Genomic DNA, 54,939 nt, shown 5'->3' with positions numbered 1-54,939 from the left:
AGCGCCGACGGGACGATCGCGTCGCCGGCCGATCGCGACCGGATCAGGATCCAGTTGTACCACGAGACGCTACCGCGGCTCGAGGACATGGGCCTGCTCGCGTTCGACAGGGAGTCCGGCGACGTCACCGAGACGTCGATCCCGGAGTCGATCCTCGACTGTCTCCGGGCCGTCGAGTGATGACGATGCGGTCGCTCCGAGACGCCTTCGAGGCGGTGGATCAACGGTACAAGACCCTCGACATATACACCGACGACGAGTCGGTCGTGACGGCGCTCCGTCGAGGGTTCGAGACGCGAACCGCCGAGGTGACACATCGTCCGCTGGGGCTACTCGACGGGACCGGCTTCGTGATCGTCCGGGACGCCGAGGGCGCGTTTCGGGGCGCGCTGGGGCTCGAGGGGTTCGAGGCGATCCTCTCGCCGACGGACCATCCGCCGTGGGAGTTGGCCGACGCCGGGCCCGATCCCGCTCACTTGTTCGACTTCCTCGAGAACACGCTGTTTGCGTCCGCGACCCGCGAGCAGTTGCTCGCGACCTCCCGCGAGATCGAAGAGCGGGCGTGGCGGGTCGGTGCCGGCCGGCTGTACGCTGGCTTCCAGCGACCGGCGGCGTTGCGGGCCCAGACGGGGGTCTACGAGCGGTTCGGTGCCCGCGACTCGATCGACGTGACGGTGTTTCTGGCGGGGGAGTGGCCGACCCCGCTCGAGGGCGTCTCGGTCGTCACCGGCTCCGGGGAACTCGGCGCGTTCTGGTTCGTCGTCTTCGACGGCGGCGAGGACGGCAGGCACTGCGGTGCCCTGGTCGCCGAAGAACGAGACCCCGGCGAGTACGCCGGCTTCTGGACGTTCGAACCGTCGATCGTTCGCGAACTGATCGACTACCTCGAGACGAGCTACGACGCGTAGGGGCGAGAGGGGAGAGCAACTGCGAAGAACAAGGGTGACGTATCGGGGGCAGAGACCGTGGTCGCCCCCGCCGTCAGTAGACGAGACGTGAGTCGGTGTCAGTGGGTCGCGGCTCGGACGTCGTCGACGCGATAGAGGTCCTCCTGTAGTCCGTCGCCGTCACAGTCCTCGTTGGGGCACTCGTAGTGCCAGCCGTCCTGGGTCGCCGACCCCTCCTGGAATCGCTCCCCGCATACCTCACAGAGGAGCTGTCCGTCTTCGCACGTATCCCGGTGTAACTCGAGGGCAAGCTCGGTCTGAAACGACTGGTTGCAGTTGCGACAGGTGTGCATATTTCGTCTGACGCGAGCCTTCGCCAAAACTGCTTGGGTTCTTTTATTCCGGCGCAGACACCACTGATTCGGCGTCACTGTCCCGATTTGGGGTCGACGAGTCGGGAAGAAAGAACGGTCAGAAGTCGTGTTTACTCGGCGTCGAGTGTTCCGGTCGCTGGTAGCTCGACGCGGGGGACAGTGCGGCCGACGGCTCGCTCGGGTCACCGTCCGGCGACCGACCGCGAGGGGCAGGACTACCTTTTAGCGCGCCGCGGGGCGGCGACGGTGAGTCGATTCCCCGACAGATTTGTGTTCGGCGATGCAACACTGCAGTGATGAACTCGTTCGTCATCGGTGGGCGACTGTTCGCAGGGGTGTTGCTGATCCTGGCCAACGCCTTCTTCGTCGCCATCGAGTTTGCGCTGACTCGCGCGAGACAGTTCACGGAGGAGGAGTTCGTCGGCGATAACCCGAAACTCGAGCGGGCGTGGGCAATGACCGACGACCTCGAACTCTATCTGACCACGTGTCAGGTGGGGATTACTGCCTCGAGTATCGCGGTCGGGATCGTCGCCGAACCCGCGCTGGCGGCGATCTTCGAGCCGGTGTTCGAGAACACGGCGCTGGCCACGATCGGTAGCGGGGCGATCCTCGCCTTCCTCATCATCAACCTCGTCCACCTGACCCATGGGGAGCAGACGCCGACGTATCTCGGCGTCGAGCGCTCGCGGCTGGTCTGTCGCTACGGTGCCACGCCGTTGTACTGGTTCTACCGGATCATCTCGCCGGTCATCACGCTCGGGGACGGGATCGCGAAACTGACGCTCAAGTTCTTCGGGATCGAGATGACCGGCGCGTGGCTCGAGACCGAGGAGGACGTCATCGAGTCCCGGGCCGACCTGCGAAACCGGCTGGGCTCGATCCTGCAAGAGGGCGATCTCTCCGAGGAACGTCGCGAAGAGGTGATGAACGCGTTCCAGATCGGCGAGCAGTCGATCAGCGAGCTACTGGTCCCGCCCGAGGAGATCGTCGCGCTCTCGACCGACGCCGACCCCGAGGAGAACTTCCGGAAGATGGAGGAGCGGCCCCAGACCCGCTATCCGCTGGTCGGCGACGAACTGACCGACTTCCGCGGTATCCTCTACACGCCGATCCTCGTCAGACACCGCGAGGAACTGGCCGACGGCACCGTCGACTACGAGGAGCTGGCGGCGCCGCCGATGACGCTCTCGCCCGACGCGGACGTCAGCGACGCGGTCGACCAGTTCCAGGCCGAGAACCAGGAACTCGCCCTGGTCATCGAAGACGGCGAGGTCGTCGGCCTCGTCACCGTGACCGACCTGCTCGAGGCGGTAATGGGCGACATCGAGGACCCGCTCGACCAGGCTCAGCTCGAGCCGGTCGATCGCTGATCGATCGCGGGCGCAGTCGGGACGACGGGCCCCGCGAGTGCGCGCGTTCGCTTTTTGTCCGCCGGCGTCGAGGCGATTACCGTGTACGACGACGTTCTGGTTCCGACCGACGGGAGCGCGACGAGCGAGGCGGCGGTCGAGCAGGCCGTTTCGATCGCCGAGGGTGCGGGAGCGACGGTTCACTTCCTCCACGTCGTGGACGTGGGGACGGAGATGTCCGCCGGCGCGTCGGGGAACATCGCCCCGCAGCTCACCGAGACGCTCGAGGAAGCAGCCGAGTCGGCCCTCGACGAGGCCGCGAACCGGGCCGAAGCGGCCGGCGTGAACTACGAACGGCTCACCCGCGAGGGCGACCCCCACGAGGTGATCGAAGCGTACTGCGCCGAGCGCGACGTCGGCCTCGTCGCCATGGGGGCCAGCGGCCAATCGGGCGTGAAAGAACGGCTGCTCGGCAGTACGACCGATCGCGTCGTCCGGAGCGTCGACGCGTCGGTTCTCGTCGCACGACCCTGAGAGGGTCGAGACCACCGATCGAAAACGGGATCCGCGCCGTCTCAGTCGTCCTGTCCGAGGATACCGCGCTGGGCCATCTTCCGGGGATCGAGGACCTCGTCGGCCTCCTCCTCGTCGAGATAGCCCTTCTCGAGGACGACCTCGCGGACGGTCTTGTCCTCCTTGAGCGCGGTCTTGGCGACCTCGCTCGCCTTGTCGTAGCCGATGTGGACGTTCAGCGAGGTGGCCATCGCCATCGACTGCTCGACGCGGTCCTCGCAGTAGGCCTCGTTGGCCTCGAGCTTTCGCACGAAGCGCTCGCCGAAGACCTGGCTCGCGTTCGAGATGAGTTCGGCCGACTCGAGGAAGTTGTGTGCCAGCACGGGCTTGTAGAGGTTGAGGTCGATCTGACCCTCGGCCGCGCCGGCCGAAACTGCGGCGTCGTTGCCGACGACCTGCTTGTGGACCTGGTTGACGGCCTCGGCGACGACCGGGTTGATCTTGCCGGGCATGATCGAGGAGCCGGGCTGGTTCTCCGGCTGTTCGATCTCGCCGAGTCCGTTCCGGGGGCCCGAGGCGAGCAGGCGCAGGTCGTTGGCGATCTTGTTCAGCGAGCCCGCAACCGTCCGGAGCGCGCCGTGGGCCTCGCTCATCGCGTCGTGGGCCGCCTGGGCCTCGAAGTGGTTGTCGGCCTCGCGGAACTGGACGCCGGTCTCCTTCGTGATGTACTCGGCGGCGCGGCCGGGGAACTCCTCGTGCGTGTTGAGGCCGGTCCCGGTCGCGGTCCCGCCCAGCGCGAGTTCGCCGAGGTGGTCACGGACCTGGTCGACGCGGGCCAGCCCCTTCTCGACCTGGGTGCGGTAGCCCGAGAACTCCTGGCCGAGCGTGACCGGCGTCGCGTCCTGCAGGTGCGTGCGGCCGGTCTTGATCACGTCGTCGAACTCCTCTTCTTTCTCCTCGAGCGCTTCGCGGAGCGTGTCGAGCGCCGGAATGACGTCTTTCTCCACCGCCTCGAGGGAGGCGACGTGCATCGCGGTCGGGATGACGTCGTTGCTCGACTGGCCGTAGTTGACGTGGTCGTTGGGGTGAACGACGCGGTCGCCGATCTCCGAGCCCATGATCTCGGCGGCGCGGTTGGCGATGACCTCGTTGGCGTTCATGTTCGAGGACGTGCCCGAGCCGGTCTGGAAGACGTCGACCGGGAACTGGTCGTCGTGTTCGCCGGCGATGACCTCGTCGGCGGCCTCGATGATCGCCCCGGCGACGTCGTCGTCGACGAGTCCGAGGTCGCGGTTGGCCTGCGCGGCGGCCTTCTTGACGACGCCGAGCCCGCGGATGAACCGCCGACTGAACGTGATCCCCGAGATGGGGAAGTTCTGGATCGCGCGCTGGGTCTGTGCCCCCCAGTAGGCGTCCGCGGGCACCTGCATCTCGCCGAGGCTGTCCTCCTCGAGTCGGTAATCGTCTCCGTCTGCCATACGCGGAGCGTCGGAGCGAGTCACGTAAAATCCACCGAAAGGCCGAGATCGTCCGTCCGGGCGCGCTCGCGGAGCGCCGACTGGAGCCGTTCCCGGCCGGTGTCGTGGATCTCGCGGGCCGTCTCGAGGTCGATGTCGTAGATCGTCGGGGACCCCCACGCAAAGGTGCGCGAGCTGGCGGTGTCGACGGCCAGCGAGGCGAGCCCGAGCCGACGCTGGAAGACCGAGCGCCGGGTCGAGACCGTCTGGATCCGGTAGTAGGGGATCACGGTCGTCCGGCGCTTCCAGAACCCGCTGCGGATCACGAGGTGGTCGTCGCCGACGAAGTAGCCGAGGTTGGCGTACTTGAGGTAGGCGGCGGGCGGTACGGCGAGGAAAACGACGGCCGTGAGATACCAGCGGTCGAACGTCGAGACCCGTGCGAGGCCGAACGCGACGGCGACGATCACGGCCGCGACGATGGCGTACCGGCCGAGATACCGGCGGCGAGCCAGCGTCGGCGGACCGCGGAAGTCGGGCGACTCGGCACCGGTGAGGTTCTCGGCGAACCGGTAGACGCGGTCCCGTTTCGCCATCGGGACCGCCGACTGGCTGCCGCCGCCGCTGTCGGGGCCGTAGCCCGCCGTCTCGACCCAGAGGCCGGCGTAGCCGACCAGCCGCTGGAGCGGGTTCTCGGTGACCGTGACCGACTGGACCTTCTCCGCGGGGATCGAGCCGCTGTAGCGCTGGACCAGCCCGCGCTCGTAGACGAAGTCCTCGCCCGCGCGGCCGAGGCGGAACCCGTGGTAGTTCGCGACGGTGTAGATCACGCTCGAGACGTAGGTGAGAAGCGACCACTGGACGGCGGTGACCGCGACCAACACCAGCAGTGGGCCGACCGCCGCGCCCTCGAGCGTCTCCGGCCCGCCGAAGGGCCGAGCGGCGTCGATGACGAACGCGGGCACGAGCCCCGATCCGGAGTCGGCACCGCCGAGGAAGACGAGTATCGCGATCGGAAAGACCGCCGCGCCCCACCGGAACGAGGTCACCGCGTAGAGCAGGAGTTCCCGGGTCTCGAGGTCGAACAGCAGCGTCGGCGCGGCATCGCCTCGGGAGCGGTCCTTGCGCGTGCGCTCGGCGGTGGACGGGACCGATTCGTCGGACGCCGGCCGATCGGACTCGGGGTCGGCGGTCCTCTCTCCGGTGGCGGCCGTCAATCGGCGAATTTCCGACCGGAGCCGCTCCGCCTCGTCCTCGCTGACGAACCGGAGCGTCGCTTCGGTGTCGCCGCCGCCGGCGGTCTCGATCGAGACGACCGCGAGGCCGACCACCCGCTGGAAGAGCCCCTGTGAGATATCGACGTTCTGGATCCGCCGGTAGGGGATCTCGCGGGACCGGCGCGAGAACACCCCCGAGGAGACGTCGAACGTACTCGCGGTGACTTCGTACGTGAACCGGTAGTAGTACGCGATGCCGTAGCCGACGCCGGCGACGAGACCGATCGGGACCAACGCCAGTAGCGGTCCAATATCGATATCGAGAACGCTGGGGCCCAGCCCCACGAGCAGGACCGGGACCGAGAAGCCGGTTGCTCCGTGCTGGAGCGCCAGCATCACGGCACTGAGGGGATGTAGTCGGTTCGTCTCAGACGGCATCGTCGCCCTCGCTCTCGACGGCCAGTTCGCGGAGGGTCTCCTGCAGGCTGCGGGCCCGGTCCGGCGTCAGGCCCGGAATCCGAACGTCGGCGTTCCGAGAACCGGCAGTATAGACCACGACGCTCGAGAGGCCGAGTGCCCGCTCGATCGGGCCGAACTGGGTGTCGACGTGCTGGACGCGGACGAACGGAACGGCGGTCTCGACGAACGTGACGACGCCGCGCTCGAGGTAGAGGGCATCGTCCTGCAGTTCGAACCGCCAGACCTGATAGAGGCGGACGGCGTAGCCGACGGCGAGAACCAGTGCGACGGCGACGGCGGCCGCGATCGCGAGCGGCGGGACGGTAACTCGCCACTGATCGAGGGCGACGAGGGCGACGGCGAGGACGACCGCCGCGATCGCGCCGCGGGCGATCCAGATGAGCCTGATGCGGGGATGAAGCGTCTCCATGTCCGACTCGTGTCAACCCTGGTGGATAAAGCTACGGTTCCGACGGGGCGGAAAGACGAGCGCCGTCGGGGCCAGCGACGGACGAACGGACGGGGGCGTCGTACGGATCGCCGGCAGTCAGTTCCGGCGCGACCGCGAGCCGTCCTGCGATCGGTCCGGTAACCAGTGACAGCGGACCGGATCAGTCGTCGGCGGGGACCGTCAGGACCGGCACCGACGACGCCCGGCGGACGCGGCCGGTGACGCTGGTCGGCGAGAGGTACCGGCGGAGACCGGTCCGAGTCGGTTCGCCGATCACGACGAGATCGACGTCGTTGTGGTCGGCATAGCTGGCGATCTCCGCGGCCGGATCGCCATAGCGGAGCCGTTTCGACACCGAGACGTCGGTCCCGACGGCCGCGTCGTCGACCGCCTCGAGCGCCGTCTCGGCGCTGTCTTCCCGCCGCTCGACGATCACGTCCCAGCCGTCGACGGACGCGGTCATGCGGACGATCGACAGCGCGTCGACTCGAGCGCCGTGTCGGGCGGCTTCCGCGACCGCGACCCGCCCGACCGCAGCGGGCGTCTCACCGTCGACCGCGACGAGAACGCGATCGAATCCGGTCTCGTCGGTCGTCGCTACGTCCGTCGGGATCGATTCGTCCGTCCCGCCCAGTGCCGATGCCATACCTCACGGTATCGGCCACATAATGATATAATTGTCCAGAAAAAGCTGCATGCACGTTCGTATTTTCATTCACCGAGCCCATGTCGGCCCGTGCAGCCGTTTCACGGCGTGAAATCGGCGCCTGTCGACCGCGGTCGCTCGAGGCGGACGGGGCGCTCCCGGAAATCAGTGGGAGAAATGCAGGGGTTCGACGGACGCGAATAGACCGCGAGCGACCGATCGATCTATTCGGCCTCGAGGTCGTCGTACTCCTCGGGGGTGTACGTCGACAGCTCGAGGGCGTGGATGTCGGTGGTCATGTGATCACCCAGCGCGTCGTAGACTTCCTGGTGTTGCTGGACGAGCGGGAGCCCGTCGAAGACCGGGGAGACGACCGTCGCGGCGAGGTGGTCCTCGTCGCCTTCGTCCCGCGCGTGTGTGACCGTGGCGTCGGCGTCCTCGAGGTTCGATTCGATGACCTCCTCGACGGCTGCTGGCTTCATAGGGGAGGGTTGGTCGCTCGCGGCAAAAGCGCCGCGGTCGCGATCGGTGGCGCGACCGGTTCAGAACGGCACGTCGTCGGGCACGTCGCGTCCCGACGATCCGCCGGCCATCCCGTCGAACCCCGTGCTGACGTCGACGTAGTCGATCGCGTCGACCTCGGCCGGCAGTCGCTGCTGGATCGCCTGGGTCGTCATCGAACTGACGCCGCAGCCGCTACAGGCCCCGGTCAGGGCGATCGAGACGCGCCCCGCCTCGAGGTCGACCTCGGTGATCGCGGACTCGCCGCCGTGGGCCTCGATCTGGGGGAAGTTCCGGCGGAGGAACAGCGCCACGTCTTCGCGGACTGCGTCGGCCGGGGACTGGGCCGATTCGGACTCGCTCATGGATGAGCCAAGGGACCGGAACGGTATATACTGTCGGCCGAATCGATTCTCCCCGAGATCGGGGTCGAACGATCGCGACTCGTCCCCGGGACCGCGAGCCGTCCGAGCGACGATGACGGCGACTTTATGATCGCTCGCGACGCCGTCCCCGCTATGTCACTGGCAGCCGAGACGCGACGGGCGGTCGACCGCCGTCCGTTCCTCCGGACCGCCCTGCGGGCCGGCGTCGTCAACTACACCGCCGCGGCTCGCTCGCTTCCGATCGAGGGCGATCCCGACGCGATCGCGACGGCGCTGCGCCGGTACGCCGACGAGTTGCCCGCCCGCGAGACCGACTCCCGCGACGTTCGCGTGCGGATGGAAAGCGGCGTTGGGCGACTCGAGGACGGAGCCGACCGCGACGACGCGCTCGTGACCGTCGGCGGCGCGGCCTTCGGCCCCTGCGGCGGCGATTCGACGGCCATCGTCGCGGCGGGCGAGGTCGACGCGGCCGCCACAGGGGCCGCCCTCGAGCGGCTCGGCGTCGAGGGGATCGCGCCGGACGCCGCGGCCGTCGCCGACGGAACGATGGTCCTCGTCGTCGATCGACGCGCGGGGGCGACGGCGCTGCGGACGGTCGAAAACGCGCTCGAGAACGCCGTCGTCCGCGACGGCGACGACCCGGACTGACGGACGGGGAACGGAATTCAGTCCGCGCTGCTGTCGTAGGCGTCGCCGAAGTCCCACTCGCGGCGGAGGAGTTCTTCGACCCCGTGTTCGAGGATGACCTCGCCGAGGATCGTCGCCCTGTAGTAGGTGTAGAGGCCGTCGCTGTCCCGCTCCGAACGCGCTCGTTTCTCGACGAGCCCGACCTCGCGGAGCTTGCCGAGGTGGTAGTGGAGCGTACTGTCGTCGACGTCGATCATCGAATCCAGCTCCGTGGGCGTCAGCTCGTCCGTGTGAGAGAGTCGATAGAGGATCTCGAACCGGGTTCGGTTCCCGACCGCGGCCTGCATCTCGAGGTACTCCTCGAGGGAGAGGACGCTTCGCTCCGGGAGGAGATCGTTCGGATCGTCCGGGGCGTCGTCGGCCCGAGTGTGTTTCGTCCCCATCGTACCGATGCCTACTCGCTCTCCGTTTTTAGTCTTTGTCAAGCCAACGTTCGCTGAAAACACCCCTATTTATATACTAACCGCGAGTCGCTCGAGGTATGACTCGGGAGATCACCCGGGATTTCATCGCCGATCGGCTCGGAACCGTCGGGTACGACCGGTTTTTGCTCTATCTGATGGGGCCGTACAAATCGTTCAACCTGAACTACGTGTTGACCGACGAGGAACTGCAAGACGTGGCGGTCGAAGACCTGCCCAGCCCCTTCGAACGGTTCTTCCAGAACGAGGACGAGATCGACGAGGCGAAGGCGCTCCTGCGTCGAGTCCAGGGATCGCTCCGGGCGGATCCGGGGGTGAACGCGTTCCTCGCGGTCGACGCCGATATCGATACGGACGAGGTCGATGCGGTGACCCAGAGCATCGAGTACACGCGGTGTGCGAACGCGACCGCGTTCGTCCTGCCGTTTCTCGGCCACAATTTCGGCGTCGGCGAGGAGGCGGGGAGCATTCTCGAGGCCGTCGCGGAGACGGGAAGCGACCGGATCGTCTTCGTTCGCGAGGCGAACGTGACCAGCGAGATGATCCGATCGGCGCGGACTCGGTGGGACCTCCGCATCGAGACCTACGAGACGGAAGCGGAACTGATCGAGACGCTGCGGCGGTTCGTCGTCACGACGATGAACCGCGAGCGGTTCGGTGACCTCGAGTACCTCGATTGATTCCGAGCCGAATCGACCGTTCGGTCCCGGGTAATCGCCGCGTTCGCGGTGCATCACACCGTTTAACTGTCGTCCGGGGGAAGTGAGCCCAATGACCCTGCACGTGACGAACACGTTGACGGGCGAAAAAGAGCCGTTCGAGCCACAGGACCCGGAAAACGTCTTGCTCTACTACTGTGGCCTGACGGTCTCGGACCCGCCACATCTGGGCCACGCCCGCTCGTGGGTCCACGTCGACGTCATGCACCGCTGGCTCGAGCAACTCGGCTACGACGTGCGTCACGTCGAGAACTTCACCGACGTCAACGAGAAGATCGTCGCCCGCGTCGGCGAGGACGACCTCGGCGCGGACGAACGCGAGGTCGCCGAGAGCTACGTTCGGCGGACGATCGAGGACATGCGCTCGCTGAACCTCCTGCGCGCCGAGGTCTACCCGCGCGTCTCCGAACACGTCCCCGAGATCGTCGACCTCGTCGAGACGCTGATCGAGAAGGGCTACGCCTACGAGTCCAACGGGTCGGTCTACTTCGACGTGACGAGCTTCGAGGAGTACGGCAAGCTCTCGAACCAGGAGCTGACCGAGATCGAGTCACAGGGCGACCCGGACGAGCGCTCGGAGAAGCGCCACCCCGCGGACTTCGCGCTCTGGAAGGCCGGCGGCGTCGATCCCGACGCCGTCGCGGAACACCGCCACGAGGGCGTCGACCACGGCGGCGACCCGCCCGAGGGCCTGACCTGGGACTCCCCGTGGGGCGAGGGCCGGCCCGGCTGGCACATCGAGTGTTCGGCGATGAGCATGACCCACCTTGGCGAGACGCTGGACATCCACGTCGGCGGCCGCGATCTGGTCTTTCCCCACCACGAGAACGAGATCGCCCAGTCCGAGGCCGCGACGGAGCAGCAGTTCGCGAACTACTGGCTCCACTGCGAACTGTTCCAGATGGACGAGGAGAAGATGTCCTCGAGTCTGGGCAACTTCGTCACGGTCGCGGAGGCGATCGACCGCTGGGGGGCAAACGTCATGCGGACCTTCCTGACCGCCGGCTCCTACAACAGCCAACAGCTCTACTCCGACGAGACGATCGCCGAGGCCGAAGAGCGGTGGGAACAGCTCGAGCGGGCCTACGAGGCCGCCGCCGAGACGCTCGACTCACCCGCGGCGAGTTCGAAGGCCGAAGACCTGACGCTGCGTGAGGCGGTCGCCGACGCCCGCGAGGCCTTCAGGACCGCGATGAACGACGACTTCAACACGCGGGAAGCACAGTCGGCGCTGCTGTCGGTCGCGACGGCGATCAACCGCCACCTCGAGGCGGTCGGCGACGAGGGAGCTGACTACCGCGGGCTCCGCCGGGCCGTCGAGGCGCTCGACGAACTGGGCGGGATCCTCGGGCTCTCCTTCGACGGGTCGACGACCGGCTCGGCCGAACTCGCCGGCGACGTCGTCGAACTCGTCCTCGAGGTCCGCGAACGGGAACGCGAGGCGGGCAACTACGAGCGCGCCGACGAACTCCGCGACGAACTCGCGGCGCTGGGAATCGAGGTACAGGATTCGGACGACGGCCCGACGTATCGGCTCCCCGACGGCGAGTGAGGGCGGGCCCGGATGGATCGACCGGTTCTCGATAGTCGGTCGGTAGCACACCCCTCAAGTAGATCCCGCTCCAAGAGTGGGTAATGAGTAGTTCAGGCGAGGACTCGTTGGTCGCCGCCGGCTTCGATGCGTTGGCCGCCCGCGTCGCGATTCTCGATACGGGCGGTACGATCGTCTACACGAACGAATCCTGGGAGTCGTTCGGCGACGAACAGGGACTGGCACGGAGCGCGGGCGGCGTCGGGAGTAACTATCTCGCGGTCTGTGAGGCGAGCGACGATCCCGATGCGGTCGAAACCGCACGCGGGATCCGCGCGATCGCCGCCGGCGACAGCGAGTCGTTCCGCCTCGAGTACCCCTGCCACACGCCGGGCGAGGACGGCTGGTACCTGCTGGATGCCAGACCGTACGACCACGGCGGCGAGCGGTTCGTCCTCGTCATGCACGTGGACATCACCGAACGCAAACTCCTCGAGCGGCGGACGCAGGAACAGGCCGACCGGATGGAGTCGTTCGCCACACTGCTCTCTCACGACCTCCGGAACCCGCTGTCCGTTGCGCTGGCGCACACGGAGATGCTCGAACTGGACGACGGCGTCGACCTCGGCGACGACAGCGACGAGAACCCGTTGCGCGCCTCGCTCGAGCGTATGGAGTCGATCATTGACGAGGCGCTGCACCTCACGACGATCGACGCGGTCGAGGAGACCGAACTTCTGGCGCTCTCGCGGGCCGTCGAGACTGCCTGGACCACCGTCCGCACGGACGGCGCGAGCGTCGACGTCGTCGACGACATCGCGATCCGTGCCGATCCGTCGCTGCTGACACACCTCTTCGAGAACCTGTTTCGAAACGCTGTCGAACACGGTTCGACAAGCCCTGACTCCCGAACTCGTCAGGACGCCGTCGAACACGGGGGAGACGGCCCCCGTATCGAGGTCGGGGCCCTCGAATCGACGGCCGCCGACGGGGACCGCGACGACGAGGCGGCGAAAGCGGTCGAGGGCGGAACGCGGCCCACGGACTGGTCGGGCGAAGCGGCCGACTACGACGGGTTCTACGTGGAAGACGACGGTCCCGGAATCCCGCCCGACGAGCGGGCGGCGGTGTTCGAATCGGGGTACTCCAGCGCCGGTGGGTCGGGCTTCGGGCTGGCGATCGTCAGCGACGTCGTCGACGCCCACGGCTGGTCGATCTCGATCGCGTCGGGACGGAACGGCGGCGCTCGGTTCGAGGTTCGCGGCGTCACCGTGGTCGAGCGATAAGCACCTGCGGTCAGAAGCCGATCGCGGTCGCGATCGAGACGCCGCTGGCGAGCGCGCCGAGCAGATAGCCCCCGATCGCCCCGCCGTTCAACAGCGGGAGGCCCGCGTGGGCCCGCCCCTCGATCACCATGTACATCAGGACGAGCAAGCCGGCGATCGTCCCCAGCGACGCGCCAAGCGCCGCCAGATTCAGCGCGAGCCCCGGAACCGCGATCGCCCCGGCCTCGAGGAACGACGCCGCACTGGCGACCAGTACCGTCGGGATGACGGCGTCGCCCAGCCCGATGAAGAAGGCGTCGCGCTCGAGGACGTCATCCTCGACTGCTTCGTCGTCGGTCGTGGCTGTCCCATCGTCGTCTTCGGCCGCTTCGCCGTCGCTCCCGTCCGCGGCCGTCCCGTCGTCGCCCGCGTCCTCGTGTTCGGCGACCGGCTGGCCGCCGTCGGCGGCACTTTCGTCCTCGAGGGCGTCCTCGGCGCTGCCGGCCGCGAGATAGGAGTACGACAGCGTCGTCGGCACGACGAGGACGACCGGGATCTTGAGGTCCATCACGCCCTCGGCGAGATCGAGCATGTGTTCGGTGCCGTAGACGCTGATGGCGTCGTAGACGGCCAGCACCGAGAGTAACAATAGGGCCGGCAGGAGCCCGAAACTGATCCCGAAGAGGGCGGCGGCACCGGCTCCCATCACGATCCCCGCGCCGTCGATGACGTACCACTCGGGATACCACAGCAGGGCGGCACCGACGGCCAGCGAGGCGAGGACGGCGAGTCCGTCGGCAACGCTGGCCGGGGCGATCGGCTCGACGAGGGCGGGCACGAGTTCGGCGAAGACGTACCACGAGATCATCACGCTGACACCGACCAGTAGGAGTCTGATCAGCCCCTCGAGGTCGTACCGGAAGGCGGCGAGCATCAGCGCGGTCGCGACGAGCATGATACCGACGTAAAAGATGCTGTTGGTCGGATCCTGCGGGTTCTCGACGGCTTGTCGTCCCGACTGGTCGAACGGTTCGACCAGCGCGAGGGCACCGATCTGGACGGCGACGAACAGCAGGACCGTCGCGCCGACGGCCGCGAGGATCCGGCTCCGATCGTTCATGCGGCGGGGTTCGAACCCCGCTTATATCGGCTTTTTCACTCGAGGGCCGGGCGGTGACGAGGAGTGTCCGAGAGAAGCGACCGCTACCGCGCGTACAGCGTCGATCCGACCAGTGCGGGCAAGTGGACGCCGTCGTCAGGCGTTACCGCCAGATACGGCCGCGAGACCGGTCCGAAGACGTCGACCACGCGGCCGATCGCCTCGAGGTCGTCGTCGAGGACCGTCGTCCCGATCTCGTCGCGGTGGGCGTCGCCGTCCGTTTCGTCCGCCCGGAGGACCGCGAGGCCCTGTGCGGTGCGGACGACGCTTCCAACCCGGCGCATCTCACTCGCGCATCGCGACGACGTACGCCGCGACGGCTTGGACGAGGTCGTTCTTCGTCGAGTCGTCGGCCCCGCGGACGACGACCCGGCCCCGGTCGGCCCAGTGTTCCCGCGAGTAGGCCTTGTCCCGCTCGATCGTGGCGTCGTACCCGATCTGCTGGACGGCCTTCGCGATCTCGTCGACCGTCGGTTCCTCGACCGCCAGGTCCTCGGCCACGCGCCGTCCCTCGGCCCGTGAGAGGGCCGCATCGAGATAGGCGGGCCAGATGACGTTCTCGACCATGCGCGTTCCTGTGCGGTCCGGCGAGTAAACCCTTTTCAAAACGATACGTCAGTGCGGGGGTACGGCGAACCGAACGGGAGACAGAAAGAACCGCGGACGCTATCGTCGCCGGGCAACGAAGCCGGCGGCGGCCAACAGGGCGATCAGTGCGGCGGCAGTGCCGAACCCGGGGATAGCGCTCTCGTTATCCCCGTCGCTCTCCGATCCGCCGTCCGACTCGTTTCCGTCGTCGCGGTACTCCTCGTCGACCGCCTCGAGGTCGCCTTCGATCTCGCTGTACACGTCGGGATGGACGGTCTCGATGATCGTCTCGATCGCGTAGACGACGTTGGGACCGGGCTGGCTCATCGCGTTATCGTCGACGGCGACGATGTTGTCCTCCTGGATGGCGGTCACTCCATCGAGGTCAGCCGTCGACGGCGGCGCATCCCAGCGGTCGCTGTCGGGGTAGACGATCCACTCGGGGTTCGCATCGACGACGACCTCCGAGTTCATCTGTCCCCATTCTACCTGGCCCTCCTCGGCCGCCAGGTTGGTCAGGCCGGCCGTCGTCATCACGTCGTGCTGGAACGTCTCCGTGCCGTGGGTGTCGCCGCTCTCGCCGCCGTCGTAGTACGCGAGCGGTGCGGACTCGTTTTCGAGCGCGTTCTCGTAGATCTCGAGTCGCTCGTTCATCCACTGGAGCGTCTCCTCGGCACCGTCACACTCGCCGGTCACCTGCCCGGTCACGCGGACGTTCTCGCGAACGTCCTCGAGCGAGGTCGCTCGGTCGAGGACGACGACCGTGATCCCGGCGTCCTCGAGTTGCTCGAGGAGATCCTGATTGTAGAGAGCGACGTTCGCGGCGAGGACGACGTCGGGATTCAGGCTGATGATCTCCTCGGCGACGGGAGTCACGCCGTCGTCTTTGGTGATGTCGGTCCTGTCGCCGGCCTCGAGCGACTCGGTGTACTGGCCGACGGGCATGCCGACGACCGTGTCCTCGGCACCGATCGAGTAGGCGAGTTGTGCGTCGCCCGGATAGAGCGTGACGACCGACTCGGGTTCGTCCTCGATCGTCACGTCCTCGCCGGTCGCGTCGGTCATCGTGAGCGGATAGTCACACTGTACCTCGGCGTCTTGTACGGCTGCTCCGGTCCCAGTTCCGGCGCCGGCCACGGCGGGCCCGATCGCCGAAACTGTAAGGAGAACTGTCAGAATAACGGCTAGCTGTCGTTGCATCGGGAGTACATCTACCCCACTTCAACAAATATTTGCCTACTGCAAGCGAGGTTGAGACGAATGCAGCGACGGCACCGAACGGCAGTGTGGTCAGCAGGACTGAGCGTCCTGCTCGTGGCCGTCGTCATCGGCAGCGCCGCCCTCGGACCGGTCCGGATCGAGCCGGCGACCGTTGCGATGGCGATCCTCAACGGCGTCGCCGTCCCGTCCGGGATCGAAGTTGGGACCGCGACGCTGCCCCTGTTCGGATGGCCCGTGCCGGTTCCGGGCCTCGAGTTTTCGTCCGCGTTCTCGTTTCCCGTCGAGAAGACCCACGAGTACATCGTCGTGCAACTGCGACTGCCGCGGATCGTCCTCGCCGCGACGGTCGGGTTCGCGCTCGCCGCCGCGGGGACGGTGATGCAGGGGTTCTTCCGGAACCCGCTCGCCGATCCGTCGATCATCGGCGTCTCCTCGGGCGGTGCGGCCGGCGCGGTCGCGGCCATCGCCTTTCCCGCGCTCGTTCCGTTCGGCAGCCTCCATCTGGCCGCGTTCGTCGGCGCGCTCGCGACGGCGTTTCTCGTCTACGCGATCGCGACCGAGGGCGGACAGACGCCGGTCGCGACGCTGTTGCTCGCCGGCGTCGCCGTGCAGGCCTTTCTCGGCGCGATGATCTCGTACATGCTCATCCACAGCGGCGACGGCCTCAGGGAAGCCGTCGTCTGGTTGATGGGGAGCCTGGCAAACCGGGGCTGGAACGACGTCACGTTCGCGCTCCCGGTGTCGCTCGCCGGCGCGCTCGTGCTGGCAACGTACGCGCGGGAACTGAACGTCCTCCTGCTTGGCGAGGAGGACGCCCACCACCTCGGGGTCGAGGTCGAGCGGACCAAACTCGTCCTGCTCGCGCTCGCGAGCGTCGTCACCGCGGCGGGGGTCGCCGTCACGGGCGTCATCGGGTTCGTCGGGTTGGTCGTCCCCCACATCATGCGGCTGCTCGTCGGCCCGGACCACCGGATCCTGTTCCCGACGAGCGCGCTCGCCGGCGCGTCGTTTCTGGTCGTCACGGACACGATCGCGCGGTGGCCGGCCGGCCCGACCGAGGTCCCGGTCGGCATCGTCACGGCGGCGCTCGGTGCCCCCTTCTTCCTGTTCCTGCTCACGCGCCGGGAGGTGTACTCGGTGTGACGCCGGCCGACCGCGACTCCGGTGCCGGCCGCGACCGAGATGACGACCTCGAGCCGGCGTCGATCTCGATCACGGACTGTTCGCTGTCGTTCGGCGACCTCGCAGTCCTCGAGAACGTGTCACTGACTATCGAGCCCGGCGAGTTCGTCGGGTTCGTCGGCCCGAACGGGGCCGGCAAGACCACCCTTTTGCGGCTGATCAGCGGGGCGCTCGCGCCCGATTCGGGGTCGATCGCGATCGACGGAACCGACGTTCACGGACTCTCCTCGCGGGCCTCGAGCCGGCTCGTCTCGGTCGTGCCCCAGGACACGACGCTGTCGTTTTCCTTCCCCGTCCGCGACGTCGTCGAGATGGGGCGACACCCGCATCGCTCCCGGTTCTCGTCGGCGACGCCCGAGGACCGCGCCGCGGTCGAGCGCGCCCTCGAGCGGACCCGGACCGCCGAACTGGCCGATCGGCCGATCGACGAGGTCAGCGGCGGCCAGCGCCAGCGGGTCGTGCTGGCGCGGGCGATCGCCCAGGAGACCCCGGTGATGCTGCTGGACGAACCCACCGCGAGCCTCGACGTGAACCACCAGGTCGAGACGCTCGAGCTGGTCCGGGAGCTGGTCGAGGGCGGTCGGACGGTCGTCGCGGCGATCCACGACCTCGAGCTGGCCGCCCGCTACTGCGATCGGCTCGTGTTGCTCGCGGACGGGCGGGTCGCGGCGGACGGCCCGCCCTCGAGCGTGTTGACGCGGGAGGCGCTCGCGGACTCGTTCGACGCGAACGCGGTCGTGACGCCGAGTCCGGTGACCGGGACCGAGACGGTGACCGCGTTCGCGGCCGACCGCGAGGCGGGGCCGCTGCCGGACCGGGTCCACGTCCTAGGGACCGGCACCGCTGCGGCCGGCGTCATCGCCCGCCTCGAGGCCGCGGGCGTCGGCGTCTCGGTCGGCCCGGTCTCGAGCGGCGACGCGGCGGCGGAGACGGCCCGCTCGCTCGGCGTCGAAACCGTCGAGACCGAGCCGTTCGCCCGGCCGAGTAACGCGGAGTTAGAGAGTGTCGAGTCGCTGATTCGGGCAGCTGGGGCGACAGTTCTCGCGGATTTCGTCGTCGGGGCGGGCACCCAGTCGCTGCTCGACCCGCTCGACGAGACGGACTCGCTCGTGCTGGTGGAGACGCGGCCGTTCGCCGACCGGAACTTCGCCGGCGGCGAAGCGCGAGAGCGCTACGAACGGTATCGTGAACGCGGACTCGAGGTGCCGGGCAGTCGCGTCCTCGAGGCTGTCTCGACGGTCGGTGCGGATCGGTCGCTATCGCGATCGTCGCCCCCGGCCGACTCGCGGGAGTCCTCCGACGACTGACGGCGACGCAGACGATTGACTGCGGGCCAGTCCCGAGTGGACGGAGCTGGCGGCGCGGACTGGACGGTTTTTTACCCCTCCGCCACCGAGTGGCCGCCAATGACCGAGTACGACTACGACGAGCTCGGACTCGTCGCCGGGCTGGAGATCCACCAGCAACTCGACACGGCGACGAAGCTGTTCTGTCAGTGTCCGACCGAGCTTCGCGAGCCCGAGGCGTCGACGCGAACGTTTTCGCGCTATCTCCACCCCACCCGGAGCGAACTGGGCGAACTCGACGACGCCGCCGTCGAGGAGAGCATGGTCGACCGCGAGTTCGAGTACCTCGCCTACGACACGACCTGTCTCGTCGAGGAGGACGACGAGCCGCCCCACGAGTTGGACGAGGAAGCCCTCGAAACCGTCCTCGAGATCGCCCAGCTCATGGACATGAGCCCGGTCGACCAGGCCCACGTCATGCGCAAGATCGTCGTCGACGGCTCGAACACGACGGGCTTCCAGCGCTCGTCGCTGATCGCCACCGGCGGCGCGATCGAGACCAGTGCAGGAGCGGTCGGCATCGAAGACCTCATGCTCGAGGAGGAAAGCGCCCAGCGCGTCGAGGAGACCGACGACGGCGTCCGCTACAGTCTCGACCGGCTCGGGATCCCGCTGGTCGAGATCGGGACGAGGCCCGACATCTCGACGCCGGAGCAGGCCCTCGAGGCCGCCGAGCGGATCGGCATGCTGCTGCGTTCGACCGGGAAGGTCAAGCGCGGCCTGGGGACGATCCGCCAGGACGTCAACGTCTCCATCGAGGAGGGTGCCCGCGTCGAGATCAAGGGCGTCCAGAGCCTCGACGACATCGACGACATCGTCCGCAACGAGGTGGCCCGACAGGCCGAACTCGTCAAGATCGCGGCCGAACTGGAGGAGCGCGAGGCGTCGGTCGGCGAGGTACAGGACGTGACCGGGGTCTTCGAGGACACCGACAGCGGCGTCATCTCGGGGGCGCTGAACTCGGGCGGTGCCGTCACGGCGGTGCCGCTCTATGGCTTCGACGGGATCGTCGGCCGCGAAATCGCCCCCGACCGCCGGCTCGGGACCGAACTCTCCGATCACGCGAAGCGCCACGGCGCGGGCGGGATCTTCCACACCGACGAACTGCCGGCGTACGGCGTCACCGAGGACGAGGTCACCGACCTGCGTGCTGCCGTCGGTGCCGAACCCGAGGACGCCGTCGCCATCGTCGCCGCCGACACCGAGGTTGCGGAATCGGCGATCGAGGCCGCCGCCGAGCGTGCCGAGACCGCCCTCGAGGGCGTCCCCGAGGAGACCCGCGGCGCGAACGACGACGGGACGACCCGCTATCTGCGCCCCCTGCCCGGCGCGGCGCGGATGTACCCCGAGACGGACGTGCCGCCGGTCGAGCCCGACCCGAGCGAGGTGCCCGAACCCGAACTGTTGACCGAGAAGGTCGAGCGGTATCAGGACGAGTACGACCTCGGCGCGGGGCTGGCCGAACAGGTCGCCTACGGCGAGTACATGCCGCTGTTCGAGGACGTCGTCGGCGGCGGAATCGATCCCACGCTGGCCGCGACGACGCTCGAGTCGACGCTGACCGAAGTCCGTCGTGACGGCGCGCCCGTCGAGAACCTGACCCGCGACCACCTCGAGGGCGTTCTCCGGCTGGTCGAGGACGGCGACCTGCCGAACGAGGGCGTGCCGGATCTGCTCGCGGCACTGGCCGAGGAGCCGGACCGGACGGCCGAAGAAGCGGCCGAGGACGCCGGACTCGGCGGAGCCGAGGAGGACGAAGTCCGCGAGGCCGTCGTCGAGGTCGTCGAACGCAACGCGGGCCAAGTCGAGGAGGAGGGCATGCAGGCCTTCTCCGGACTCATGGGCGAGTGCATGGGCGCGCTCCGCGGGAAGGCCGACGGCGACCTCGTGAGCGAACTCCTGCGCGAGGAGATTCAGAAACGAGCGTAACTCGCTCGAGGCGCAGTGCTACCGACGCCGCGGTTCTCACTCATCGACGAGTTCCTCGAGCAGCGTCTCTAACTCGTAGCTCTGGAGTGCGTCCCGTTCTTCGATCGCCGAGATGACGAACGTCGAGTCGGTCCGTTCGACGCCCTCGAGTTGTTCGAACTCGGCGATCAGGCGTTCGACCATGCCGCTGTCGCTCAGGCGTGCGACGACGATGAAGTCCGTCTCTCCCATCGTGAAGTAGACGTTCGTAACCCCCTCGACGGTCAGGAGCCGATCCGCGAACGTCTCGTAGGAGCCCCGATAGTCCGCGTGAACCTCGATCAGGACGGTGACGCCCAGCCCGAGTGCCTCGAGATCGATATCGTAGCGGTCGTTCTCGATGATGCCCTCCTCTCGGAGGTTGTTGAGACGGTAGTGGATCGTCGAGATCGGAATGTCGGTCGCCTCGTGGAGCCGTTCGGGACTTCCCGTCTCGAGTTCGGCGATCGCCTTGAGGAGGCGCACGTCGCGTTCGTCCATATGGACGAGGTTCGACCCCGACCGACATGTGTTTTCCGGCTTATGTAATTGCATATTTCTCCAACTATCGGCCGATTATCGGCGTCCAACTCGAAATGAATTCATATGTGTGGTTCTTGATTCTCAAAACACCGCTCGATTGTAGAAGGGTCTAAATACGACCGTGATTTTCGAAGGAGATATGAGTACAATCGATTGGATTCCAGATGGGTGCCGTGATGCGGCACTCTTTTCGATACTCGCGCTATGCTGGGGCAGTTCGTTCGTCGCGATCGAGATCGGACTCGAGTACGTTCCGCCGCTCCTGTTCGCCGGCCTTCGGTACGCGATCGCGGGCGCGATCGTCTTCGCATACGCGGCCGTGGTGAACGATCGGGTTCGACCGGCGGGCCGTGGAGAGTGGGCGGCAGTTACCGTCGCCGGCACGTTCGTCATCGCGCTCTATCACGGCCTGTTGTATCTCGGCGAACTGTACGTGTCGGGCGCGGTCGCGGCGACGATCGTTAGCACGGCCCCGATCCTGACGGCAGGGTTCGCCGGCGTGGTACTCCCGGAGGAGCGGCTGGCACCTGCAGGGATCGCAGGCTTGATACTCGGTCTGGTGGGCGTGATCGCTGTCGTCCAGCCGTCATCGGCCGCGCTCGGAAGCGACGTGACCGTCGGCGCTGTCCTCGTGTTCGGCTCGGCCGTCGCGTTCGCGCTCGGGAGCGTCCTCGTCCGCCCGATCGACTCGGCGCTCCCGATCGAGACGCTCCAGGCGTGGGCGATGCTCATCGGGGCCGGCGTGTTGCTCGGCTGGGCGTTCCTGCGCGGGGAGTCGGTCGCAGCGATCGAACTGACGTCGGCGACGGTCCTCTCGTTTAGCTACCTGACGCTCGTCTCCGGCGTGTTCGCGTTCTTCCTCTACTTCGAACTGCTCGAGCGAACCGGCGCGACGCAGGTCATCCTGGTCAGCTACGCCGAGCCGGTAGTTGCGATGGGGGTAAGCTGGGTCGCGCTGGGATATCTCGTCGACTCGCTCACGCTCGTCGGCCTGGTGACGATCCTCGCGGGCTTCGTCATGATCAAACGCAAGGCGCTGCGGTCCGTGCTTCGCTCGGCGCTCGACGGAGCGTCTTCCACGACCCCGTGATCGGCCACGTCTCGAGGCAGGCACTAACCGGTTTGCCACCGTACGGACAGCCTCGTCGGGTCGATCGGGACTTGGCCGTATCTGCACCGTCGGAAACAGTTATTAGCACGCACGTTGCCCGACAACCTGACTGAGAACGATGCAGCGCAAAACCGACCATACGGACCGTACTGTGGTGTGTCACGTGCGCGCACCCCTGCTTCTCGAGCCGATCGACGAGCAGATCGAGACGCTACAAGCCTGCGAGGACGAGGGAGCGATCGACGACCTGCTGTTGCGGAGTTGGCCCAAGGAGGTCGCGCTCTCCGAAGAGAGCCCCCATCAGGAGGTCCTCGAGAACTACGAACGGTTCGAGCAGTGGGCCGATCGCCGCGGCGTGAGCGTCCGCCCGCCGTTTCGGGAGCGGGAAACGACCTCGCAGATCACCGGTGAGACCCGCGAGCGGCTCGTGACGCCGCTTTTGTGTCTCGAGATCTACGAGGACGACGATCTGGTCGGGGTCTTCCCTCACACCGACGAGCGGACCGAGGAGACCTACACCACCGACGAGGCGATCGCGACGCTTCGGACCGGCGCGGTGCCGACCCCGCTCGAGCCGGTCGATGCCGGAGCAGCGACCGACGCCGACGGTGCGCCGGATGGGACGATCTCGGACCCGTGTCCCGACTGCGGCGGGGAGTTGATCGACGGCCAGGGACTGTTTGCCTGTGGCGACTGCGGCTGGGTCGGGCAGGTGACCGACTCCGGGCGGTACGTCGCCCAGGTGACGGCGTCCAAGACGACGGCGGAAGGGCAGACGCCGCCGCAGTCATAGGGACCCGTAGTCACAGTGCCCCGCAGTAACAGTGCCCCGCAGTAACAGTGCCCCGCAGTAACAGTACCCTCGACTACTCCGTTTTGGTCGCGAACGCGACGGATTCGACGCCGTCTCCCCGGCGCGTTCGCAGATTTACTCCTCGACCAGATCGCCGCTGTACTCGGCGTCGACCGCGACGGCCGATCCGTCCTGTTCGAACGTCACCGAATCGGCGTCGGTTCCCAGCGCCGACTCGAGGCGGTCGCGGTCGACGCTGGCCTCGTCGGCGTAGGTGACGACGGCGCTTGCGGTCGCGTCGCCGTCGCCGAGCGAGAGCTGTTGATGTGCGCCGTTTGCCCCCTCGAACGCGCCAAAGGCGAACTCGAGGCTGTCCGAGGACACCTGTTCGTTGCCGAGGGTCGCGGGATCGAACGCCTCGGTTTCCGTGTACCGACAGAGCGCCATGCCGTCGGTCGAACTGGCACGAAGGAGCCACTCGAAGTCCTCGTCGACGGCGTGTTTCGGCTCCCGATCGCCGACGGCCGTCTCGAGGACGCGTTCGACGGCGGCGATCGGCTCGAAGCCGTCGTCGTTCGGGTTTGGCGAGGTGACCGCGAACACTTCCTCGGAGACGCCGACGGCCTCGCCGGAGTCGGGGTCGCTGTAGACCGAATACGCGTCGGTGTCGCTCTCGGCCGCGTAACCGGCCGACTCGAGGTCGGCGGCGAGCCCGTCCTGATCGTACTGGCCCTTGACGGCGTAGACGCCGTTGGCGTCGACCAGCACGCCCTCGTCGGCGGCCGTCTGATCGTTGTTCACGTAGGCCTGGCGGGAGGCGCGACTGCCGAAGTTGCCGAACAGAACTGCCATGATGACGGGGTTCCCGAGCAGGGGATCCGTCGGCTCGTTGCCTTCGGCTGCACCCTCGTCGTTGAGCAGGGTATCGAGCGTCGCGCCGTCGATCGCACCGTAGAAGTACGACGGGTCGTCGCTCTGTGGGAGAATCGAGGCGTAGGCGGGAAGGTCACCGTTCTCACCGTCGATGTCCGCGTCACCGGCCGATTCGTCGGACTCGTCTTCGGTGTCGTCGTCGGAGCCGTTACCGTCGTCGGACGATCCGGAACAACCGGCCAGCAACGCCATCCCCGTTCCAAGTAGTCCCAGCGTCGCTCGTCGGCGATAGGTAGTCATGGTCAGGTGATGGTCACTGAAACCGTATTATTGTACCGGCCGTTATCGCCGATATTTAGCAGCGTTGACAGCCCGAGCGCCACCTCAACGGTCAGTCCTCGGCCGGCCGCTCGGTCGCGCGGCGGAGGAGACCGAGCAGGGTGTTGGCCTCGCGTTCGGTCAGGTCCGCCCGACCGAACACCCGTCTGAGCATCCGCATCGTCTTGTCGCGTTTCTCGTCGGGGTGGTTGATCTCGGTCAGCAGGTCGTCCCACTGGCCGTAGAGTCGGTCGACGGTTGCCTCGGGGGCACGAACCCGTTCGACGTCCGGTAACTGCGTTGCCTCGAGCGCGAGCGACCGAAGTTCGTAGAGCGTGACGGTCGCGGCCTGCCCGAGGTTGAGGACGGGGTAGGCCGCGCTCGCGGGGATCGAACAGATCTCGTCGATCCGGGCGAGTTCCGCGTTGGTCAGCCCGACGCGCTCGCGGCCGAACACGAGTGCGGTCGGTGCTTCGACGGTCGGGAGCCGGTCGGCCAACTCCGCGGGGGTCGAGTAGGGAAACCGCGTGTGGCTGCGATCGTCCTCGTTGGTCACCGCCGTACAGCCGATTGTATGGTAGTTCTCGACGAGGTGATCGAACGTGATCTCCTCGGCCTCGGGTAGGACATCCTCTCGAGCGTGGCCCGCGTAGCCGTAGGCCTCGCCGTCGGGATCGAGTTCGGGCGGGTCGATCAACAGCAACTCCTCGAAGCCGAAGTTCTTCATCGAGCGGGCGATCGTGCCAACGTTCCCCGGCGACTGGGCGTCGACGACGGCGACGGCCGGCACCGTTCGCGCCGTCGCGTCCGCGGTAGGTGGGATATCCTCACTCATCGGTTCGGAAAGCGGACGACCGAGACGCGAAATCGTTCGATGCCTCGTCGAAGGGGGGCTGTCGTCGAGTTCGATGGTGACTCCGTTCCGAGACCGCCGGACGGGACGGATGCGACCGACGCGACGGAAGCGAGACGCGGGTTCATAGCCGGAGTAGTGGTCGGGACCGCAAAAAGGAGTCCGTTCGTGACTGGCCGCGACCGGCTGTCGTGTGGTGGCTCGAGTCAGACCAGTTGCCGTTTCAGGACAACTACTCTAGCTTAGATACACTAGTCTAGAAACACTACTAGACTAGAGACATGGTAGTCCGATAGAACGGTATCCCCATCGTCGTGTTCCGACAGTGTGTTTCCGTGACTGTGGACCCCATCGAAGTCGTGGCCTCGTCGACTGTGCCGGTACAACGGGATCGTTCCCGTCCAGTATCGCCCTGTACGGGTTGGATTGGAATTAGTGAGAGAGGGACACACCCCCCTCGCGTTTGTAACCGTGATTGCGAGTGGGGGTTCTGTTCGTGAACACACCACCATCGCGGATGAAAGGCTGTTCGATAGTTCGCCTCATACGGCCCAAATCGGGCAATACTGATCGGACCACCCCACTCGTTTCCCGTTACAAACGCGACCGGGGTGTGCCCCCTCGAGCGAATCCCGATTCGAACGTTCGACCGCTGTAGCGATGCGGTTTCGACTGCAGTCTCGGATTCGGACCACACGCAGTGACCGCGACACAGCTCTCGGAATCGGTCGGTACTGGGGGTTTCGTGATCGAACGCGCCGGTTTTACACCCGCGATGGGGGTGCCCGTCCTGTGAATCGACCGGTTTCGGCGTTAGAAGCGCGAGGGCGGCGGATCGCCGGACGGACGGCCAGGTGGTCGAAAACGGGCGCTCGAGTCGCTTACCCGACGTGTTTACATCCGCGATCGATCTCCACAGCTTTATTTCAGTCGAGTTGAAAAGGCCGGCCACTGCAATGGCCGCCAACGACGATCGAGATCCGCTCTTTCGGTACGACGACCCCGTCTTCGCCGACGAGCGTCTGCTCGAGATCACGCACCTGCCCGGGCCGGACCGGATCGTCGGTCGCGACGAACAGATGCAACGGGTTGCGGACGCCCTGAACCCGGCGATCTTTGGGAGCGAGCCCAACCACCTGTTCATCTTCGGCAAGACCGGTACCGGCAAGTCGCTCATCTCGCGGTCGGTCACCCAGCGCGTGATCACCGAGGCCGAACACGACGACGTCACCGTGAAATACGCCTTCATCGACTGCGGGGAGCAGAACACCGAGGCCTCCATCGTCAAGACGATCGCTCAGATCGTCAACGAACCCGACGCGAGCGGGGTCACCGTCCCCGACCGGGGGCTCGGGACCGGCGACTACTACAAGCGCCTCTGGCAGGCCGTCGATCACTGCACCGACGTGACGATCGTCATTCTCGACGAGATCGACATGCTCGAGGACGACGAAGTGTTGCGCAAACTCTCCCGGGCCGGCGAGAACCGCCGAATCTCGGACTCGAGTATTGGCATCATCGGCATCTCGAACAAGATCGACTTCCCGGATCACCTCTCCGAACGCGTCAAGTCCAGCCTCTCGCGGGACGAACTCGTCTTCTCGCCGTACGACGCCAACCAGCTCGTCGAGATTCTCGAGAAACGTCGCGACGCGTTCCACGACGGCGTCCTCTCGGACGACGTGATCCCGTTGACCGCCGCGCTCGCGGCACAGGAACACGGCGACGCGCGCAAGGCGATCGACATCCTCCGGAACGCCGGCCGGATCGCCAAGAAGCGAAACGACACCCGCGTGACGGCCGACCACGTCCGCGACGCCAAGGAGAAGACCGAGGCCGACCGCTTCAACGAACTCATCGAGGGCTCGCCCCAACAGGCCAAGGCGATCCTCTACTCGCTGACCCTGCTGACCGAGAACAGCCAGGAAAAGGAGTTCCCGACGAAGATCATCTACAACCAGTACAAGGAGATCGCCCGCCGGCTTGACTTCGACGTCCTCTCGGAGCGCCGGGTCCAGGAGATCCTCCAGGAGCAGAACTTCCTCAACGTGATCCAGTCCGAACGTGAGGGCCGGGGACGCGGCCGGGGCGCTCACGCGAAACACCGCCTGCTCGAGAACCCCTCGATCGTCAAGAAGGTGCTGCTGCGTGACTCGCGGCTGGCGGTCCTCGAAGAGGAGTGACAACGGGTCCCTCGATCGTCGCGACCTGTGCGGACCGTGACTACTGGTGAGCGGCGGTTTTGGGACGATTTTCGATTGTCGCCACATATCTGGTAGATGTCGGGTCGTATCTCCACTAAAAACATCTAAAACCATATGTCTGGTCAGGAATTTAGCCAGCAGTAAATACTTATGAATATTTACTGCGTCCGTTCGGATAGATGACGAATTTCGTAACCGAACTCCGATCGGCGATGCGAAACGACCCCGGAGCGACGGCTATCGATTGCGAGGATCCGATGACGTTTTCGCAACTCTGGACCGCCACGGACTCGTTTGCGGGCGGCCTCGGGGAGCGGGAGATCACGGCCGGCGATCGGGTCGCGATTCACGTCGCCGATCCGCGCTCGGTTCTCGTCGCGGCCTACGGCGCGCTCAGGGCCGGCTGCGTTCCCGTCACGCTCCCCGCGACCTACGGGAACCGAGACGTGCGACACGTCCTGAGTGACACCGAGGCGACGGCGCTCGTGACCGACTCGAGCCCGATCATGCCCCTCCTGACGGGCAGCGAATCGCTGCGCGTCGCCGTGACCGTCGACTCCGACACCCGGATGGGCGTCTCGTTCGCCGACTTCCTCGACAACGGCGGGATGAACGGCTCGAACTCGCGGACCGGCATCGATGTCGTGCGGCGAGCGGACGAGGACCCAGCGCTGATCGCCTACGTCGATCGCGACGAGCGCCCGCCCGTCGCCGCCGTCTACACGCACGCATCCCTGCACGCGGCCGCAAGCGCTCGGCCGGACGCTCCCGGCGACGGCTCCGACCCACTCGAGTCCCACCGCAGCGCGGTGCCCCTCTCGGACCCGATCGAGTTCATGTACGGCGCGAACGCGACGCTTACCGACGGCGGGCGATACCGGCCGATCACGACCGCCGATCCGACGACGCTGCGCTCGTTGCTCGTGACGACCGAGGCCGATCGGACGTTCATCACTCCGGATCAGTACCGCGACCTCCGTGCGAACGGGGGCATCGACGACCGCGGACTCCGCGTCGTCGAATCGACGCGGGCGACGTTCAGTGCGGAACACGGCGACGCCGGCGACCCCGGCGACGCGGTTCGGCTGTGTGGGCTCCCCGAAACCGGGCTGACACACGTGCGACCGCCGGCCGACGTCGCGTCCGGCTCGATCGGCGACCCCCTCTCCGGGGTCCGGGCGCGAGTCGTCGACGAGGGGGCCGGTGACGAACTCGCGGTCACCAGCGCGGCGGTCGCGGACGACTCCCGCGATCTGCCCTCGTTGACCGACAAGCGGGCGGTGACGATCGACGGCACGCGCTGGGTCAGGACAGGCGTCCCGGCGCGTTCCGAAGACGGCGTGATCCGTCGCCGAACGGAGGCCAAGCCCGTTCGTTCCGCCACGGACCGATAGTGGCTCGCCGGAACCACGATACCTTTTTGCCTCGCTTCCTCAGACCGGGTATGCACAACGTCGACGCCGCCGGCCTGGGGATCGGTGACGACCATCCGCCCCGGATCATGGGCGTATTGAACGTCAGCGAGGAGTCTCCCTACGATCCCAGCGTCTACGACGACCCCGGCGACGCGGCCCGCTACGTCGACGAGGAACTGATCGGCGAAGGGGCCGACATCGTCGACATCGGTCTCGAGTCCGCGAACAAGCGCTTCGACGTCCTCTCGGCCGAGGAGGAACTCGAGCGGCTACCGATCGCGCTCGAGACGATCGAGCGCGTCTCGGGCGACGCGGTCTTCTCCATCGAAACCCGGTACGCCGAGGTCGCCGACGAGGCGCTCTCGCAGGGGTTCGACATGGTCAACGACATCGCGGGCTTTGCCGATCCCGAGATGCCGACCGTCTGTGAGGACCACGACGTCGCGGTCGCGAAGATGGCCAGTCCGCCGGACCTCGAGCGCCCCGGCGCGGTCGAGGAGAACGACTGGGCCGAGCGGAAGTCGCCGGACTGGGCCGAACGAGCGGACTACGTCGACCAGGTGTACGAGGCGCTGAAACAGAACGGGCTGACGGACAAGACGATCGTCGATCCCGCGTTCGGCGGCTGGAGCGAGGCCCAGACGGTCGCCGACGATCAGGAGACGTTCCGGCGTCTGCGGGAGTTCCGGGCGCTCGAGCGGCCCATGCTGGTCTCGATCAACCGGAAGAACTTCCTCGGGGAGATCGCCGGCCGCGAGACCGAGGAACGACTGCCGGTGAGTCTGGCCGCGACCTCGATGGCCGTCGAGCGAGGGGCACACGTGATCCGGACCCACGACGTGGCCGAGACGCGGGACGCGGCCCTGATCGGGAAGGCGTTCACCGAGCGACGGGCCGCGACGGTCGGGGGCATCGACGTCTCGCAACTGGATGTCCACTCGACGGCCGAGTTCCGGGCCCAGCTCCGAGAGCGCGGTATCGACCCCGACTTCGCCGACGACTGGCAGGCCCAACTCCTCGAGATCGACGGGCTCGATGTCGACGCCGGGGAGCGGTTGACGGCGGTCGCGGCCGACCACGGGGCAGTCGTCCAACGCACGTCAGACGCCCGACTGCTGCTCGTCGGATCGACGACGTCGGTTTCCGGCGTTGCAACGGATCTCGCGTCCCGTGACGGCCGTTTGGGCACACTCGGCGAGAAGCTGTCAGAACTGCTGCGTTAAGAGAAAGCTTATACCGGATGCTTCAAAATGGAAGAGTGGACGCCGGGCGGCCTCCCGGGTAGGGGTACTTTGGAGGCGACCCCCGGCCCACATCACGGAATTATTGTGGCCCTACATCGACCAGCGACGGCTGTGGGTCGACCGGCAGTATCCCGAAGGTCCAAACCGGTCGCGCCGCGAGTACCCGCATGGAGTTCGACGAGTGGGAACCGGTCTACGAGGCCATTCTCGAGGACTTCGGCTACGGTCGGGCCGGCGACGAGCGTGGTCGCGACCTGCTGGAATCGCTGCTCGAGACGTCGTTCGAGCCGACGGCACTCCCGATCGGGCCGGACGCGACGGTGGCCATCGCGGGGGCCGGTCCGTCGCTAACTGACGATCGGAGCCTCGAGCGGGCGCGCGAGGCCGATGTCGTCCTCGCCGCATCGACCGCCGTCGACACGCTCGCGAGCTGCGGGATCGACGCCGACTGTATGGTGACCGACCTCGACAAGAACCCCGAGACCGTCGAGCGGCTCACCCACCAGGGGGTCCCGGTCGCGGTTCACGGCCACGGCGACAACCGCGAGGCGATCCGCGAGGTCGTGCCGAACTGCGACCACGCGTCCATCGTGCCGACGACCCAGGCCGCACCGACAGGACCGGTCCGGAACTTCGGGGGCTTTACCGACGGCGACCGAGCGGCCTTTCTCGCCGATCACCTCGGGGCCGCCGATCTGGTCTTCGTCGGCTGGGACTTCGATGATCCAGCGGTCGATGACGTGAAATCGCACAAACTCGAGTGGGCCGAGCGACTGCTCTACTGGCTCGAGGGCCGACGCGGCGATCGATTCGGCGTCCTCGACGGACGGCGGGACGACATCGAGACTGCCTCCCTCCCGATCGACTCCCGCTGACGACGCCGTCGTCGGCGCTTTCCGCGGACTCCGTAGCCGTCACTGAATCCGATACTCGACGATGTCGTCACAGCCACAGGCCGGACACGTCGCGGCCGACTCGAGCGTCGTCCCACACCGCCGACACTCCTCGATTACCGTCCGGTCGTCGCTCCGGAGCAGTACCGCCTCGAGCGTCTTTCGTACGGTCGATCCGGTCGTGGAATCGCTCCCCGCTTGTCCACCCATAGCAGTTCGGTCACTCATATCACAGTTCGTTATTGTCCGATTATCCGAACTGACACGAACGGTGATGTGACCCGGGCCGATAACCGATGGCCCACAGTGGTCTCCCGCGGCGGTAATCGGCCCCTAGACGCCCGTCTCGCGGGTCGACGGCTCCCCGTCGACGGGCCGGTAGCGACGGGGCGTCCCCTCGAGGCGATCGACCCGTCCCTGCCGCTCGAGGGTCCGCAGGTGTGCCGCCGCCTCGCCGGCCCCGAACTTGACGTGGATCCCCGCGAGATCGCCGAACAGGTCGCCGGCGAGATCCCAGGGGGTCGCAGTGCCGCGTCGTTCGAGCGCCGCGAACACCCGACGGGAGCGCTCCCGGTGGTGGGTCAGGATCTCGGCGACGCGTCCGGACTCGACGGCGGTGCCGTGGCCGGGCAGGAGTCGCTCGGACCGGTCAGCGAGTCGCTCGAGCGTCCGCCGAAACGCCGCCAGTGGGTCGTGATCGATCGCCGCGCTACCGGCCGCCGGATCGTCGCACCGGACCGGGTTGACCGCCGTCGGGCGAAGGGTCCGGGTATCGCTCCCGCCGACGTTCGGCGTGGTGGTCGGCAGGACGGCGTCGCCGACCAGGACGAATCCGTCGCCGGCGAAGGCGGTGTGCCCGAGCGTGTGCCCCGGCGTCGCGATCGCCTCGAGCCCCGCGACCCGGTCGCCGTCCGCGAGTCGCTCGACGGGCGTCTCGTCGGGCATCGCCGAGACGGCGTCGCCGTCGATGACCTCGCCGACGGCGTCGGCCGGCACGCCCCAGGCGTCCATCGTCGCGGCGTCGCGCTCGAGGCGGCGCTCGCGCGCCTCGGCGTAGTCGGCGACCAGCGGCGCGTCGCCGGCCCCCATCGCCAGCGCCGCGTCCGCGGCCGCGGCCAGCCGCGGCGCGAGGCCGGCGTGATCCGCGTGCCAGTGAGTCACGAGGACGTACTCCAGCGCCGCCGGCTCGACGCCGGTTCGCTCGAGGCCCGCTCGGAGGTCGCGCCACGCGCGGTCGGTCGGCGGTCCGGGGTCGACGACGGCCCGATCGCCAACGAGGTACGCACTGTTGGTCCCTTCCGGCGCGTCCCCGCCAACGTCGATGCGCGTGATCTCGTCGGCAGTCATTCCCGCGACTCTCGGGCGGCGGGCGTCTTAGTTCCCCGTCGTTCGCCGGCCGATACCGTCTCCGTGTAGGGTCGTGAGAGGCTTCCCTTCAGGTTCACGGTCGACGAACGCCGCGGGCCCTCGGACAACTAAAATAGTGCGTCGAGTTCCCCGCCGGTGTCCATCAGGGACGTAAACGCCTCGTCGGCCTGCGCCCGGACGTCCTCGGTCGTCTCCTGAGCCTCGATGGCGACCTGCTGGAGCTGGTCGATCCGCGGCACGTCGGTGACTCCCGACAGCAGGACGATCGTCCCGACCTCGCTCCGGTCGGGCAGGGGGTAATCGCCACCGCGGATCTCCATGCTTCCCGTCTCGTCCTCGAGCCACTGCCGGCCGCGCTCGACGCCCTTGCGGTTGAGCCGGCTCGGCGGGCCGGTGGCGACGACCAGCCCGCGGTCGGCGCTGGCGACGTCACAGGGCAGGGTCAGCCGGCCGAGCGTGGCCTTGCGGACGAGGCTCGTCAGCCGGTTGGTCGCCGCGCCCTCGTCGAATCCATCGTCGCCGGTCAGCGACGAGAGCAGTCCGTCGTCGGTCTCGACCGTCTCGCTGGCGTACCCGATAGTGGAGACGCCGCCGCCCGAGAGCGTGTTGATGATCTCCGAGGAGTCGACGACGCTTTCGGCGACGTGATCGCCCTGGTCGATCTCGCCGGCGGCGAAGAGGAGCCCGAACCGCTCGACGATCTCGCGGTTGATCCGGTCGTAGCCGCCCGCGACCGACTCGCCGGCGCTGCGCCATGCGTCGTTGTCGAAGACCAGCAGGTTGTCGACCTCGTCGACGAACGTGCGGAACGACCGGGCCGCGTTGAGCGTGTAGATCCCGCCCTCGTCGGTCCCGGGGAGGATCCCGAGCCCGTAGACGGGTTGGGTGTAGATCCGTCGGAGGTGTTTCGCGAGGACCGGTGCGCCGCCGCTCCCGGTGCCGCCGCCCATGCCAGCGACGACGAGGAAGGCGTCGATTTCGTGGACCGGAATCCGATCGATCGCGCCCTGTATCTCGTCGATGTCCGCCTCGGCGATTTCGGCACCGAGTTCGTTGTCCGCGCCGACGCCGTGGCCTTTCACCCGGGCCTGTCCGACGAGGACGCGGTTCCGTTCCGGGACGCGCTCGAGCCCTTTCAGGTCCGTCGTCGCGGAATTGACCGCGATTGCGGACTCGACGAAGCCGCCGCCGGTCCGCTCGTCGAACGCCAGGAACTCGTCGACGACCTTCCCGCCTGCCTGACCGAAGCCGATGAGTGCGAGTTTCATAGCTGTCTGTCGTGGCCGTTCCCCGGCGCGGCCGCGACCGATCACTCGGGATCGGCCGCCGCGACCGGAATGGGAACGGGTTCCACGAATCGAGCGTCGACAGCATCGGGCATTGTTATGGCCGACATATACCTGAGGAAAAGACAGTCATCGAACCGCTACCCTTCGTTAGTGAACACGTTCAGCGATCGATTACTATCATCAATTCGTGACCGTTCGGATCGCCGATCGATCTCGTGGAGAAAGGCCGCGACCACGTCGCCGCCATCCCCACGCTTTCGGTCCTCGAGCCCCGACTGCGACCGTGAACGTCTTCTGGCATCGCCGGGATCTCCGGCCCGACGACAACCGCGGACTGGCACGCGCCGCGGCCGCCGACGAGTCGGTCGTTCCGCTGTTCGTCCTCGATCCGACGGTCCTCGACCACGCCTCGCCCGTCCGGGTCGCGACGTTGCTCGAGGCCCTCGAGGATCTGCGGTCGCAGTACCGAGATCGCGGGAGCGATCTGCTCGTCGTCCGCGGCGAGGCGAGCGCGGCCGTTCCCGAGGTCGCGGCCGAGTACGACGCGACGACGGTCGTCTGGAACGAGGACTACAGCGGGCTCGCACGCGAGCGCGACCGGGCGGTCCGGGCGGCCCTCGAGGACGAGGGCATCGCCGCCGAGTCGCTCCACGACGCGATCCATCACGAACCGGGCTCGATCACGCCCAATCAGGGCGATCACTACTCGGTGTTTTCCTACTTCTGGAAGAAGTGGCGCGACCGGGACAAACGCGAGCCCGCGGTCGAACCGGATGCGGACGACCTCGCGGCCGTCTCGGGCGAGCCGATCCCGACGCTTTCGGACCTCGGATTCGACGAACCCGAGGCGACGCCGCCGACGGTGACGACGGCGGCGGCTCGAGAGCGGGTCGCCGACTTCTGTTCGGGGCCGATCTACGACTACGCGGACCGGCGCGATTACCCGGCCGAGAGCGGCACGTCGCGGCTCTCGCCGCAGCTGAAGTGGGGGACGATCGGCCCGCGGGAGCTGTACGCGGCGACCGAGCGGGCAGCCGAGCGAGCCGAGAGCGACGACGACCGCGAGAGCGTCCGCGAGTTCCAGCGCCAGCTCGCCTGGCGGGAGTTCTACGCCCACGTCCTCGCGTTCAATCCCGAAACCGTCACCGAGGATTTCAGTGGCTACGAGAACGACATCGAGTGGCACGACGATCCCGACGCGCTCGCCGCGTGGCAGGCCGGCGAGACGGGGTGTCCGATCGTCGACGCGGGGATGCGCCAACTCCAAGCCGAGGGATGGATGCACAACCGCGTGCGGATGCTCGTGGCCTCGTTTCTGACCAAGGACCTCCTGCTCGACTGGCGGGCCGGCTACGACTGGTTCCGTCGGAAGTTGGCCGACCACGACACCGCAAACGACGTCGGCGGCTGGCAGTGGGCGGCCTCGACCGGCACTGACGCCCAGCCGTACTTCCGGGTGTTCAACCCGATGAAACAGGGCCGCGAGTACGACCCCGATGCCGAGTATATCCGCGAGTACGTCCCCGAATTCGCCGACGCGAGCCCCGCGGAGATCCACGGCTGGCACGAACTGTCCGATGCGGAGCGAAAGCGAATCGCCCCCGACTACCCGGCCCCGATCGTCGACCACGCGGCCCGCCGCGAGCAGGCGATCGCGATGTTCGAGCGGGCACGCGACGACTCGTAGCCGTCGACCCAGCCGTCCGATCGCGTCCCGTCGCCGTCGGCGACCGATCAACGGCACCTGCCCCTTCTAATGACTGAGCCGATACGAAGGTATTACCTATAGGCATCAAAGTCCACGTTTGCCACCACCCTTATCCGGCGGACTCTCTTAGCGGCTAGTATGTCCTCTCCGGACGAACCGTCGACGCCGAATGGAGAGGTGCCGCCCTCTCAGGCGATCATCGAGGCGATCGCCGCGCACGAAGGCGTCGACGTCACCGAGATCGAGCCCCCGGCCTACGAGCCGCTGTTTACCGCGGTCAACCCGGAGGCGCTCGACGAACTGTTCCGAACCGCCGCGGGAACCGAAAGCAACGCGGTGGTCTCCCTCGAGTACGAGGGCTACGAGATCGTCGTTCGCGCCGATGGCGTCGAGGTCCGCGATCGGGGCCGCCGACGAGTCGGTTAGCCGGGCCATCGAGGAGTAAGTCGCCTCAGTCGGCCCAGTAGGCCTCGCCCGGCTGTGTCTCGAAGACCGCTCGATCGAGCAGTTCGATCGCCTTCTCGAGGCCCTCCCGTGAACTCGTCAGCGAGTCCTCGTGTTCGATGCTTAGGGTGCCGTCGTAGCCGACCAGCCGGAGCGCCGAGACGATATCCTTCCAGTGGGCCTCGCCGTGCCCGTAGCCGACCGACCGGAAGAGCCACGATCGGTTCGGTTCGTCGTCGTAGGCGGTCGTGTCCAGCACCCCTTTCTCGCGGGCCTGCGCGTCGTAGATCTTGGTGTCCTTGGCGTGGACGTGGTGGATCGCGTCGCGCTCGCCCAGATAGCGGATCGCGTCGGTGATGGTGATTCCCTGCCAGTAGAGGTGGGATGGATCGAAATTCGCCCCGATCCGCTCGCCGGTCTCCTCGCGGAGCCGTGCCAGCCCGTGGGGTTCGTAGATCAACATGTTCGGATGCATCTCGATCGCGACGTCGACCCCGTGATCGGCCGCGTCGTCGGCGATCTCGCCCCAGTAGTCGATCGCCCGTCCCCACTGGTACTCGAGCGCGTCGGCGTGTTCGGGTGGCCACGGCGCGGTGATCCAGTTGGGAACCTCGTCGTCGGGGCCGCCCGCGGGCAGCCCCGAGAAACAGGTGACGGCGTCGACCTCGAGCTGGGCGGCCAGCCGGATCGCCTCCCGGAGTTCGGTGTCGGCCTCGGCGGCCCGCTCGTCGTCGGGGTGGAGCGGGTTGTTGTGGGTCGCGAGCGCACTGATCTCCATGTCACACTCCTCGAGAAGGTCCCCCAACTCGGCCTGTGCGGTCTCGTCGTCGAGGTACTCGGACCGGACGAGGTGATCCTGCCCCGGGTGGCCGCCGACGCCGGGTTCGATCGCGTCGACGCCGAGGTCGTCGAGATAAGGTAGCGCACTCTCGAGTTGTTCGTCGGCCAGCGGCGGGGTGTGGACGCCGATCTGCATAGGTCAGCGACCACGGCCGCGGGGATAAAACGAGGGCAGGCAGCCGATGGCGGCCGGTCGCTCGCCGCTGGGCTGTGGGTCCTTTTCACTCGTCGATCCTGACCGTCCGTCCCTCCTCGCTCGAGCGGTAGATCCCGTCGACGAGCCGCTGGACCGTCAACGCTTCCTGAACGCTGTCGGCACACGTGCCCACCGCATCGCCGTCCCCGACTATCCGGCCGAAGAACGCCCGCTGTTCGTCCGAGTGGGTGTCGTTCTGCCGCGTTTCGATCGTCGTGTCCTCGAGGTGGTCGGGGCCGACATTGCTCGCGGAGTGGACGCTGAGATCGCCCTCGAGGAGGTCGAAGCGGGCGGCCGCGTCGGTTCCCCGGGCGACGAACTCGTGGGTGGCCGGCCGGTTGGTCGCCCACGCGACCTCGAGCGAGATGGTCCGGTTGTCCCCACAGCGGATGAACGCGCTGGCGGAGTCGTCGACGTCGAACCCGCCCGGTCCGGCGTCCTCGGCCCACATATCGAGGTAGGCGTACTCCTCGCGGGAGCCGAACACCCCGCGCGAGACGCCGGTCACCTCCTCGACTGCGGGATACTCGAGCAGGTACAGTGCGAGATCGATCGCGTGGACGCCGAGATCGATCAACGCACCGCCGCCGGCGATCTGTCGGCGGGTGAACCACGACCCCCGTCCGGGGATGCCGCGTCGCCGAACGTAGTTCGCCTCGATATGTGAGACGTCGCCGAGATCCCCCCGTTCGATGCGGTTTTTGACGATCCGGACCGTGTTCGCAAAGCGGTTGTTGAACCCGACCATGCCGACCCCGTCCGAGGCCGCCGCGGCCTCGGCGATCCGCTTGGCGCTGTCGATCGAGTGGGCCAGTGGCTTCTCGAGGAGGACGTGTAACCCGCGTTCGAACGCGTCGACGGCGTACTCCTCGTGGTACTTGTTCGGGGTCGTGATGATGACGGCGTCGACGCCGTCGTATAACGCCCGGTGGTCGTCGTAAACGTCGACGTCGTATCGCCGGGCGAACCGTGTCCGGGCCTCAGCAGCGACGTCCATGCCACCGACCAGCGGGACGCCGAGGTCGACGAGTCGCTCTGCGTGGTACTGGCCGATGTTTCCGAGGCCGACGATGCCGGTTTTGATATCAGTTCGGTCAGGTGTCATTGTCTGGGAGGCCGCTGCGAGCGTCTCGTCTCGATCTGATACACCGATAGTCGCTATATCGAATATGGGGGCTCGAAGACCTTCGATCCGTCGCCAAACGACGAGTGGGTGGAGTCGGATCGGCGGGGCCGATCAGGTGTCGGCTTCCGTCGGTGTCGTCCCCGGTTCCCGTCCCGATCGGTCCGTCAACCCGTGGAGCAAGGCGTCACCGGAGGCCGTCTCGAAGAGGTGGATCTTCGAACGGTCCAACACGACGTCGACGTCTTCGCCCGCCTCGATCTCCGTATCGGGGGTAACGCTCATCAGCAACTGATTTGGCGAGGTAGCGGGGTCCTGTTCCATCGACCCGGCCGCGGCCTCGGAGAGCAACAGGTAGACGAAGACCTCGTCGCCCATCGGCTCGAGGACGTCGGTCCGGGCCCCGATCCGATCGGTCGAGTCGGTCAGCGAGTCGGCGTACCGGGTCAAGTGGACGTCCTCCGGTCTGACACCGAGGGTAACGGCGTCGCCGACGCCGACTTCCGACAGCTGCGAGGGATCGAGGTCGACGGTGAAGTTGTTCGTCTCGAGACCGTCCTCGACGAGCGTTCCCTCGACGAAGTTCATCGAGGGTGAGCCGATGAAGCCGGCGACGAAGAGGTTCGTGGGTTCGTTGTAACAGGTAAGCGGTGCGGCGATCTGCTGGAGTCGGCCGTCGTTCAGGACGGCGATCCGGTTGGACATCGTCATCGCCTCCGCCTGATCGTGGGTGACGTAGATGACCGTCGCGTCCAGCTCCCGATGGAGCCGCTGGAGTTCAGTCCGCATGTGGACCCGCAGCTTCGCGTCGAGGTTGGCAAGCGGCTCGTCCATCAGGAACACGTCGGGGTTGCGCACGATTGCGCGGGCGATGCCGACCCGCTGTTGCTGGCCACCGGACATCTCCGAGGGCATCCGATCGAGCATCCCCTCGAGCTGGACGATATCGGCCGCTTCCTCGACGCGACGGCGGACCTCCTCGTCGTCGTATTTCCGGAGCCGGAGCCCGAAGGAGATGTTCTCGTAGACGTCCATGTGGGGGAACAGGGCGATGTTCTGGAAGACCATCGCGACCCCCCGGTCCTTCGGGGCGAGGTCGGTGACCTCGTCGTCGCCGATGTAGACCCGTCCCTCGGTGGGCTGGGTCAGCCCCGCGACCGTCTCCATCGTCGTCGACTTCCCACAGCCCGAGGGGCCGACGAAAGTGACGAACTCGCCGTCCTCGACCTCGAGGCTGATGTCGTCGACCGCCGTTTCCTCACCGTACCGTTTCGTGATGTTCTCGAGTCGTACTCGTGCCATTGTGTTACTCTTTGAGTGCGCCCGCGGTCAGTCCGCTCACGATCTTTTCCTGTGCGATGACCACGAGGATCGCGACGGGGATCACCCCGAGGATGCTCGCGGCGGCCATGAGGTGGTACAGGACCTGGTACTGGCCCTGATAGGCCAGAATGCCGTCGAGGATCGGTGCCCAGTTCTCCGGCTGGCCGTCGGTCATCAGGAACGAGAAGAAGAACTCGTTGTAGGTTGCGATGAACGTCAACACGCCCGCGGTCGCGACGCCGGGGGCCGACAGCGGGATGATGACCCGGAACAGCGCGCCGAGTCGCGTCGTCCCCTCGACCCGGGCCGCGTCCTCTAGCCCGTCGGGGATCTGTCCGTAGAAGGTCGTGAGGATGAAGATCGCCAGCGGCATGAAGATCGCCGACAGTGGCGTCACGAGGGCAAAGGGCGTGTTGTAGAGGGTCCCGTCGCCGGTGATCGGCTCGAGGAAGAAAAAGGAGGTGTTGAACAGGTCGTTCAGCGGGATGAAGAAGGCCGCCGGCGGGAAAAAGGAGATCACCAGCACTAACAGCATCAGCGGCGTTCGGCCGGGGAACTCGAGGCGGCCGAACGCGTAGCCGGCGAGGCTGGCGACGACGAGGACGACGGCCGTCGAGGCAAGCGCGATCACGAAGCTGTTGAACATGTAGACGTGGAAGGGGATGACCTGGAACACTTCGACGAACGCGCCGGGGTTGAAGCCGTTCGGCGTGAAGACGATGTTCTGGAGCTGTCCCTCCGGCGTCAGCGCGACCATGAGCAGCCAGTAGAAGGGAAACAGCGTCGTAAAGAGGAAAAAGACCGCGGCGACGTAGAACATCGCCCGGTAGACCCGGTCCGGGTTCTCGATGGAATCGGCGACCCACTGCTGAAACGGGCCCCGGTCGAGTTCCGCGTCCCGGCCGTCTTTGAGGATCGAGGCGTCGTCGGACCCGCTCGCAGGTGTGCCGCCGTCGGGGCGGCGAAGCGTCGGATCGCGTGGCGGATCGGCTCCCGACTCGTCGATGCCGCTTGGATCGGTGGTGTCTCGTGGATCGGACATCAGTACATCCCTCCTTCGGTGTCGCGAAACAGCAGCAGGTAGATGCCGATGATCAGGCCGATGACCAGCGCCGTCCCGAAGGCCACGGCGGCGGCGGTCGCGTAGATGCGCGTGCCGCCGAACATCGCCTCGACGACGAGGCAGGTCAGCGACGGCACCGTCGTACAGCCGGCCGTCGACTCGATCAGTCCGAACACCCGCATCGCGTCCATCGTTCGGAACAACATTGCGACGAGCAGAGCCGGCATCACCAGCGGGAGCGTGATGAGTTTGAACCGCTGCCATGGCGAGGCCCCGGCCACGCGCGCGACATCGTACAGGCTGCGGTCGACGCTTTGTAGCCCCGCGAGGATCAGCAGGGCCATAAAGGCCGACGACTTCCAGATGTCGGCCACGAGGATGATGATGAAGGCGTCGCGGCTGTTGGCAAGCGGCGTCGCGCTGAAGATTCCCAGGCTCTGCATGAGGTCGGAGCCGAATCCGACCGTCGGCTGAAAGAGGAGAAAGAAGATCATTCCCTGGATGACGATCGGCACCGCCCACGGGAGGATGATCGCCACGCGGACCCACCGTCGTCCCCGGAAGTCCTGATCGAGGACGTAGGCCTGTCCGAACCCGATCACCGTCTCCATGACGACGCTGATGACCGCGAACGCGAGCGTGACGAACAACGCCTGCTGGAAGAACGGGGTCCCGAGTTCGACGAAGGGAAACGACGAGGTCAGTCCCACGTCGAGGAACTGCCGGGCCAGCCGTGCGTTCCCCGTGAGGATGTCGACGTAGTTCTCGATGCCGACGAACCCGCCAAGCGGGTCCAGCCCTCGCGTCTGATCGGCGCGCAGCGACATGACGAACGTCCGGAGCATCGGGTAGAACGCGACCAGCGTCAACAGCGCGAACGCCGGCAATAACAGCAGGTACGCGTACGCCGCCTCGCTCAGTCCCTCCATCCAGTTGACGACGGCATTGCCGGTCCGCTCCCGGTCTTGGCGCCGTCCGGTGTCGCCGATCCCGTCCGTCTCTGTGTCAGTCGCCATCGGTAGCCACCTCCGCCTCGCTCTGCTCGAGTTCCTCGGCGAGATCGTTCATCGCCGCCTCGGGCGATTGCACGCCGCGATAGGCCGCGTTTACCGACTGATAGATCAGCGCGGACTGCTCGGGCCAGAGGTCGGTCGCCGGTCGCGGGATCGCGTTCTCGCTGGCCAACTGGACCACGTCGGCGTAGCGAGCGACAGGGCCGACGTCGTCCGGGTCCGCCTCCGCGACCAGATCGAGGTTCGGGGGGAGATACCCCCCGAGTTCGAACACCGCGAGCATGACCTCCTCGGTGGCGAACGCCTCGAGGACCTGCAGTGCCTCCGCCTGCCGATCCGAGAACGGGCTCACGGCGAGGTTCCAGCCGCCAAGTGCCGCCGTGGTGCCGCCGGTACCTTGGTACTCGGCGTTGGACTCCGAGACCGCGTACGGCCGGGTCATCACGCCCAAATCCTCGCCGAAGGCCTCCTCCGTGCCCGTCTGTGCGATCGCGAACGACCAGTTCCGGTTCGAGACGGCGCTCCCGTCCGCGAACGGACTGAGCGACTGCTGTTCGGTCCACTGGACGACCGCCGACGGGCAGATCTGTGCGAACTGGTCGGCACTGCTTTGCTCGCCCTCGATGAACGATCGCATCATCCGGATCGCGTCGATCACCGGCTCTTCGTCGACCGCAATCGGCCGCTCGCCGGCGGTAAACAGGTTGTCGGTGCCGCCGAAGTAGGCCCCGCCCCAGGAGGTCATCACCTCGTTAAACGTACAACAGGACAGCCCCTCGTACGCGGCCGCCTGCGTCGTGAACCCGTAGTCGAGGCCGGCCCCGTCTCGCGCGTCACGGACCGCCGACGCGAACTCCTCCCAGCGGGGCGGGTCGGTCCCCCAGCCGCTCGTATCGTAGCCGGCGTCCTCGAGCAGGTCCTGGCGGTACAGGGTAAAACCCAGATCAGGGAACAGCGGCAGCGCGTGGAGATCACCGGTCTGGGGGTCCCGCGCCGTCTCGAGGATCGCCTCGAGATAGTCGCTGTTGACCCGCTCGAGGACGTCCTCGGACAGCTCTTCGGTCAGGTTGACCGTCTGGTTTCGGAGGATAAACGGGACCGTCCAGCCGCTGTCCATCATGTGGATGTCCGGCGGGGCTCGACCCGCCTCGAGGGCCGACTGGGCGGTCTGCATCCGTGACGCGGAGTCGCTGACGACGGTCTGGATCTCGATGTTGATGTCCTCGTTCAGTCCCGCATCCCAGAGCGCTTGCTGGACCGACGGCCCGTCGCCGTCGCCCTGGATGATCCCCGCGACGCCCGAATCGGCGGTCATCACGACGGTGTTCGGGCCCGGGCCCCGACTGAGGCAGCCGGCGACCCCCACGGCTCCCGCCGTCGCGGCCGCCGTCCCGGTCAGGAACGACCGCCGTCCGGCGCTGAAGCGGTCGTCCCCGCCGGTGGTATCTCGTCCCATGCGAGGGGACGGACCACGGTCACCACCTTAATTGTTAGCTGTAAATATGATAATAAAAGCTGACTGTCCCGATAACGGTTCCGTTACGCGGACGCGGGCGTACGAGCCACGGTCGAGCCGGTTTCGGGCGGCTCGCAGGGCGGCGTCTAGTCGCCGATTTCGAGGCGACGGTCGGCAGGTGCCGGCCGAGCGTATTCGACCGTGGGCGTCGGATCCAGGGCGATCGACTCCGAACGCGAGCGGACCGGCGCCGGCCGGCCGGCGACCGCTTTCACACCGCTCAGTCGTCGAGCGTCGGCGGCTCGTCCCGGCCGATGTGGATCTCGTGGGCCTCGATGTCCTCGAGCGCGGCGACGCGACCGCCGACCGAGAGTTCCTCGCCGTCGGCCGTCTCGATCGTGAGGCTCGCGACTTCCTCGCTGATCTCGAAGGAGATATCGAGAACCCGACCGCGGACGACCCGCTGGCCGCCGACATCGACGTCCCGACCCTCGATCGTTGCGTAGAACTCCCCGCCCTCGTCGATGAGGTCCTTGACACACCGGCGGATCGAGGCGTACTTGCGGGGGTACGACCGCGCGGTGTCGTCCTCGCCGAGCGTCTCCTCGGCGGTCGTCCAGAGGACGGTTCCGAAAAAGCCCGAGACCAAAAAGCCAAGCGCCGAGCGGTTGAAGATGACGCCGTATCGGTCCTGATCGTCGCGCAGGGCGTCCTGGGTCGCGTAGACGGAGTAGTTGCCGTCGGCGACGGCGAGTACCGGTGTCGTGATCCCGCGTCGCGCGCGGGCGGTCGAGGCGACCTCACCGTAGGCGAACTCGGCGGGGTCGGGCGCTTCGCTGGCCGGTGTCACGATCAGGTCGACGCTGACGCCGGCGTCGACGGCCGCGCGCAAGTCCTCCTCGAACCGGGTCAGCAGGTCCGGCGTCAGCGACAGCGCGAGTTCGAACTCCGCGGCGTCGATGACCTCCTCGAGGTAGCGCAGGATCGTCGATCGGGACTTGACCAGGGAGACGGCCTCGGTGTCGCGGGCCGGCGCGGTGTATCGGGCCTCGAGTTCGTCGACCATCCGCTCGAGGGAGGTCTGGACGTCGTCGAAGGCCTCGCCGGGATCGAGCGCGACGACTTTCATCGGGCGGGACTCGCGCAGTTCGACGAGTCCGCGGTCGCTGAGACTGCGCACGGTATCGTAGACTCGAGGCTGGGGGATCTCCGTCCGGTCGGCGATCTCGCTGGCCGTCAGCTGGCCCTGCTCTAACACGGTGAGATAGGCGTCGATCTCGTACTCGCCGAGGTTGAACCGGTCCCCGACGCGCTCGACGGTCGAGCGAAGCTCGTCTGGTGCCATACCGGCTCCTATGCCCCCAGTGATTAAATGATTTATTATACATCGAGTAGCACGCGTTTTCGAAATCGGGTTATTTGTAAATCGGTCGCACGGAGAGAGGGTCAGAACGCTTAACCACACCGCACCTGAGCGTGTTGGTATGCGCGCGGTCCTCCAGGGGAACGAGAGTACGGCGGCCGAGAACAGCACCACGGCAGCCGAGGAGCTTCAGGCGTTCCTCCCGGATATGGTCCCGCCGCGAGCGATCGAGATCGGCCTCGCGCTCGTCGTTCTCGTCGTCGGCTGGTATCTCTCGAAGCTCGCCGTCCGGATCGCCGGGCGGACGGTCGCCCGCCGCATCGAACGGCCCAGCGTCACCCGGACGGTGCTTCGCGGCGTCAGGCTCGCCGTCTTCCTCTGGGCGGCCGGCATCGCCGCCGGAATCATCGGCGTCGGCAACACCGAGATCCTCCTGTCGGTGACCGTCATCTCGGCCGTGATCGCGATCGTCCTCGCGCCGATCGCGGGCAGCCTGATCAACGGCCTCTACGTGCTGGCGGATCGACCCTACGAGATCGGCGACATGATCGAAGTGACCGACGCCGGCCACCGCGGCTTCGTCGAGGACATCACGATCCGCTACACGAAGATCTTCACCCTGCAGAACACTTTCATCGTCATCCCCAACTCCGAGATTCACGCCCGCGACGTCGTCAACTACTCCGCCGAGGACGAGCGGACCCGCGTTTCCGTCGGCTTCGATATCACCTACGAGAGCGACCTCGAGGCGGCGCGCCGGGCCGCCGAGCGGGCCGCTCGGAACGTCGACGACGTCATCTCCGGCGGCCCCGATATCCGGATCGGCAGCGCCCGCTACGCCGCAGCGCCGTCCTGTTACGTCGACGAGTACGGCAAGCATGGCGTCTCCCTCAAACTGTTGTTCTGGATGAAACACCCCTACAAGCAACTCGTCGTCCGATCGGCGGTCCAGGACGCCATCGGCGAGCGGTTCGCGGATCTCGACGTCGAGTTCGCCTACCCGCATCGCCATCACGTCTTCGACGACACCAGCGGCGTCGCACGCGTCGGCGTCATCGACAGCGAGCGACGGGCCCCGGATGCCCCGGCCGAAGCCGGCGACAGCCCCGCGGACCCGGCCGATCGGTGACGCCTCGGGGGTCGGTTTCGGTCCGGATCCGGCTCCCGGTATCGTGGGGGTGATTTATGCCCTCCCCGATCCAAGTCGACAGTCACTCGACGATGTACGACGACATTCTCGTTCCCACCGACGGGAGCGACACGATTCCCGAGACGCTCGCACACGCACTGCCGATCGCCGCCGACAACGACGCGACGGTTCACGGTCTCTACGTCGTCGACAGTCGCGTCACCGCGGCCGCCGACGACGAGACCAGTACCGACCTCGAGCGCTCGCTCGAGACGGAGGGTGAGGAGGCCGTCGCCGCCGTCGAGGAACGCGCGACGGACGAGGGCCTCGAAACCGTCGCCGAGATCCGACAGGGGACCCCGTCGAAGACGATCCTCGAGTACGCCGAGGAGCAGGGGATCGATCTGATCGTCATCGGAACTCGGGGCAAGAGCCCCCGCGAGAAGGTGACATCGCTGGGCAGCGTCTCCGAGCGGGTCGTCGACAACGCTTCGATCCCGGTGTTCGTCGTTCGGAACGCCGGCGAGGAGTAGCCCGGACGTACAACGGTTCGTATCAGGCCCGCGCGCTCTCGACCGTGATGACCTCGCAGTCGAGGTGTGTCCGCAGATAGCTGTCGATATCCGGGTTGTCCGTAAAGCGCTGGAAGAGTCGCCGGAGTCGGCTGGCCTGTTTGGTCCCGACGACGACGACGTCGGCCTCCTCCGCACCGACCTCGTCGAGGATGCTTTCCTCGACGAGGAACCCCGTCCGGACGACGTACCGGGCGTTCTCGAGTCGCCCGAACGTACTCTCGACCGTGTTTTTCAGGTCGATCCGGCTCACTTTCTTCCCGTTCTGGTAGAGGTCGACGTGGAGGACCGTCAGCGCCGCGTCCCGGTCGCGCGCGACCTCGATCGCCCGCTCGAGCGTTCGCCGCGAGTGTTTCGACAGCGGATACCGAACGGGGACGACGACCAACGACATTAGACAACCGAAGGACACCCGGGCGGGTAAACCTTTCAGTACGGACAGTCTACACTGCGAACCTGTCCCATGGGATGGGGAGCCGTCCCCGTTCGATCCCCGCGAGCCGGTCGGGCGGAGAGACAGTCATTTAGGGTGAGCGCGGCTATGCCCGAACATGCAATCCTGGTCGACCGACGACGGCAACACCGTCTTCGTGTCCGAGACGGACGGCGACAAGGGGTCGAAGGGCCCGTTTCTCGCCGCATACGAGTCGTCCGACTTCGAACGCCGGTACGGCTGGTTCTGTACGAACTGCGAGAGCTTCGACAACGCGATGGACGCGATGGGCCGTATCAAGTGCAATCAGTGTGGGAACTTCCGCAAGCCGACCGAGTGGGACGCCGCCCACGAATAGGATCGTGTGATCCCTCGAGGCCGGATTCGGACGGGGTTCTCCTCGAGATCGCGACATCGCTGCAGAGGCCAATAGACGATTACTCGGCGAACGGCCGGCCGCCTTCGGTACGAACGAACCGAAAGAGCGGGATAGTTCCCGTTCGTTCGGAAGTAACCCCTCGTTCTTGTCACGTACTAACATTTATGGTGGATGCCGACATAGGTGGTATTGAATGGGTCCTGTTAACATGCGGCTCGTCGAGCAGGCCAGGTCGATCTTCGCAGAGCTGGGTTACACCGTCGAAGGCAACGGCCCCGAGTTCCGTGCCGAACGAGCATGGAAGGTCGTTCACGTCAACGCCGTCCTCGAGGCGGACGAACTTCCGACGTCGGCGTCGGGACAGTTCCACTGTTTCGTCGCCGAACCGGACGACGCCGACGACCTCGAGGCACGACTCGAGCGGACGAACCCGAACTACGAGTGGGCCATCATCGTCGTCGACGGAGAGGACTATCAGGTCGAACGAGCGCCACCAGGACCGCGAGTAACAGCGTAGAACAGCCGACGACCGCGGCTGCGGACTATTTTTCGAGCGCGTTACGCGTCGCAGTGACGCCTGCGCCCGGATCGACGGCCGCGCCCATCGACTCGAGGACGTCGCCAAGCGCCGTCACGACGTAGATCACGTTCTCGGGCCGTGCGGAGTGACCCATGCAGCCGATCCGGAAGATGTCGCCGGCGAGATCGCCCAGCCCGCCGGCGATCTCGAGGTCGTACTGCTCGAGCAAGGCGTCACAGACCGCGCCGTCGTCGATGCCCTCGGGAACGCGGACGGCGTTGAGGCTCGGCAGCCAGTACTCGTCGGGGGCGTTCATCTCGAGACCCATCGCCTCGACGCCGGCCTTCAGCGCGCCGGCCAGTCGCTCGTGGCGGGCCCAGCGGTTCTCGATTCCCTCCTCGGCGACCAGCCGCAGGGCCTCCCGGATCGCGTAGACGTTCGTGATCGGTGCGGTGTGGTGATACGCGCGCTCCTCCCCCCAGTAGCCCTCGAGCAGGGAGAGATCGAGATACCACGAGCGAGGATCCTCGTCGCGCGAGAGGACCTTCTCCATGGCCTCGTCCGACAGGGTCAGCGGGCTCGCGCCCGGCGGACAGGAGAGACACTTCTGGGGTCCCGAGTACGCCACGTCGATGCCCCACTCGTCGACTCGCAACTCGACCCCGCCAAGGGAGGTGACGGTGTCGGCGATGACCAGGGCGTCGTGGTCGTGGGCCGCGGCGGTCAGTTCCGGGACGTCCGGCTGGAGGACGCCCGTACTCGTCTCGGCGTGGACGAACCCGAAGACGTCGGGGTCGTGTTCGGCCAGCGCGTCCGCGACGTCGTCGGGCTCGAGCGGTTCGCCCCACGGTGCCGATACCTCGACGACCTCGCCGCCCGCGCGCTCGGCCATCGAGGCCATCCGCCCGCCGAAGTAGCCGTTGGTCGGCACGAGCATGGTGTCGCCGGGCTCGACGACGTTGCCGATCGCGGCCTCCATCGCCGCGGAGCCGGTCCCCGAGACCGGGATCGTCCACTGGTTGTCCGTCCGGAACGTGTAGCGCAACAGCTCCTGGACCTCGTCCATGATCTCGACGAAGGAGGGATCGAGGTGGCCGACCAGCGGCGTACTCATCGCCCGGAGGACCCGCGGGTTCACGTCGCTCGGGCCGGGCCCCATCAGCGTCCGGTCAGGGGGTGTGAGTTCGCCGACGGATGGCGCGCGATCCGCCTCGTTCGACGGTGTCTGAGCCATGGGCGTGTGCTCGCCGGCCACTCGCAAAGACCTACCGGCAGCGGCGAATTACAGGTCCTCGAGCGGCCGAATCGAAGCCGGTCTCGGTATCGTGGTTTCGTTCGCGAACACGGCCGTATCCCGACATCTTCGCCACCGACAATGACCCGTGGTACCGTCCGGCGTGGCTGCGAGCCGTTTAAGCCGACTCACTGCATAGGCGACATATCATGTTCGTCGGTCACGCGCTCCTCGCGTTCGCCGTCGCGGCGCTCGTCGCCGACTGGCGAGGCTGGGCCCCCCAACGAGCGCTTCTCGTCGGGGCTATCGCCGGCGCGTTCGCCGCAATTCCCGATATCGACGTCGCGTACGCGCTCGTGGGCCTGCTCGAGTGGCAGGCCGGCGACGGCGCGCTCGGCGCGTCGACGGCGTTCTGGGACGCCAGCCGCGGCGTCCACCGCTCGGTCACCCACTCGCTGGTCGTCGGCGCGGTCGCCGCACCGGCCTTCGGCCTGCTCGCCGTCCGCGGCTACGCCCCTCGCGTGCGGCTCGTCCGGGCCGTCGGGATCGCCGTCCTCGCGGCGCTCGTCGCCATCGCGCTCGTCTGGGGCGGTCCCATCGCCGCGCTCGTCACGGGGCTGTTCGCCGCCAGCGGCGGCGTCATCGCCCGGCTGATCGCGCGTCGAACGCGGGTGTCGCCGGCGACGGTCGGTCTCGCCGCGCTCTGGGGACTCTGGTCGCATCCGTGGGGCGATCTCGTAACCGGGTCGCCCCCCGACTGGTTTTTCCCCTTCGACGCCGCCGTCCTCGAGTCGCGACTCGTCCTCCATCCCGACCCGACGTTGCACCTGCTCGGTGCGTTCGCCATCGAACTCGCGACGATCTGGCTCGCGGCCGCCGTCCTCTGTCGGCTCACCGATCGCTCGGTCGTCGCCACTGTCAACCGTCGGGCCGCCGCCGGCGTCGCCTACGGTCTCGCCGCGCTCGCGGTGACGCCGCCGACGCTCGAGGTGTCTTACCACTTCGTCTTCTCGATCCTCGGCGTCGGTCTCGTCTGTGGCGTCATCAGGGAGACGCCGACTCCCGCCGCGTTCGCGAGCGTTCGGGGTCTGCCCGAACTCGAGACGCTACTCGAGGCCGGGGTGACTGCGCTGGCGGCCGTCACCGTTGCGCTCGTCGCCTACTCGTCAGTCTATCTGTTTGCTATCGCGCCGTAGCGCTGGGCCGCAGCCTTCGTTTCAGTGTGGGACAAAATATGCTTTTGTGAGAGTAGACGGTACGGACCACTGTGTCGCAGGCTTCACTCGAGGGATTGCTCGCGGACGGGCGATCGAACGCAGCGATCGCGTGGATACTGGTCGCCGCGATCGCGAGCATCGGTATCGGTGCGCTGATTACTGGCGGCGTTCTCTGGATGACGTTCGCGGCGGTTCTCGTGGCTCTCGCGATTATCCCACCCGTCGCTTTTCGATCACCGCTGGTCATGCTCCCCTGGGAGGTCCTCCTGTTGGCGGCGTTGCCGGTCCTCGGTGTCGCGTTCGGTGCCGACCGGCTAATGGGACACGTCACGTCCTACCTCTCGGTCGCGGCCATCGCGCTCGTCCTCACCGTCGAACTGCAGGCGTTTACCACAGTACGGATGACGCCCGGCTTCGCCGTCGTCTTCGTCGTGGTCGCGACGATGGCCGCCGCTGCCCTCTGGGCTCTCCTTCGGTGGAGCGCCGCCGGTGTCCTGGGCGTTCCGTTCACGGCCGACCACGACGACGTGATGTGGGAGTTCGTCTATTCGGCCATCAGCGGCCTCGGGGCCGGTCTCGTCTTCGAACTCTACTTCAGGCGGCTCGGACGTGCCGACCGGACTCGACTCGTCGACGACGTCCCGATCGGTGGAGGTGACGATGACTAGCCTCGCCGACATCGTTCCCTCTCGGAAGCGGCAACGCCAGCTCACCTACCTCATGGAGATCGGGCTGATCGGTATGCTGTTCATCGGCATCGAACGTGGTAACGGCGGCATCGTCATCAACACCGGCGTCGCCCTGCTCGTCACGCAGCTGCCGCCACTGCTCGAGCGCGACTACGAGATTCCGATGGATCCGCGGCTCACGCTGTGGATCACGACCGCCGTCTTCCTGCACGCCTTCGGTACGGTGGGGCTCCCCGGCGCGACCGCCACGCTCTACAGCCAGGTCTGGTGGTGGGACCACATGACCCACGCGCTGTCGGCGTCGCTGGTCGCTGGCGTGGGGTATGCCACCGTTCGCGCGTTCGACGAACACGCCCAGGGAGTCCACCTCCCACAGCGGTTCATTGCGGTGTTTATCCTCCTTTTCGTCATCGCGTTCGGCGTCCTCTGGGAGATCCTCGAGTTCGCGATCGCGTTGGCTGCCGAGGCGCTCGGTACCAGAGCCGTCCTCACCCAGTACGGGCTCGAGGACACGATGCTCGATTTCGTTTTCAACTCCATCGGTGCGCTCATCGTCGCGACGTGGGGCGGTGCGTACCTCTCGAACGTCACCAGCGCGATTCGAGAGCGGTTCGACTCGCGGGCCGGCTGAAGCCGCCGATCCGGCCGCCCGTTTTTCACTCGGTCCGAACCGACGCCGTGTTTTACGTCGGTACGCGCCGTAGATGACGAGGCCATGGTCTTCAAGAAGATCACGCTGATCGGTACTAGCCCCGAGAGTTTCGACGCCGCCGCGGACGACGCCATCGACCGCGCGGAGGCAACGCTGCAGAACGTCCAGTGGATCGAGGTCGACGAACTCGGCGTCGAAGTCGCCAGCGCCGACGACCGCGAGTACCAGGCCGAAGTCACCGTCGCCTTCGAACTCGAGGAGTAAGCCGGGACGGAACGCTCGACGCCTCGTGTCGCTACTCCGTCCTCGAGGCGTTCTCCGACGTGACCGGCAGCTGTCGGCCGTCGGTCATCGGAAAATCCGGTGGAACCTGGGACGCGGTGAACCGCAGTCGCTTACGTCCGGAACGATTCGCCACAGCCGCATTCGCTGACGACGTTCGGGTTGTCGACGTGGAAGCCCTCGGCCTGCAGCCCGTCCTCGTAATCGAGGACGCTGCCCTCGATGTACTTCAGGCTCGCGGGGTCGACGAACACGCGCAGGTCGTGGTGTTCGTAGATCGTATCGTCTTCGTCGGGTTCATCGTCGAACCGCATCCCGTAGGAAAGGCCCGCACAGCCGCCCTGCTGGACGAACAGCCGAAGTCCGGCCTCGGTCACGTCCAGCCCCTCGCCCTCGAGCAGCGAGAGGGCCTGCTCGGCGGCGGCTTCCGTGACTTCGATCTCCGGCTGCGTCTCCGCGGTCCCACCATCCATACTGTCCGTACTCATACCCATCCCTTTCGGCGCGACGATGTTAACTGTGACGCCGTGTCGAGCCGAACGAACTAGCTGATTCTGGTTATATCGGCGCGGATAGTTACGATCGTCGCCACCGAACCGGTTTACGACACCGCCGCCCGATCAGGCGTACAACGAGGTCCAAGAGCCACGCTAACAGCTCGCCCGCCGGAGCGAGCGATACCACGTGCCGAACTGTCGCCTGTCGTTGCGCGAGAGTTCGATGTCGTGTGCTGCGAGCAACTCGAGCATCCGCGCCACGTCGCAGTCGTACCACAGCGAGAGGAGCCGCACGTTTCGCTGTGCGTAGTCGTAGTTACGCTCGAGGACGCGCCCGTCCAGCGGGTCGACATGCGGTTCCATCTCGGTTCCTACTCGGACCTCCAGCCACGTAAAACCAGCTCAGCGTTCCGCACACTGTGACTCGGGGCGGTGTGGCGCTATTTGCCTGTGTCGTCCTCGAGTCGAGTCCGAACGCTCTCGGCGTGGGCCTCGAGCCCCTCGGCGTCGGCCAGCGTGGTGATCGTCTCGCCGAGGTCGGCCAGCCCCTCGCCGGAGAGGCGCTGGACCGTCGTCGACCGGAGGAACGTCTCGACCGAGAGCCCGCCGCTGACCCGTGCCCCACCGTTCGTCGGCAGCACGTGGTTCGTCCCGCTGGCGTAATCGCCGGCCGCCACGGGCGTGTTCGGCCCGAGGAAGACGCTGCCCGCGCTATCGATACGCTCGAGGAGTGACTCGTCGTCGGCGGCGATGATCGAGAGGTGTTCGGGCGCGTACTCCTCGGTGAAGAGGATCGCCTCGCTCATCGATCGGGCGTGTAACACGCCACTGGCGTCGTTTTCGAGTGCCGCCCGGATCACGTCTTCGCGCTCGCGCTCGCCCACGCGCTCGTCGACGGCGGCGGCGACGGCCTCGGCGGTCGTTGCGTCGTCGGTGACTGCCACGACCGAGGCGTTCGGGTCGTGTTCGGCCTGTGCGAGCAGTTCCGCGGCGACGAGGTCCGGGTCGGCCGTCTCGTCGGCGACCACGACGACTTCGCTCGGCCCCGCGAGGAAGTCGATCTCGACGTCGCCCCGAACTTCGGCCTTGGCCGCCGTCACCCACTTGTTGCCCGGCCCGACGATCTTCTGGACGCTCGTGATCGACTCGGTGCCGTAGGCCAGTCCCGCGACCGCCTGTGCGCCGCCGACGCTGTAGACCGCGTCCGCGCCCGCGGCGTGGATCGCCGCCAGCGTCACCGGATTCAGCTCGTCGGCCGGCGGCGTCACGACCGAAACGTGATCGACGCCAGCCACGACCGCCGGCACGACCCCCATGATCGCGCTCGAGGGGTAGGCCGCCGACCCGCCGGGAACGTAGACGCCGACCCGCTCGAGCGGCCGGAAACGCCGTCCCAGCTCCCGCCCGGTGTCGAACTCGCGTCGCCAGTCCTCGGGCAGCTGTGCCTCGTGGAACTCGCGGACGTTCGTGGCTGCCGTCTCGATCGCCGATCGAACCCCATCGTCGATCTCGTCGTAGGCCCGTTCGCAGTCGTCGGTGATCTCGAGGTTCCCGACTTCGACGCCGTCGAACTCGCTGGTGAACTCGCGGACGGCGACGTCGCCCTCGGTACGGACCCGGTCGACGATGTCTCGGACAGTTTCTCTGACTCCCTCGATACCGGCGTCGCGCTCGAAGAAGGCCACGCGATCGTCCGGCCCGAGGTCGGCGATGGCCTGCACGTCGATTGTCATGGCGTTGGGTTCGTGGGGCGGGCGAAAAACGGTTTCCTTCCGGACAGCCGCTCGCCGGTCGTCGCTCCTCCGGCGAACCGCATCGACGACTCGTACGACGATTTCCGGCCGCCCATCGGTCCACGGACCCGTGGTCGTCTCACGCGTCGGGGTTTTCGATCTTCCAGATGCCGACGTAATCCAGGGTCGCCCGTACGAAGAGGTAGACGAGGAGAACGAAGCCGACGACCGCGATCGGTGCCTGCAGCAGTTCGGCCGTCTCCACACTGAGGACGATCCGACTGATCCCCCGGACGAAGAAGCTCAGGACCACGAGGCCCAGCGCAATGACCGCGAGTTTGACGAATCCCGATCGATCCATGTGTCACCGTACGACCACGGGTGCTAAGTTATGTCGGTATTCGCACGCTCGCACGGGCGCGAGACCAAGGGTCGCTATATCCCCACGACGCCCCCGGTAATCTCATCTTTCTCGACCCATGGGGTCACCGCTCGAGTCGGAGCCGTCGGCCGGCCCGGTTCTCACCGTCCCGGGATTCCGGACGTGCAGGGGCCGTATAACTATTCGCCGCCCGTGCTACCGTACGGCCAATGTGGCCGTGGGAACACGCGATAATCGGTTATCTCTCGTATTCGCTGGTCTGTCACCTCGTCTTCCGGACCTCCCCCAGTGGACCCGACGCCTTCGCCGTCGTCTTCGCGTCGGTCCTGCCGGACCTGATCGACAAACCGCTCGCGTGGGAGTTCGGCGTCTTCGAGGCCGGCTATGCGATCGGTCACTCGCTGTTCTTCGCCGTCCCCCTCTCGATCCTCGTGGGAACGATCGCCCGCCGTGTCGGCCGCCCCCGGATCGCGCTCGCGTTCCCGATCGGCTACCTCCTGCATCTCCCGGGAGACATCCTGTATTCCTACGCCAGTGAGGGGGTCGTCTACGTCGAAATCGTCCTCTGGCCGATCGCAGTCGTTCCTGGGGACTCCGCTCGGCGGCGGTTCTTCGAGGCGTTCGAGCTGCTGTTCGGGCGGTACGTACAGACGTTACTCGCCGGTGACGTGTCGACGTACGTCTGGATCCAGTTCGGTCTCGCCGGGCTCGCGTTTCTCGTATGGCTCTACGACGGACTGCCCGTTCTCCGTGATTTCTGCATCGGCTGCAGACGGATCGCTCGCACGCTGGTCGGATCGAACCGGTCGACGCGCGAGTGATGTACCCATCGACGATCGATACCGCCGTCGATGACAGCCGCCGACTCGGCCGGTAGCGGGATCGACCGTCCGTCGTTCACATCCGAATCCGACCGCCCGCGTGACTGTCCAACGTAGCCCATCGTCTCCTCGAGACGACGGCCTTATATGTTCACCCGGCTTCGACAGTAATGCGAACAACGCGGCGCTCGCCGCCGCGTCTTCCGGCCGCATTCCGGCACGGAAGGAGTATACGTATCCGTCCCTCGTCGAGCGGACGATCCGCTCGCTCTCGAGGACATTCGGATTCCCGTGGCCGACGTCGAGCAGTCGGCGTCAGAGGACGATGGCCTTATATACTTCAGGCCCGTCCCGAATTACACGCGGAAGTCCCCGCCGGATGCGGTTTCCGGCGTGGCCGTGGTCCGATGCCCTTATATGTACGAGGGCGTTGGGATACGAACGCGAAAGACGATGTGATCGACGGGCCGTTCAACTCGGTCCGTCATCTCGGACGGTTCGAACCCGAAGGGGTTATATATCCCAGACGGTGTACGAATACGTCCGAAGGAAATGAGGATTCCACCCCTGCGGTCCGCCGTACAGATGGGATCTGATGTTAGCCTTGGTAGTTCGGTGACGCTCGATCGGTCAGACGACCGGCGTCAGCGAACGTG

At 66.8% G+C, this 54,939-nt stretch carries 59 protein-coding genes (1 of these 59 only partly in view); 28 read left to right on the top strand and 31 right to left on the bottom strand.

Annotation, left to right across the window (positions count from 1 at the left end; all coding sequences use genetic code 11):
- A protein-coding gene (locus NP511_RS20635; protein WP_006180876.1) for a DUF7344 domain-containing protein crosses the window boundary here: on the top strand, window positions 1-180 show its end. It extends 183 nt beyond the left edge of the window; the window shows 180 of its 363 coding nt (coding positions 184-363); its start codon lies off the left edge, out of view; the stop codon is at window positions 178-180.
- Entirely contained in the window at window positions 180-908 is a 729-nt protein-coding gene (locus NP511_RS20630) for a DICT sensory domain-containing protein (RefSeq protein WP_049964185.1), read from the top strand. Before NP511_RS20635 ends, NP511_RS20630 begins: the two co-directional genes overlap by 1 nt.
- Before the next feature lie 98 nt (window positions 909-1,006).
- Here the strand turns inward: NP511_RS20630 and NP511_RS20625 are convergent, their stop codons facing one another.
- Entirely contained in the window at window positions 1,007-1,240 is a 234-nt protein-coding gene (locus tag NP511_RS20625) for an HVO_2901 family zinc finger protein (protein WP_006180878.1), read from the bottom strand.
- A gap of 317 nt (window positions 1,241-1,557) precedes the next feature.
- Between NP511_RS20625 and NP511_RS20620 the strand changes: the two genes are divergently transcribed.
- Both NP511_RS20620 and NP511_RS20615 read left to right on the top strand, forming a co-directional pair.
- Complete coding sequence (locus NP511_RS20620) at window positions 1,558-2,634, top strand: CNNM domain-containing protein (protein WP_049964184.1); 1,077 nt, start codon at window positions 1,558-1,560, stop codon at window positions 2,632-2,634.
- A gap of 81 nt (window positions 2,635-2,715) precedes the next feature.
- Window positions 2,716-3,147 carry a universal stress protein gene (locus tag NP511_RS20615; RefSeq protein WP_049964551.1) on the top strand — a complete coding sequence of 144 codons (432 nt, stop codon included), beginning with the start codon at window positions 2,716-2,718 and terminating at the stop codon, window positions 3,145-3,147.
- 41 nt (window positions 3,148-3,188) lie between these two features.
- Here the strand turns inward: NP511_RS20615 and NP511_RS20610 are convergent, their stop codons facing one another.
- The 6 genes from NP511_RS20610 to NP511_RS20585 form a co-directional block, all read right to left on the bottom strand.
- Window positions 3,189-4,604: a class II fumarate hydratase gene (locus NP511_RS20610; protein WP_049964183.1), complete on the bottom strand. Its 1,416-nt coding sequence runs from the start codon at window positions 4,602-4,604 to the stop codon at window positions 3,189-3,191.
- Between the two features lie 20 nt (window positions 4,605-4,624).
- On the bottom strand, window positions 4,625-6,196 hold the full coding sequence (locus NP511_RS20605) for a PH domain-containing protein (protein ID WP_049964182.1): 1,572 nt from the start codon (window positions 6,194-6,196) through the stop codon (window positions 4,625-4,627).
- Between the two features lie 31 nt (window positions 6,197-6,227).
- Window positions 6,228-6,689 (bottom strand): PH domain-containing protein, encoded by a 462-nt coding sequence (locus tag NP511_RS20600; RefSeq protein WP_006648707.1) that lies wholly within the window; start codon window positions 6,687-6,689, stop codon window positions 6,228-6,230.
- 181 nt (window positions 6,690-6,870) lie between these two features.
- Complete coding sequence (locus NP511_RS20595) at window positions 6,871-7,356, bottom strand: universal stress protein (RefSeq protein ID WP_049964181.1); 486 nt, start codon at window positions 7,354-7,356, stop codon at window positions 6,871-6,873.
- A 224-nt stretch (window positions 7,357-7,580) separates the two neighbouring features.
- On the bottom strand, window positions 7,581-7,838 hold the full coding sequence (locus tag NP511_RS20590; RefSeq protein WP_049964180.1) for a BolA family protein: 258 nt from the start codon (window positions 7,836-7,838) through the stop codon (window positions 7,581-7,583).
- Between the two features lie 60 nt (window positions 7,839-7,898).
- Window positions 7,899-8,222 carry a NifU family protein gene (locus tag NP511_RS20585; protein ID WP_049964179.1) on the bottom strand — a complete coding sequence of 108 codons (324 nt, stop codon included), beginning with the start codon at window positions 8,220-8,222 and terminating at the stop codon, window positions 7,899-7,901.
- Window positions 8,223-8,375: 153 nt separating this feature from the next.
- Between NP511_RS20585 and NP511_RS20580 the strand changes: the two genes are divergently transcribed.
- Window positions 8,376-8,891: a DUF7523 family protein gene (locus tag NP511_RS20580; protein WP_233274289.1), complete on the top strand. Its 516-nt coding sequence runs from the start codon at window positions 8,376-8,378 to the stop codon at window positions 8,889-8,891.
- 17 nt (window positions 8,892-8,908) lie between these two features.
- Here NP511_RS20580 and NP511_RS20575 read toward each other — a convergent pair whose 3' ends face one another.
- Window positions 8,909-9,313: a winged helix-turn-helix domain-containing protein gene (locus NP511_RS20575; RefSeq protein ID WP_049964177.1), complete on the bottom strand. Its 405-nt coding sequence runs from the start codon at window positions 9,311-9,313 to the stop codon at window positions 8,909-8,911.
- 98 nt (window positions 9,314-9,411) lie between these two features.
- On the opposite strand from NP511_RS20575, the gene NP511_RS20570 reads away from it, so the two are divergent.
- From NP511_RS20570 to NP511_RS20560, 3 genes are all read left to right on the top strand, one after another.
- Window positions 9,412-10,032 (top strand): DUF7509 family protein, encoded by a 621-nt coding sequence (locus NP511_RS20570; RefSeq protein WP_049964176.1) that lies wholly within the window; start codon window positions 9,412-9,414, stop codon window positions 10,030-10,032.
- A 91-nt stretch (window positions 10,033-10,123) separates the two neighbouring features.
- Window positions 10,124-11,623 carry a cysteine--tRNA ligase gene (gene cysS, locus NP511_RS20565; protein WP_049964175.1) on the top strand — a complete coding sequence of 500 codons (1,500 nt, stop codon included), beginning with the start codon at window positions 10,124-10,126 and terminating at the stop codon, window positions 11,621-11,623.
- 83 nt (window positions 11,624-11,706) lie between these two features.
- Window positions 11,707-12,888, top strand: a complete 1,182-nt coding sequence (locus NP511_RS20560; protein ID WP_049964174.1) for a sensor histidine kinase — start codon at window positions 11,707-11,709, stop codon at window positions 12,886-12,888.
- 10 nt (window positions 12,889-12,898) lie between these two features.
- On the opposite strand, the gene NP511_RS20555 is transcribed toward NP511_RS20560, so the two are convergent.
- The 4 genes from NP511_RS20555 to NP511_RS20540 form a co-directional block, all read right to left on the bottom strand.
- Window positions 12,899-13,987 (bottom strand): presenilin family intramembrane aspartyl protease PSH, encoded by a 1,089-nt coding sequence (locus tag NP511_RS20555; protein WP_049964173.1) that lies wholly within the window; start codon window positions 13,985-13,987, stop codon window positions 12,899-12,901.
- An 83-nt stretch (window positions 13,988-14,070) separates the two neighbouring features.
- Window positions 14,071-14,310 (bottom strand): H/ACA ribonucleoprotein complex subunit GAR1, encoded by a 240-nt coding sequence (locus tag NP511_RS20550; protein WP_006180892.1) that lies wholly within the window; start codon window positions 14,308-14,310, stop codon window positions 14,071-14,073.
- A gap of 1 nt (window position 14,311) precedes the next feature.
- Window positions 14,312-14,593, bottom strand: coding sequence for a signal recognition particle subunit SRP19 (srp19, locus tag NP511_RS20545; protein WP_006180893.1), 282 nt, complete (start codon window positions 14,591-14,593; stop codon window positions 14,312-14,314).
- A gap of 99 nt (window positions 14,594-14,692) precedes the next feature.
- The gene (locus tag NP511_RS20540; protein WP_049964172.1) at window positions 14,693-15,814 is read right to left on the bottom strand and encodes a PGF-CTERM-anchored ABC transporter substrate-binding protein; all 1,122 of its coding nucleotides are present in this window, start codon (window positions 15,812-15,814) and stop codon (window positions 14,693-14,695) included.
- Between the two features lie 60 nt (window positions 15,815-15,874).
- Here NP511_RS20540 and btuC point away from each other — a divergent pair, with 60 nt between their 5' ends.
- The 3 genes from btuC (at window position 15,875) to gatE (ending at window position 20,292) form a co-directional block, all read left to right on the top strand.
- Window positions 15,875-16,978 (top strand): vitamin B12 ABC transporter permease BtuC, encoded by a 1,104-nt coding sequence (btuC, locus tag NP511_RS20535; protein WP_049964171.1) that lies wholly within the window; start codon window positions 15,875-15,877, stop codon window positions 16,976-16,978.
- Complete coding sequence (locus tag NP511_RS20530) at window positions 16,975-18,324, top strand: heme ABC transporter ATP-binding protein (RefSeq protein ID WP_049964170.1); 1,350 nt, start codon at window positions 16,975-16,977, stop codon at window positions 18,322-18,324. Before btuC ends, NP511_RS20530 begins: the two co-directional genes overlap by 4 nt.
- A 99-nt stretch (window positions 18,325-18,423) precedes the next feature.
- Entirely contained in the window at window positions 18,424-20,292 is a 1,869-nt protein-coding gene (gene gatE / locus NP511_RS20525; protein WP_049964169.1) for a Glu-tRNA(Gln) amidotransferase subunit GatE, read from the top strand.
- A 36-nt stretch (window positions 20,293-20,328) separates the two neighbouring features.
- Here gatE and NP511_RS20520 read toward each other — a convergent pair whose 3' ends face one another.
- On the bottom strand, window positions 20,329-20,811 hold the full coding sequence (locus NP511_RS20520; RefSeq protein ID WP_006180898.1) for an Lrp/AsnC family transcriptional regulator: 483 nt from the start codon (window positions 20,809-20,811) through the stop codon (window positions 20,329-20,331).
- A 181-nt stretch (window positions 20,812-20,992) separates the two neighbouring features.
- On the opposite strand from NP511_RS20520, the gene NP511_RS20515 reads away from it, so the two are divergent.
- On the top strand, window positions 20,993-21,943 hold the full coding sequence (locus tag NP511_RS20515; RefSeq protein ID WP_049964168.1) for a DMT family transporter: 951 nt from the start codon (window positions 20,993-20,995) through the stop codon (window positions 21,941-21,943).
- A 139-nt stretch (window positions 21,944-22,082) separates the two neighbouring features.
- Window positions 22,083-22,757 carry an HTH domain-containing protein gene (locus tag NP511_RS20510; RefSeq protein ID WP_211249076.1) on the top strand — a complete coding sequence of 225 codons (675 nt, stop codon included), beginning with the start codon at window positions 22,083-22,085 and terminating at the stop codon, window positions 22,755-22,757.
- Window positions 22,758-22,892: 135 nt separating this feature from the next.
- On the opposite strand, the gene NP511_RS20505 is transcribed toward NP511_RS20510, so the two are convergent.
- The gene (locus NP511_RS20505; RefSeq protein WP_049964167.1) at window positions 22,893-23,930 is read right to left on the bottom strand and encodes a hypothetical protein; all 1,038 of its coding nucleotides are present in this window, start codon (window positions 23,928-23,930) and stop codon (window positions 22,893-22,895) included.
- Between the two features lie 91 nt (window positions 23,931-24,021).
- Window positions 24,022-24,783: an RNA methyltransferase gene (locus NP511_RS20500; protein ID WP_006648690.1), complete on the bottom strand. Its 762-nt coding sequence runs from the start codon at window positions 24,781-24,783 to the stop codon at window positions 24,022-24,024.
- Window positions 24,784-25,757: 974 nt separating this feature from the next.
- On the opposite strand from NP511_RS20500, the gene NP511_RS20495 reads away from it, so the two are divergent.
- The 4 genes from NP511_RS20495 (at window position 25,758) to NP511_RS20480 (ending at window position 30,539) form a co-directional block, all read left to right on the top strand.
- Entirely contained in the window at window positions 25,758-26,984 is a 1,227-nt protein-coding gene (locus NP511_RS20495) for a Cdc6/Cdc18 family protein (protein ID WP_006180903.1), read from the top strand.
- Between the two features lie 200 nt (window positions 26,985-27,184).
- Window positions 27,185-28,399, top strand: a complete 1,215-nt coding sequence (locus tag NP511_RS20490; RefSeq protein ID WP_049964166.1) for an AMP-binding protein — start codon at window positions 27,185-27,187, stop codon at window positions 28,397-28,399.
- Window positions 28,400-28,449: 50 nt separating this feature from the next.
- Window positions 28,450-29,643, top strand: a complete 1,194-nt coding sequence (folP, locus tag NP511_RS20485) for a dihydropteroate synthase (protein ID WP_049964165.1) — start codon at window positions 28,450-28,452, stop codon at window positions 29,641-29,643.
- Window positions 29,644-29,831: 188 nt separating this feature from the next.
- Window positions 29,832-30,539 (top strand): 6-hydroxymethylpterin diphosphokinase MptE-like protein, encoded by a 708-nt coding sequence (locus tag NP511_RS20480; protein ID WP_049964164.1) that lies wholly within the window; start codon window positions 29,832-29,834, stop codon window positions 30,537-30,539.
- A gap of 39 nt (window positions 30,540-30,578) precedes the next feature.
- On the opposite strand, the gene NP511_RS20475 is transcribed toward NP511_RS20480, so the two are convergent.
- From NP511_RS20475 to NP511_RS20465, 3 genes are all read right to left on the bottom strand, one after another.
- Window positions 30,579-30,767 carry a hypothetical protein gene (locus tag NP511_RS20475; protein WP_006648686.1) on the bottom strand — a complete coding sequence of 63 codons (189 nt, stop codon included), beginning with the start codon at window positions 30,765-30,767 and terminating at the stop codon, window positions 30,579-30,581.
- 123 nt (window positions 30,768-30,890) lie between these two features.
- Window positions 30,891-31,904: an MBL fold metallo-hydrolase gene (locus NP511_RS20470; protein WP_049964163.1), complete on the bottom strand. Its 1,014-nt coding sequence runs from the start codon at window positions 31,902-31,904 to the stop codon at window positions 30,891-30,893.
- A gap of 128 nt (window positions 31,905-32,032) precedes the next feature.
- The gene (locus tag NP511_RS20465; RefSeq protein ID WP_006648684.1) at window positions 32,033-33,193 is read right to left on the bottom strand and encodes a tubulin/FtsZ family protein; all 1,161 of its coding nucleotides are present in this window, start codon (window positions 33,191-33,193) and stop codon (window positions 32,033-32,035) included.
- A gap of 304 nt (window positions 33,194-33,497) precedes the next feature.
- Here NP511_RS20465 and NP511_RS20460 point away from each other — a divergent pair, with 304 nt between their 5' ends.
- Window positions 33,498-34,901, top strand: a complete 1,404-nt coding sequence (locus NP511_RS20460) for a cryptochrome/photolyase family protein (protein ID WP_049964162.1) — start codon at window positions 33,498-33,500, stop codon at window positions 34,899-34,901.
- Between the two features lie 159 nt (window positions 34,902-35,060).
- Complete coding sequence (locus tag NP511_RS20455; RefSeq protein WP_049964161.1) at window positions 35,061-35,348, top strand: HalOD1 output domain-containing protein; 288 nt, start codon at window positions 35,061-35,063, stop codon at window positions 35,346-35,348.
- Window positions 35,349-35,373: 25 nt separating this feature from the next.
- Here NP511_RS20455 and NP511_RS20450 read toward each other — a convergent pair whose 3' ends face one another.
- The 7 genes from NP511_RS20450 to trmB all read right to left on the bottom strand — a co-directional run bounded on the left by NP511_RS20450 (window position 35,374) and on the right by trmB (window position 43,725).
- Window positions 35,374-36,342 carry a sugar phosphate isomerase/epimerase family protein gene (locus NP511_RS20450; RefSeq protein WP_049964160.1) on the bottom strand — a complete coding sequence of 323 codons (969 nt, stop codon included), beginning with the start codon at window positions 36,340-36,342 and terminating at the stop codon, window positions 35,374-35,376.
- 85 nt (window positions 36,343-36,427) lie between these two features.
- Window positions 36,428-37,507: a Gfo/Idh/MocA family protein gene (locus tag NP511_RS20445; RefSeq protein ID WP_049964159.1), complete on the bottom strand. Its 1,080-nt coding sequence runs from the start codon at window positions 37,505-37,507 to the stop codon at window positions 36,428-36,430.
- Between the two features lie 132 nt (window positions 37,508-37,639).
- Window positions 37,640-38,827 carry an ABC transporter ATP-binding protein gene (locus NP511_RS20440; RefSeq protein WP_049964158.1) on the bottom strand — a complete coding sequence of 396 codons (1,188 nt, stop codon included), beginning with the start codon at window positions 38,825-38,827 and terminating at the stop codon, window positions 37,640-37,642.
- Between the two features lie 4 nt (window positions 38,828-38,831).
- Window positions 38,832-39,890, bottom strand: a complete 1,059-nt coding sequence (locus NP511_RS20435; protein WP_006648677.1) for a carbohydrate ABC transporter permease — start codon at window positions 39,888-39,890, stop codon at window positions 38,832-38,834.
- A complete protein-coding gene (locus tag NP511_RS20430; RefSeq protein WP_049964157.1) occupies window positions 39,890-40,927 on the bottom strand; it encodes a carbohydrate ABC transporter permease in 1,038 nt (345 codons plus the stop codon). The genes NP511_RS20435 and NP511_RS20430 overlap by 1 nt, the downstream gene beginning before the upstream one ends.
- The gene (locus NP511_RS20425) at window positions 40,917-42,380 is read right to left on the bottom strand and encodes an extracellular solute-binding protein (protein WP_049964156.1); all 1,464 of its coding nucleotides are present in this window, start codon (window positions 42,378-42,380) and stop codon (window positions 40,917-40,919) included. Before NP511_RS20425 ends, NP511_RS20430 begins: the two co-directional genes overlap by 11 nt.
- Window positions 42,381-42,660: 280 nt before the next feature.
- Window positions 42,661-43,725: an HTH-type sugar sensing transcriptional regulator TrmB gene (gene trmB, locus NP511_RS20420; protein WP_006648674.1), complete on the bottom strand. Its 1,065-nt coding sequence runs from the start codon at window positions 43,723-43,725 to the stop codon at window positions 42,661-42,663.
- Window positions 43,726-43,864: 139 nt separating this feature from the next.
- Between trmB and NP511_RS20415 the strand changes: the two genes are divergently transcribed.
- Entirely contained in the window at window positions 43,865-44,872 is a 1,008-nt protein-coding gene (locus tag NP511_RS20415; protein ID WP_049964155.1) for a mechanosensitive ion channel family protein, read from the top strand.
- A gap of 92 nt (window positions 44,873-44,964) precedes the next feature.
- Window positions 44,965-45,405, top strand: a complete 441-nt coding sequence (locus NP511_RS20410; RefSeq protein ID WP_049964549.1) for a universal stress protein — start codon at window positions 44,965-44,967, stop codon at window positions 45,403-45,405.
- 22 nt (window positions 45,406-45,427) lie between these two features.
- Here the strand turns inward: NP511_RS20410 and NP511_RS20405 are convergent, their stop codons facing one another.
- Window positions 45,428-45,838, bottom strand: coding sequence for a universal stress protein (locus NP511_RS20405; protein WP_006180920.1), 411 nt, complete (start codon window positions 45,836-45,838; stop codon window positions 45,428-45,430).
- A gap of 157 nt (window positions 45,839-45,995) precedes the next feature.
- Between NP511_RS20405 and NP511_RS20400 the strand changes: the two genes are divergently transcribed.
- Window positions 45,996-46,235: a DUF5816 domain-containing protein gene (locus NP511_RS20400; RefSeq protein ID WP_006180921.1), complete on the top strand. Its 240-nt coding sequence runs from the start codon at window positions 45,996-45,998 to the stop codon at window positions 46,233-46,235.
- Between the two features lie 229 nt (window positions 46,236-46,464).
- Window positions 46,465-46,773, top strand: coding sequence for a DUF7116 family protein (locus tag NP511_RS20395; protein WP_006180922.1), 309 nt, complete (start codon window positions 46,465-46,467; stop codon window positions 46,771-46,773).
- Between the two features lie 25 nt (window positions 46,774-46,798).
- On the opposite strand, the gene NP511_RS20390 is transcribed toward NP511_RS20395, so the two are convergent.
- Window positions 46,799-48,010: a pyridoxal-phosphate-dependent aminotransferase family protein gene (locus NP511_RS20390; RefSeq protein WP_049964154.1), complete on the bottom strand. Its 1,212-nt coding sequence runs from the start codon at window positions 48,008-48,010 to the stop codon at window positions 46,799-46,801.
- Window positions 48,011-48,219: 209 nt separating this feature from the next.
- Between NP511_RS20390 and NP511_RS20385 the strand changes: the two genes are divergently transcribed.
- From NP511_RS20385 to NP511_RS20370, 4 genes are all read left to right on the top strand, one after another.
- On the top strand, window positions 48,220-49,206 hold the full coding sequence (locus tag NP511_RS20385) for a metal-dependent hydrolase (RefSeq protein ID WP_049964153.1): 987 nt from the start codon (window positions 48,220-48,222) through the stop codon (window positions 49,204-49,206).
- Between the two features lie 71 nt (window positions 49,207-49,277).
- Window positions 49,278-49,895 carry a hypothetical protein gene (locus NP511_RS20380; protein ID WP_006648669.1) on the top strand — a complete coding sequence of 206 codons (618 nt, stop codon included), beginning with the start codon at window positions 49,278-49,280 and terminating at the stop codon, window positions 49,893-49,895.
- Window positions 49,888-50,547, top strand: coding sequence for a DUF2238 domain-containing protein (locus NP511_RS20375; RefSeq protein ID WP_006648668.1), 660 nt, complete (start codon window positions 49,888-49,890; stop codon window positions 50,545-50,547). The genes NP511_RS20380 and NP511_RS20375 overlap by 8 nt, the downstream gene beginning before the upstream one ends.
- Window positions 50,548-50,631: 84 nt before the next feature.
- Window positions 50,632-50,832: a dodecin gene (locus tag NP511_RS20370; protein ID WP_006180927.1), complete on the top strand. Its 201-nt coding sequence runs from the start codon at window positions 50,632-50,634 to the stop codon at window positions 50,830-50,832.
- Between the two features lie 131 nt (window positions 50,833-50,963).
- Here NP511_RS20370 and NP511_RS20365 read toward each other — a convergent pair whose 3' ends face one another.
- From NP511_RS20365 to NP511_RS20350, 4 genes are all read right to left on the bottom strand, one after another.
- Window positions 50,964-51,338 (bottom strand): HesB/IscA family protein, encoded by a 375-nt coding sequence (locus NP511_RS20365; RefSeq protein WP_006648667.1) that lies wholly within the window; start codon window positions 51,336-51,338, stop codon window positions 50,964-50,966.
- Window positions 51,339-51,500: 162 nt separating this feature from the next.
- Window positions 51,501-51,710 carry a hypothetical protein gene (locus tag NP511_RS20360; RefSeq protein WP_006180929.1) on the bottom strand — a complete coding sequence of 70 codons (210 nt, stop codon included), beginning with the start codon at window positions 51,708-51,710 and terminating at the stop codon, window positions 51,501-51,503.
- Between the two features lie 77 nt (window positions 51,711-51,787).
- Window positions 51,788-53,080, bottom strand: coding sequence for a histidinol dehydrogenase (gene hisD / locus NP511_RS20355; protein WP_049964152.1), 1,293 nt, complete (start codon window positions 53,078-53,080; stop codon window positions 51,788-51,790).
- Between the two features lie 139 nt (window positions 53,081-53,219).
- The gene (locus tag NP511_RS20350) at window positions 53,220-53,441 is read right to left on the bottom strand and encodes a hypothetical protein (protein ID WP_006648665.1); all 222 of its coding nucleotides are present in this window, start codon (window positions 53,439-53,441) and stop codon (window positions 53,220-53,222) included.
- 230 nt (window positions 53,442-53,671) lie between these two features.
- Here NP511_RS20350 and NP511_RS20345 point away from each other — a divergent pair, with 230 nt between their 5' ends.
- Window positions 53,672-54,283: a metal-dependent hydrolase gene (locus NP511_RS20345; RefSeq protein ID WP_049964151.1), complete on the top strand. Its 612-nt coding sequence runs from the start codon at window positions 53,672-53,674 to the stop codon at window positions 54,281-54,283.
- Window positions 54,284-54,939: the final 656 nt, after the last annotated feature.

Source organism: Natrinema thermotolerans (assembly GCF_031165565.1).
In the GTDB taxonomy this organism is placed as follows: Archaea; Halobacteriota; Halobacteria; order Halobacteriales; family Natrialbaceae; genus Natrinema; species Natrinema thermotolerans.
Note: the sequence above shows the minus strand (reverse complement) of the source record. Positions and strands in the feature narration are given on the sequence as shown.

Coding starts and splice junctions, on each gene's coding strand:
- NP511_RS20630 (WP_049964185.1), top strand. CDS start 180: ATGACGATGCGGTCGCTCCGAGACGCCTTCGAGGCGGTGGATCAACGG.
- NP511_RS20625 (WP_006180878.1), bottom strand. CDS start 1,240: ATGCACACCTGTCGCAACTGCAACCAGTCGTTTCAGACCGAGCTTGCC.
- NP511_RS20620 (WP_049964184.1), top strand. CDS start 1,558: ATGAACTCGTTCGTCATCGGTGGGCGACTGTTCGCAGGGGTGTTGCTG.
- NP511_RS20610 (WP_049964183.1), bottom strand. CDS start 4,604: ATGGCAGACGGAGACGATTACCGACTCGAGGAGGACAGCCTCGGCGAG.
- NP511_RS20605 (WP_049964182.1), bottom strand. CDS start 6,196: ATGCTGGCGCTCCAGCACGGAGCAACCGGCTTCTCGGTCCCGGTCCTG.
- NP511_RS20600 (WP_006648707.1), bottom strand. CDS start 6,689: ATGGAGACGCTTCATCCCCGCATCAGGCTCATCTGGATCGCCCGCGGC.
- NP511_RS20595 (WP_049964181.1), bottom strand. CDS start 7,356: ATGGCATCGGCACTGGGCGGGACGGACGAATCGATCCCGACGGACGTA.
- NP511_RS20590 (WP_049964180.1), bottom strand. CDS start 7,838: ATGAAGCCAGCAGCCGTCGAGGAGGTCATCGAATCGAACCTCGAGGAC.
- NP511_RS20585 (WP_049964179.1), bottom strand. CDS start 8,222: ATGAGCGAGTCCGAATCGGCCCAGTCCCCGGCCGACGCAGTCCGCGAA.
- NP511_RS20580 (WP_233274289.1), top strand. CDS start 8,376: ATGTCACTGGCAGCCGAGACGCGACGGGCGGTCGACCGCCGTCCGTTC.
- NP511_RS20575 (WP_049964177.1), bottom strand. CDS start 9,313: ATGGGGACGAAACACACTCGGGCCGACGACGCCCCGGACGATCCGAAC.
- NP511_RS20570 (WP_049964176.1), top strand. CDS start 9,412: ATGACTCGGGAGATCACCCGGGATTTCATCGCCGATCGGCTCGGAACC.
- cysS (WP_049964175.1), top strand. CDS start 10,124: ATGACCCTGCACGTGACGAACACGTTGACGGGCGAAAAAGAGCCGTTC.
- NP511_RS20560 (WP_049964174.1), top strand. CDS start 11,707: ATGAGTAGTTCAGGCGAGGACTCGTTGGTCGCCGCCGGCTTCGATGCG.
- NP511_RS20555 (WP_049964173.1), bottom strand. CDS start 13,987: ATGAACGATCGGAGCCGGATCCTCGCGGCCGTCGGCGCGACGGTCCTG.
- NP511_RS20550 (WP_006180892.1), bottom strand. CDS start 14,310: ATGCGCCGGGTTGGAAGCGTCGTCCGCACCGCACAGGGCCTCGCGGTC.
- srp19 (WP_006180893.1), bottom strand. CDS start 14,593: ATGGTCGAGAACGTCATCTGGCCCGCCTATCTCGATGCGGCCCTCTCA.
- NP511_RS20540 (WP_049964172.1), bottom strand. CDS start 15,814: ATGCAACGACAGCTAGCCGTTATTCTGACAGTTCTCCTTACAGTTTCG.
- btuC (WP_049964171.1), top strand. CDS start 15,875: ATGCAGCGACGGCACCGAACGGCAGTGTGGTCAGCAGGACTGAGCGTC.
- gatE (WP_049964169.1), top strand. CDS start 18,424: ATGACCGAGTACGACTACGACGAGCTCGGACTCGTCGCCGGGCTGGAG.
- NP511_RS20520 (WP_006180898.1), bottom strand. CDS start 20,811: ATGGACGAACGCGACGTGCGCCTCCTCAAGGCGATCGCCGAACTCGAG.
- NP511_RS20515 (WP_049964168.1), top strand. CDS start 20,993: ATGAGTACAATCGATTGGATTCCAGATGGGTGCCGTGATGCGGCACTC.
- NP511_RS20510 (WP_211249076.1), top strand. CDS start 22,083: ATGCAGCGCAAAACCGACCATACGGACCGTACTGTGGTGTGTCACGTG.
- NP511_RS20505 (WP_049964167.1), bottom strand. CDS start 23,930: ATGACTACCTATCGCCGACGAGCGACGCTGGGACTACTTGGAACGGGG.
- NP511_RS20500 (WP_006648690.1), bottom strand. CDS start 24,783: ATGAGTGAGGATATCCCACCTACCGCGGACGCGACGGCGCGAACGGTG.
- NP511_RS20495 (WP_006180903.1), top strand. CDS start 25,758: ATGGCCGCCAACGACGATCGAGATCCGCTCTTTCGGTACGACGACCCC.
- NP511_RS20490 (WP_049964166.1), top strand. CDS start 27,185: ATGACGAATTTCGTAACCGAACTCCGATCGGCGATGCGAAACGACCCC.
- folP (WP_049964165.1), top strand. CDS start 28,450: ATGCACAACGTCGACGCCGCCGGCCTGGGGATCGGTGACGACCATCCG.
- NP511_RS20480 (WP_049964164.1), top strand. CDS start 29,832: ATGGAGTTCGACGAGTGGGAACCGGTCTACGAGGCCATTCTCGAGGAC.
- NP511_RS20475 (WP_006648686.1), bottom strand. CDS start 30,767: ATGGGTGGACAAGCGGGGAGCGATTCCACGACCGGATCGACCGTACGA.
- NP511_RS20470 (WP_049964163.1), bottom strand. CDS start 31,904: ATGACTGCCGACGAGATCACGCGCATCGACGTTGGCGGGGACGCGCCG.
- NP511_RS20465 (WP_006648684.1), bottom strand. CDS start 33,193: ATGAAACTCGCACTCATCGGCTTCGGTCAGGCAGGCGGGAAGGTCGTC.
- NP511_RS20455 (WP_049964161.1), top strand. CDS start 35,061: ATGTCCTCTCCGGACGAACCGTCGACGCCGAATGGAGAGGTGCCGCCC.
- NP511_RS20450 (WP_049964160.1), bottom strand. CDS start 36,342: ATGCAGATCGGCGTCCACACCCCGCCGCTGGCCGACGAACAACTCGAG.
- NP511_RS20445 (WP_049964159.1), bottom strand. CDS start 37,507: ATGACACCTGACCGAACTGATATCAAAACCGGCATCGTCGGCCTCGGA.
- NP511_RS20440 (WP_049964158.1), bottom strand. CDS start 38,827: ATGGCACGAGTACGACTCGAGAACATCACGAAACGGTACGGTGAGGAA.
- NP511_RS20435 (WP_006648677.1), bottom strand. CDS start 39,890: ATGTCCGATCCACGAGACACCACCGATCCAAGCGGCATCGACGAGTCG.
- NP511_RS20430 (WP_049964157.1), bottom strand. CDS start 40,927: ATGGCGACTGACACAGAGACGGACGGGATCGGCGACACCGGACGGCGC.
- NP511_RS20425 (WP_049964156.1), bottom strand. CDS start 42,380: ATGGGACGAGATACCACCGGCGGGGACGACCGCTTCAGCGCCGGACGG.
- trmB (WP_006648674.1), bottom strand. CDS start 43,725: ATGGCACCAGACGAGCTTCGCTCGACCGTCGAGCGCGTCGGGGACCGG.
- NP511_RS20415 (WP_049964155.1), top strand. CDS start 43,865: ATGCGCGCGGTCCTCCAGGGGAACGAGAGTACGGCGGCCGAGAACAGC.
- NP511_RS20410 (WP_049964549.1), top strand. CDS start 44,965: ATGTACGACGACATTCTCGTTCCCACCGACGGGAGCGACACGATTCCC.
- NP511_RS20405 (WP_006180920.1), bottom strand. CDS start 45,838: ATGTCGTTGGTCGTCGTCCCCGTTCGGTATCCGCTGTCGAAACACTCG.
- NP511_RS20400 (WP_006180921.1), top strand. CDS start 45,996: ATGCAATCCTGGTCGACCGACGACGGCAACACCGTCTTCGTGTCCGAG.
- NP511_RS20395 (WP_006180922.1), top strand. CDS start 46,465: ATGCGGCTCGTCGAGCAGGCCAGGTCGATCTTCGCAGAGCTGGGTTAC.
- NP511_RS20390 (WP_049964154.1), bottom strand. CDS start 48,010: ATGGCTCAGACACCGTCGAACGAGGCGGATCGCGCGCCATCCGTCGGC.
- NP511_RS20385 (WP_049964153.1), top strand. CDS start 48,220: ATGTTCGTCGGTCACGCGCTCCTCGCGTTCGCCGTCGCGGCGCTCGTC.
- NP511_RS20375 (WP_006648668.1), top strand. CDS start 49,888: ATGACTAGCCTCGCCGACATCGTTCCCTCTCGGAAGCGGCAACGCCAG.
- NP511_RS20370 (WP_006180927.1), top strand. CDS start 50,632: ATGGTCTTCAAGAAGATCACGCTGATCGGTACTAGCCCCGAGAGTTTC.
- NP511_RS20365 (WP_006648667.1), bottom strand. CDS start 51,338: ATGAGTACGGACAGTATGGATGGTGGGACCGCGGAGACGCAGCCGGAG.
- NP511_RS20360 (WP_006180929.1), bottom strand. CDS start 51,710: ATGGAACCGCATGTCGACCCGCTGGACGGGCGCGTCCTCGAGCGTAAC.
- hisD (WP_049964152.1), bottom strand. CDS start 53,080: ATGACAATCGACGTGCAGGCCATCGCCGACCTCGGGCCGGACGATCGC.
- NP511_RS20350 (WP_006648665.1), bottom strand. CDS start 53,441: ATGGATCGATCGGGATTCGTCAAACTCGCGGTCATTGCGCTGGGCCTC.
- NP511_RS20345 (WP_049964151.1), top strand. CDS start 53,672: ATGTGGCCGTGGGAACACGCGATAATCGGTTATCTCTCGTATTCGCTG.